We start from the raw sequence: 57,671 nt of genomic DNA on the forward strand, positions 1-57,671 counted from the left end.
GCCGCCACAGTGCCTGTGAGGATCAACCCCCTGCAGCTTATGAAAGTGCCTGGTTCATGAGGCACGGAACAGTCTAGGAAACTAGGGTCTATTCACTTTGGCACTCTCGGGTAAATGCAGCAGGCGGTTGCGTGTTGTTAAATCTAAAAGTTTACGTTGCCATTGAATCAGACGGCCGACTGATTCTTTATCTTCAGATGTGTCGACATCAATATCAAACGAAGGCAAGAACGGCGCATCTTCAAAACCGTGGGAGATGATTTGTTCAGAATCGCTATGGTCTGGGGATGAGTTCGTACCGAGTGCAAGCGGGCGAATTTTTTGCATCCGCGCACGGCGTGTATCTATTGCTGCGTGGAATTTATCCTCAGTAAAATGCTGCAATGCTTCATCAGAAGCCTGAGTAAAAGAAGCCGGTTGGGCTTTGGTTGCCAGTGTTGTTTCAAATACAACCATCTCTTTCAGGTCGATGCGTTTTCTTACAGCGGAGACATCTTCAGTCACTAACTGCGCAAATTCTTGCGGTTGCAACCATAAGCCGGCAAAGGCGTGGCCTTCGGTGAGAAATACAAGTGAATTGAGGCCCAACTGCTCTAATGCGGATGCGAATAATAACGTGGTATCCAAACACGTTGCGACTTTACCTTCGATAATGGCACCTGACGTACGAATTTTCTGACCGTTAAGCTCAAAGCTTGCCGGTGGAAGGGCGTAGCTGATATTCAGATTACAGATTGCAGTCCAGAGCGCAGATGCAATTTCCCAGACACGAGTTCTGGATTTACTTTCGTAACCATCCAACCCTTCATTTTTACCTGCACTTCGCAGAACATCGGATGTCGCTTTGAGAATCCGGTCCACGGCGGGATCGTTTGGCATAATAAAAGAGGGCAGCAATTCCACCATTGCCTCTCCACCCCATTCATTTTTTGCCAATGCTTCAAGTGGATAACATTCAGTAAAAAGTTCTTCGTCGCCATGACGCAAACATAGTGTGACTTCACAAACGACACTTTCCGTTAATTCGGAGAGCCATTCTGCATTGAGCTTAACGTCCCGTTCCCGGATATCAACCGAGGAGTTTGGAAGTAAACGGTCAATTTTCCATTGTTTTGCTTCCAATACTGCAGGCGATGTTTGCAGATGTAATGTCAAATCCTGAAATGCTTGCTCCGATTCATTATGCAAGATAAGTTCACGTAATAGAGGAACCGCATTTTGATGTGATGTGAATCCCAGCTTACGTGCGACAATAACTTGTGCCTTAACACTCATATAAATGCTTCTCCAATGAGGATTATCACTAAAGCATTTAAATAAGATCAGCGCCTAGTGATTAAGATATCAGGTTTAGAAAGGGCGTTGATTAGGCTAGAAAGTAAAGAAAGGCAAAAGTAATTTATTCTGCAGAACATTTGCCTAATGTGTGAAAGAAAGTCAGCAAACGCAGGTACAGCATGCCATGTCTATCCGAAGGCCATACGCACTTATGAACAATCTGAGTTTCCCGATACAGTAGAGTATTAAGCAACGCTAATCTATAGGCTTGTGAAATCCGCCCATTATTGTTTTCAATCTCATTAATAGAGATCAATTTTCTTAGGGCTACCTCTCCATAAGCCTTTTCTCATGCAGAGATGATACCGGCATAAGAAAACACCAAAGCAAAACGCCCGCTTAAGTTTCCTTAAGCGGGCGTTTCTAATTTGGCTCCTCTGACTGGACTCGAACCAGTGACATACGGATTAACAGTCCGCCGTTCTACCGACTGAACTACAGAGGAATCGTTGGAACGGGGCGAATAATAGCGACTGCCCCGCGGCATGTCAAAGGGGAAACTCTATAAATGCGTTCGTTTGCTGATACTTTGGTCAAGTTGTTGACAATAGAGTCAAAAAGGAACCCGAAAGGCCTGTTTCTGCACTCTGTCAGCCTTTGCCCGGTTAACGCAATTCGCCGCAGGCGCGGGTGATCCGCTCACAGGCTTCCTGTAAACGCTTGTCATCAATGGCATAAGCGATGCGTAAATAGCCTGGTGCGCCGAAAGCTGAACCCTGAAGCGTTGCCACGTGGGCAAATTTCAGCAGATAAGCCGCAAAATCTTCATCTGTATGGAGGGACTCACCCGAAGGCGTTGTTTTGCCCAGCATTCTCTGGCAATTAGCGAAAACGTAAAATGCTCCTGGCGGAACCTCTGCACTCAGGCCGTCAATGGCGTTGATGCAGTTCATGATCAGGGTGCGGCGGCGTGACAGTATTTCAATCCACTCCGTGATGAATTCGCTGCCGTGTTCCAGTGCGACAACGGTCGCCGCCTGAGAGATTGAGCTTGGATTTGACGTGCTTTGGGACTGCAAAATTTGCATCGCTGAGATCAGCCAGGCCGGGCCTCCGGCATAACCCAGTCGCCAGCCGGTCATTGAATAACCCTTTGAAACACCGTTGACCGTGAGGATACGATCCTTCAGGCGCGGTTCAACCTGCGCCAGCGTGGCGAATTCGCCGGAGGTGAAACAAATTTGCTCATAAATATCATCCGCCATGACAAGCAACTGCGGATGTTCCAGCACAACGGCAGCCAGCGCCTTTAATTCTTCTGCAGAATACACCGCGCCGGTTGGGTTATTCGGAGAGTTGAGGATAACCCAGCGGGTTTGCGGGGTAATCGCGGCCGCCAGATCTTCCGGCTGTAATTTCCAGCCATGGCTTTCCAGGCAAGGTACTATCCTCGGCTCGCCTTCTGCCAGCGCCACCATGTCCGGGTAAGAAACCCAATAGGGCGCAGGAATAAGGACCTGATCACCGGCAGAAACCGTGGCTAAAAGAGCATTGAAGATCAGTTGCTTGGCTCCGCTACCTGCAATCACTTCGTCCGCACGGTAGCTGATCCCATTTTCGCGATTAAACTTAGTGATGATGGCTAGTTTCAGCGCGGCGGTACCGGCCACAGCGGTGTATTTTGTGTCACCTTGTACAATCGCATCGATGCCTGCCTGCCTGATATGTGCGGGAGTATCGAAATCGAGTTCGCCTTCACCGAGATTGATAACATCAACGCCAGACGCAATAAACGCGCGTACCTGGTCGGAAATCGCCGCTGTCGGCGAAGGGCGCACACGACGTAAACGAGGTGCAAGAAATTCAGCAGACATTGTTTCCCCTGTTTGAGCAATAACAAAATTGTATTATATGAATCATTAAAACCAATTTAAACTTACCATTCTTCTTTTTGCTTTGCTCATAATTTCTTCGTGCTGAGCAGCATTTTACCGGCGGAAATGGCACGGCAACTCGTTTGGCAGACTCCAGAGTCTGCGAAATGCCGTCACTTTCCTTTTATATTTCAAGGTTGTCTTATGTCTTTTATTTTTGTTGCACATGACACACCTGAGCCATCGCTGTACGGGGCGATGGCGGCAATACTGGCAGCACAAAAACATTTACCGTTAGCTCATCTGCCGGTGAGCTGGGATATCGCCCGCTATCCGGATGCCTGTCAGCATGTCATCGGCGAAGGACAGCTGATGACCAGCGGTTTGCTGTGGACTGAGCGAATGAATCCGCAAAGTGCCGGAAAGGTTATGGAGCTGGAAGACCTGCTCAATACTTACGGTACGCAGGATGTGGTGGTTCCGCTGGGGCCGATGCAAATTATTCAGTTCACGCAAATCGCCAGACAGGTGCGGGATAACGCGCTGGATTACGAACTGGTTACGGTTGAGCGCGCCAATCAGGGGTTTGTATTCAGGCGTCATGGTCAGACAGATGACGCGTCAGGATGCTGGTGGCGAGACCGCTACGGGCGCTGGATCAATCAGAACATGCCACCGCACACCGGCCCGTCATTGCGCATTGCGCTGGTCGGATCCCAGTCGGATCAATGCAGTATTTACCCTGCCACTCTGGCTGCTCTGGGGGACGCGGCAGATGCGCTGTCGTTATCACTGGACATGGTGTACGCAGCACCGCAGGCGCTGGAAGATCACCTGCATGAAGTGATGGAAAATGTCGATGGTATATTGCTGCCCGGAGGCTCAGCGATGTGTAATGTGACCGGACAAATTTGCGCGGCGCATTACGCGCTGAACCGTAATATTCCCATTCTCGGGCTTTGTCTGGGTATGCAAACCATGACCACGGCCATCGTGCAGAAAATGCTTGGTTCCACGAAAGCCAATCTTGCCGAAGCCGATGCTAATGCCGAAATTAAAACCTTTATCCCGCTGACGGATACGCCGACATTTCCGGTACATCGTCTTGGGGATTATCAGATGCATTGCCGTCCTGGCAGCAGATTAAATGACATCCTCGGCGATGAATTTACCGTGCGCTATAACCACCGCTTTCATCTTGAACCCAAACTGAAGCCCGATCTGGAGAAGTTCGGGCTGCATATCAGCGGGACTGACGCTACGGGAAAAATTGCTGATGGTATTGAGTTCACTCATCACCCGTTTTATCTCGGAGTACAAGGGCATCCGGAGTTGTCGTCACTGCGTGTGAAACCGCATCCGCTGCTGACCGCGTTTTTAAAAGCGGCGGGTTCAAAGCGCAGTTAAGGAAGGACCCACCCAGTTCTCAGTCAGGAGCCCGTCAACGCGGGTGAACTCATTCATATTATTGGTCACCATCACCATACCCGCGCTGCGTGCCTGTGCGGCAATATGAATATCGTTCACCCCAATCAGGTTGCCGCATTTTTCGAGGCAGGCACGGATATGTCCGTAATGCGCGGCAGCTTTCTGGTCATAGTCCACGATACGTAAATGAGAAACGAATTCCTCTACCGCCAGTTTGTTTTTGGTCGGACTGGTGCTTTTCGCAATGCCATGCAGTAGTTCAGCATAAGTGATCATTGAGATCGCCAGTTGATCGGCGTGCTGGTTGAATTTTGCCAGCACGCTCATCGGCCTGCGTTTGAGTATATAAATGACAATATTGGTGTCCAGCAGATAGGTCAGCATTAAAATGTATCCCGCTCAGACTGATCTTGTGAGGCGCGTTCTTCCATAAAATCATCCGTCACGCGCAGTTCGCTGTGGAAAAAATTATCCCATGTGTTATCCACTGGCGTTAAAACCAGTGAACTCCCTACTTTTCTTATCGTCACGATTTTTACCTCGTCTGGAAAACGGCACTCTGCCGGAATACGTACGCTTTGCGTCCTGTTATTTAAAAATACGGTGCCTTTGGGCATGTCGTTATTCCTCAGTAAGTTGTTTAAGCCGGAAATCTGCTCAAATAATACTCGCCTGAAAAATATAGTGCAAAGGTATATACGCCGAAAGGCGATGGCAAGGACATTAAAAATGTCATTGCTGAATTTGCGGGATGTCCCGGAAAAGCGGATGTAACGAGAGGAAATTCCCGCCTGCTCAGACGGGAGTTTTAGCAAAGCGGATTACTTCAGGGTGACGCCGGAACGCGGATCCGCAGCCAGACGCTGGAGTTCCTGCTCCACCAGCCCGATAACGTCAGGCTCCAGATCAATCAGTGGTGCGCGCACATGGTGACCGTCGAAGCCGCGCAGGTTCATGGCCGCTTTCACCAGTTGCGGCTGACCATAGCGGCGGGCGAGGGCGCGGTACGGATACCAAAGGCGGTGCAGTTCGCGCGCGGTGTTCGCATCGCCATTTTCCAGCGCACGATATGTCGCCAGAATGATTTCCGGCAACGCGCCGCTGTTAGTGGTGCTGATGCCATCAAAACCGCACATCATCGGACCTAAAAATGCCAGGTCAGAAGCGCAGAACAGGCGCAGACGTCCGCCCAGCCGGTTGGCAATCTGGTCAATGGCCGTCGGGTTCAGGTCACCTTGTTTAATGCCCACAACGCCTTCGATATCGGCCAGTTGCTCCAGCACCACAGGCGGTAACGTAATGCCGATGCCCGGCGCGTTGTACACCAGAATACCGGTGCGTGATAGCGGCGCCATCTGTTTGAAAAAACTGATGATTTGTGCTTCCGTCACTTCCGAAACAAACGGCGGTGTCACCATTGGGAGCCCGCCCAGATCACCCGCCAGTTGGGTTAAATCGCGCACGACGCGGGCATCGGAGCCGGCGCTGCATAACATTACCGGTACGCGGTTACCGACCACTTCCATGACATAACGAAACAGCGTGGCGCGCTCATCTGCGGTCATTGCCGGGAATTCGCCGTAGGTGCCGCCAATCAAAATGCCGTCATAACCGAGGCTGATGACGCGCTCGATATTGCGCGACAGCCCCGCGAAATCAAACTCGCCGCTGGCGGTAAAAGGCGTGACGGTAATATTAAAAATACCTTTCAGGCGCGCCTGGCTTTCACTGATGTCTTTCATTTATTCACTTCCCATCATCTTGTTAAACGCTAAATCAAAGTAAGGTCAGCGGACGATCCACCGTGCCGAGGGCGCGGTAGCCGGTTTCGGTCACCACAATGGTTTCACTGACACCGACGGTGAATTCGCCGTAAATGCGCAGTGCCGGTGGAATGTGGAAGGTCATGCCCGGCTGTAATTCAGTCGTGATGCCGCTGTAAAGGCTGAGGATCGCGCCTTCGCCCCAGTCAGGTGCAAATGAGATCCCAATCGAATAACCGGTGCGTTTTTTGAAGTTGTCGGTGTAACCGGCGCGGTCAATGACGGCCTGACACGCCAGATGCGGTGCTTCGCAGGTGGCGCCCGGACGAATGACATCCAGTGCAGCCTGCAGCGCTTCCTGACACACTTTTTCCATTTCCAGCGCTACGGCGGGTGGTTTGCCAAGCCAGGCGGAGCGCATCAGGGCAGCGTGGTAACGGTCATGCGTGGCTGCCATTTCCAGGAAAATCGGGTCGCCATCGAGAATTTTGCGACGTCGCCAGGTGCCGTGCGGTACGCCGGTGCGCGGACCGCTGGAAACCAGCGGTTCCATGCCCATGTATTCGGATCCGGCGGCAATGGCGGCGCCCATCATGGCGGAAACCAGATCGTTTTCAGTGGCACCGGCGGCAATCGCCGCGCGACCTGCCAGCATACCGGCATCAACGTAACGCGCTGCGTGGGCCATTTTTTCCAGTTCTGCGGCAGATTTCACCGCCCGCAGTTGTTCGATAACGCCGGCCGCGTCGTGAATAGTGCCGATTTCAGCCTGCAACGCTTCGTATACCGCCACGGGCAGGAACCAGCCGCGTTTGTCGATACCGATCCGGCTTTTCATCCAGCCGCGCGCTTTCAGCACATCGAGCAGGAAATTCACCGGATTATCGCCATCGGTATAAATCGCGGCGTCGCGGATAAAGGTGTTGGAGATAAAGTTGAAATACTCCAGCTGACGGATGACAAAAACCGGATCGCCTTCCACCGGCAACACCAGCGTCTGGAAGGTGTAATAGCCCGGCGTTTGCTGGCCGGTCAGATAAAAGATATTTTCCGGACCGGTGATGACCATGACGTCCAGACCGGCTTTGACCAGCAGCTGACGCGCTTTCGCCATGCGCTGCGCATATTCTGCTTCACGAAAGGCGGATTCTGCGCCTGGCACGACGCGGCCCAGATCGGGCAATGATGTTGCTGTCATTGTTCAAACTCCTGAATAAATTCTGCCTGAGAAGGGGTAAAGCGGATGCCAAGCCCCGCGCCCGGCTGGCTGCTGAGTAAACCCTGATGATAGGAAAGGCCGTGAACCGGGTCGTTGCCCAGCCCGTCGGCACCGTAAAGTTCTGCATAAGCCGGCTGACTGGCGCGGGCGACGTGCAGCGCGGCGGCGGTAGCGGCACCGCCTTCATTCATCTGGCCGATCATAAACGGCACACCCGCCGCGGTCAGGCGTCGTGCGGCCGCTATTGTCGGCGCAATTCCTCCCATTTTGACCAGCTTGAGATGCGCCATGACCTTGCCTTTGAGCTGCACAATACGTTCTAAATCCGCCTCGCTGCTCATGCTTTCATCAAGCATCAGCGGCAGCGGACTGACTTCGGCGAGCGCCGGGTAATAGTGCGCATTGGCGTCAGAAACCGGCTGTTCGAGATAACTCATTTCAAATTTCGCCAGCGACAGTAAATGACTGCGGGCTTCTTCCGGTTGCCATTGTCCGTTGGCATCGGCGGACAAACTGATCTCGTGTCCGAAACGGCGGCGCAGGGCGCTAAGGCGTGCTTCGTCCTCAGCAAATGACGCCACACCGACGCGCAGTTTCAGCTGAGTAAAACCGCGCTCCACATAGGCTGTGGCCTGTTCCAGCATCTGTTCCATCGGCGTCCAGAACAGCGTCTGGTTGGTGTGATAACTCACCGTTTGGCTGTTTTCTGCCCCGGCAAGTTCTGCCACGCTGATACCTTCCTGACGGGCAATCAGATCATGCAACGCGATATCCAGCAGCATGCGTGTCGGTGCCAGAAAATCTGCCATCCGTTGCGGCAGGTTGAGCAAAAGCGTGCTGGCAGGCTGGCTGAGATCCAGTTGCTGCAACGCACGGATCACATCACTCAACACCCTTTCGGCGCTGCAGCCATTGAGATAAGCGATATTGATACGCACTTCGCCCAGCCCGTTGACGTTTTTGTCTTCCAGCAGCAGATACAAGGTGTCCAGCCCTGGCACACTGCCCGAAGAGGCGGTGTAAAGTTGCAGATGCGGATACCGCAGGTCGGCGCGATACAACGTAGCTTTCACCGGCTCCTCCTCAGCGTTTGAGCATTTTCAGCGCGACATCGCAGTAAATTTTGCTGCCTGCGATGAATTCGTCGATCGGGATAAACTCATCAGGTTTGTGCGCGACCGCCAGCGAACCGGGGCCGATGATGATGCCTTTGGTTCCCAGGCTGCGAAAATGCACCAGATCGCAACCGCCCTGAAAACCGAACGGACCCGGTTCCGGATTGCCTTGTGCCGCGCAAGCTTCAACGCCGGCCAGCACAATCGGATCGCCGGAGTCGGTTTCGGTTGCACCGCCGGTGGTCGGTTTGAAGGTAATGATTTCGCTGCGTACACCGAATTTGTCATGGGCGAGTTGCAGTAAATCCTGAATCTCCTGTTTCACTGCGTCTTCGTCTTCGCCAGGCACCATGCGACGATCGAGCAGTAATTCGCAGGCACCCGGCAGTACGTTATCGGCATGACCGCCGTTAATGCGGGTGACCGTCAGGCTGGCATTACCGACCAGCGGATGACAGCGGCAGCGCACGGTGTGCTGGTGGGTTTCTTCCACCAGACCGAGCAGTTGTGCGGCGCGGAAAATAGCGTTCTCGCCCAGTTCCGGTGTGCCGGAGTGAGCGGTGACGCCGTGAACGCGGACCAGCGGGCGCAAACTGCCTTTATGTGCCGAATACGTGGTGTTAGAGGTTGGTTCGCCGATCACCACGAAGTCGATATGTGCCGGGGCTTCGCGCACGTAAAACTTCGCACCTTCGCTGGCGACTTCTTCGTCGGCGACAAAAATCGCCATCAGCGTGCCGCTCCAGTCGTTGCGGTTGGCCGCCAGCCAGCGCATGGCTTCGATCATGGCGATCAGCGGCCCTTTGGCGTCGCAGGCACCGCGACCATATAACCGGCCGTCGCGTTCGGTGAGGGTGAACGGATCCTGCTGCCAGCCTTCACCAGCTGGCACCACGTCGATGTGGGTATTAAAAGCAAAGCACGGCCCTGCGCCATTTTCGAGGCGGCCAATCACGTTGGTGCGTCCCGGCGCGTATTCGCTGAGGGTCATGTCGAAGCCGATTTCGCTGAGCATGGCGCTGATAAGTTCAGCGGCTTCGCGTTCGCGCCCTGGCGGATTTTCGGTATTGATAGCGACCAGTGCGGCAAGGTCACGTTTCATTCTGCTGATATCGGGCGATGAAAGGCTCATCGGTGTCTCCTGAAATACAGTATTTGAAATACAGTTTGTGGCAAAAGTCAGGCCCCTGGTGAGAGCGCAGTGTGTGATTCAGTGCTGCTAAAAGTGATTAATGTAAGATTTGATCTAAGAAACGTTGCGCCCGCAGGCTGACGTCGCCGCCGAAGAATTTTTCGCCGGACGCGTTTTCTATAATTTCGCCGTTTTCCATAAAGACGATTTGGTTGGCCGCGCGTTTCGCAAAGCCCATTTCATGCGTCACCACAATGCTGGTCATGCCTTCGGCGCTGAGATCGGCCATCACGTCGAGCACTTCGCGGATCATCTCCGGATCCAGCGCTGAAGTCGGTTCATCAAACAGCATCAGTTTCGGTTTCATCGCCAGCGCGCGGGCAATGGCGACGCGCTGCTGCTGACCGCCGGAAAGCTCATCAGGAAACGAATCGGCTTTATCCGGAATACGCACTTTGCCAAGCAGTTCCAGTGCCTGCGCTTCGGCTTCACTGCGGCTGACGCCCAGCACGGTCATGGGTGCCAGCATGATGTTTTCCGCGGCAGTCAGATGCGAAAACAGCTCGTAGTTCTGAAACACCATGCCGATGTCCTGACGCAGTTTGTGCGGCTCCATGCTGGCGTGGGTGATGTCCTGATCACGAAAGAAGATCGCGCCGCCCTGAATCGGTTCCAGCAAATTAATGCAACGCAGCAGGGTGGATTTGCCAGAACCGGACGGGCCGATCAGCACTACGGTTTCGCCCTGAGCCACATTCAGGGAACAGTTTTTCAGAACGTGTTGTGCGCCAAAATGTTTATCGACGCCGATGATTTCCAGAACCGGTTTGGATTTATTCACGGGCTTCTCCTCAGTTTGGTGTACTGCTGCGCAGCAGGCGTTCGGTCAAAGACAGCGCGGGTTTCTTACGCTTTTTCGGATCAAGAGAGCGTTCCAGCCAGGCCTGTCCGACCATAAAGATCGACGTCAGCACCAGGTAGTAAATCCCGGCGGCGCACAAGGCTTCGAAATAACGGAAGCTTGCGCTGGCGGTTTGGTTGGCGATAAGCAGAAGTTCCTGCACCGCAATCACTGACACCAGTGCGCTGGATTTGAGCATGCTGATCATCTGATTGCCCATCGGCGGCAGCACAATCCGCGCGGCCTGTGGCAAAACTATCTTGCGCATGATCTGGCTTTGGGTCATGCCGAGCGCCATCCCGGCAGTACGCTGACCGCTGCGTACGGCCTGCAAACCGGAGCGCAGAATTTCTGCCATATAGGCGCCCTCATTTAAGGACAGCGCCATTACCGCGCAGGTAAAGGCGGAGAATCGCAGGCCAAAGGTCGGCAGAACGTTGTAAACGAAAATAATCTGGAACAGCACCGGTGTGCCGCGAAACAACCACAGATAAAAGAAAGCCAGAACGGAACCCGCACGGAAGCGGGATTCCTGCAGCAGGGCCAGCACCAGCCCGGCAATAATGCCAAAGAACAACGAGCACACCGTTAACAACAAGGTCATTAATGCGCCCTGAAAGAACGCCGGTGAGAACAGGTATTGCCAAACAAGATCAAGTGACATGAACTTTCCTCAACGTCAGGGCAAAGCTTTTCTTAACTTTGCGGTTTCAGAAAATGGACACTGAAGCCGGGAACTGCCATTTGCTGATGATTTTCTGATACGTGCCGTCTTTCACGACATCCTGAAGGCCTTTTTCCAGCAGCGATTTCATTTCTGTATCGCCTTTACGCACGGCAAAACCGATGTGCGTGTCAGCTTCAAATTCAGCACCGACGGCTTCGAAGGTGTCACCTTTTTCGCTCAGCAGCGCTACCGCGCCCGGTGTTGACAGGAATTCCGCATCGGCACGTTTTTGGGCGACAGCGACGGCGGAATCGGTGGCTGCCGGGAAGGTCAGCACGGTCAGTGCCGGTTTTTTGGCATCGAGACATTTCTGGTTATCCGCACGCGCCTGGCTTTCTTCGATGCCGCCCAGCGTCACGGCAATGTTTTTTCCGCACAGGGACAAATCACGGCCAGTGATATTTTCCGGATTTCCTTTTGCCACAATCACGCGGCTGCCGATTTTCAGGTATGGCACGAAATCGACCTGCTCAGAACGGGTCGGGTTGATGTACATCGCGGAGTTAATGATATCCAGACGTTTGCCCTGCAATGCCGGGATCAGCCCTTTGAATTCCATCGACATCGGCGCCGGTTTCAGCGCCAGTTTTTCAGACATGGCGGTGATCAGGTCGATATCGAATCCGGTCAGCTTGCCGTCTTTGGTAAATTCAAATGGCATGAACGTGGCGGCGGTGCCGTACGTCAGCTGACCTTTGCTGACCAGAGCAGGTGCGGCGGCCTGGCTGAACAGCGGGGCACTCAGGCAAATAGCGGCCAGAGAGACGGCGGCATATCGACGCAAAAAATATTTTTTTGACATGACAGACTCCTGTTTCCCATGAGCAAGATTGCTCTTTGTGTCTCATTAAATACAATTAAACTTGTGAGTCAAGGCTCTTTTTTGGTGCATTAATTGCACGATCTGGGGGCTTTATCACCAGGCTTCACCCTCCTCAAGGCTTGTGATATTGTACAAACCTAAACAACAAATACTTTCAGGTGCTGCTATTCCATGACCCAAACTACGACAGCCAGCGGAAGGCGTCTGGCAAACCAAATCCTTGACCTGATACGTGAAGCAAAATTTGAGCCAGGTCACCATCTCAGGGAGCAACAGCTTGCTGATATGCTCGGCGTTTCCCGCACGCCGGTGCGTACCGCCCTGAAATTGCTGTGTGAATTAGGGATTATCGAAGCGCGGCGTAATCAGGGTTTTTTCCTGCTGAAAGCCTTCGATGAACTCCAGCGCATCAGCATCGATATCCCCGCCAGCAGCGATCAGGATTTATACGAGCAGCTGGTGAAAGATCGCATTGCCGGAAAGTTGCCGGATTCCCTGACGCAAACTGAAATCGCTCAGCGCTATGACGCCGATCGCGGGGTGCTGGCGCGCACGTTGTTGCGGCTGGCCGAGGATGGCCTGATCGCCCGCAATAAGGGGCATGGCTGGTCGTTTTTACCGACGCTGAATACCGATGTGGCGCTGAGTAACGGCTACGGATTCCGCCTGATGATTGAGCCGGGTGCGATGCTGGCGGCGGGTTTTCATGCCGACAAGAGCGCGCTGCGCCGCCTGCGGATGCAGCATATTTATCTGATAACGCATCCGGATATTCTGGCCGTTGATGGGCGTCAGATTTTCGAAACAGATGCGACTTTCCACGAGATGCTGGCGGAATTCAGCGGCAACATTTTTGTTTTGCAGGCGATCCAGCAGCAAAACCGGCTGCGTCGTTTGCTTGAGTTTGGCAGTTACACCAATAAACACCGCGTGCGCGAATGGTGCGAGGAGCACGTCGCCATCCTCGACGCCGTGATGGAGGGACGAATGGAGGCGGCGGCGGAAATGATGCGCAGTCACCTGCAATCGGCTTATCAGATGGTGCTCAACAAAGTCAGTAAAGTTGGGTAAGTCATTGATGCGAAATTGATTATTTTCGCAATACGTTAAGCAGAGGAAAAAGTGATGGATTTTGGTATTCAGGGCCGCGTGTCAGATTGCGGCCCTTGCTGTGGCTGCCTCTGTTATTAACCCTGCTAATTTATAAGGATGACCTATAAGAATGCATGATATTGGTGCATCCTTCCTTTGCAGCGCATTTCATTCCCTTCTTTTTTTTCATCGTCGCCAGTTTTCTGCTCAACGTGCGTAATCGTTTTCTCTTATATTTTGCGGTATTAGCTTTCTGAACGGGCGTTTTTTACCTGCGCGCCGGAGATTGGCGTAAATCTTGCTTTTATTAGTCCAGCTTATTATTCGCATCACTAACGACCGCCCGGGGTTACCCCTTTCGCGCAAGATGGAGACAGAGATGAATCTCAGACGTCTGAAGTACTTTGTGAAAATCGTCGATATCGGCAGCCTGACGCAGGCCGCTGATGTTCTGCACATCGCCCAACCGGCACTGAGCCAGCAACTGGCGACACTGGAAGGAGAATTGCAGCAACAATTGCTGATTCGCACCAAGCGCGGCGTCACTCCTACCGAAGCCGGTAATATTCTTTATTCCCACGCGCAGGCGATTTTGCGCCAGTGCGACCAGATCCACAGCGCGGTCAATAATGCCGGTCAGTCGCTGAACGGGCAGGTTTCCGTTGGTCTTGCGCCGGGCACGGCGGCTTCTCAGCTGGCGGTGCCGCTGTTACAGGCGGTGCGTAAACAGCATCCGGGCATTTTGTTGTATCTGAATGAAAATTTCGGCACGGCGCTGGGTGATTTGGTTCTCAACGGTCGCATGGATATGGCGGTATTTTATGGCACCAGTATGGCCGCCGGACTGAGCAGCCAGCCGCTGATGAAAGAGGATTTGTATCTCGTCGGGGCGCACTCGGTGCTGAATCCGGGGAAATATGTCGAACTGAGCGATGTGGCGAAAATGAATTTATTCATGCCGCGCTCGCACAACGTGACCCGCCGTCTGGTGGATGACGCTATGGCGCTGCGCCGCCTGAGCGCGAATATCATCGGGGAAATTGAATCTGCTGCCACGCTGACTGCCGCCGTGGCCAGCGGTCTGGGCGTCACCATTTTGCCTGAATCTGCTGCCCGTGCCATGACCGGTCCGGCGAAAGCCTGGATGTCATGCATCAGCAGTCCGTCGATTCAGGTTCCGCTTTCACTGTGTGTTTCTGAAACGCTGGCATTATCGCAGGAAGCGATGGCGGTGAAGAAAATTCTGCTGTCACTGGTCTTCGAGCAAACCGCACCGGTTCTGGAACCGATGCTGGTCGCGAGCTGAAATCTGACGTTGCCCTCATCCCGAAGGAGAGGGCAGCTCCTTAACTTTCCAGTCTTCCCATCACTGATGCGCCGACCAGGCCACCGTCGGTCAGGAATTTCCCCGGCACCAGCAGCGTTTGTTGATAGTTGTGCAGAACGCCGCTGCGAACTTTCACATCCAGCGCGGCGATCAGTTCACTGGCAGAAGCCAGTCCGCCACCGGCGACAATCCGCGAAGGGCCAAGAATATTGACCAGTAAGGCCAGCGGTTCGGCGACCAGTTCCAGCCAGGCGTTCACGGTGAGAGACGCGCTGGCATCGCCATTCAGCCAGCCGGTCACGATCTCCAGACTGGTGCAGTCTTTATGATGAAAATGCTGATGTAAGCGTTCCATTCCACGAGCGCCACCCAGCATGTCGAGGCAACCGGTCTGACCGCAACCACATTTAAGGCGCGGAACGGCGTAGTTTTCGCCATTTATCACCAGCTCAGTGCGGGTGATGGCGCCGTGACCCCATTCGCCGGTGACGCCGCCGTGACCGCGCACCAGCTGGCCGTTGATCACCAGTCCGCCACCGACGCCGGTGCCCAGAATAATGGCGACCACCACCGGCTGGTGTTGCGCGTTACCGGCATGGGCTTCGGCGAGTGCAAAACAGTCCGCGTCATTCGCCGCCGTTACCGGACGGGCGAGCGCGACGCTGAGATCTTTCGCCAGCGAATGTCCGGTAAATGCCGGAATATTGGTTGCCAGCATTTCGCCGGTTTGTGGCGAAACCAGTCCGGCCGTAGAAATCGCCAGCGGTGTACCGGCGGGTAAATCCGCACCAAATTTTTCGATCAGATTGTGCATCGCCTGCACAAAATCGTCCCATGAAGAAACCGGTGTCGGGACTTTGCCGCATTCTTCCATTTCGCCGGGATGGCGCGAAACACCAAACTTAATAAATGAACCGCCGATATCGGCGCAAAAAACAGCTGAGGTCATGAGCGTGTGTCCAGTAAATCTCGCAGCCCGTCGCCCAGTACGTTAAAACCAAGCACGGTCAGCATAATGGCCAGACCCGGGAACAGCGAAAGGTAAATATTAATGCCGAGGAAATTACGGCCATCGCTCATCATGGTACCCCATTCCGGCATCGGCGGTTGCACACCAAGCCCCAGAAATGAGAGGCTGGCCGCGGCAAGAATGACCGTACCGGCGGTCAGCGTCGACTGGACGATAATCGGCCCGATGGCATTGCGCAAAATGTAATGTACGATGATCCGGTAATTAGACAAACCCAGCGCCTGCGCCGCTTCGACATATTCCATCTGCTTTAAACCGAGCGTCAGGTTACGGCTCAGACGCGCATACACCGGGATAGCGAACAGCGAAATGGCGATCAAAAGATTCACCAGACCGCCGCCGAGAATACTGACCACCAGAATCGCCAGCACGATGCCCGGAAACGCGAACAGCATATCCATAAACCACATGATGATCATGTCGGTATAACGACCTGCCATACCGGCAATAATGCCCAGCGGAATACCGATAATCATCGCCAGACCAACACTCAGCACCACTTCAATAATGGAAATGCGCGCCCCGTAAATGACGCGGGCGAAGATATCACGCCCGTAATCGTCAGTGCCAAACCAGTGATCGGCACCGGGGGAAAGCAGGGTATCAATCAGATCCTGGGCGTAAGGATCGTGACGGGCAATTAAGGGTGCGAACACTCCCATCAGCACAATCAGACTGACGATAAAGCCGCCGATAGACACTGCCGGATGTCGCCACAACCAGCGGAAAAACCGCAGCGTGCGCGGTTTGCGACGGGGTAATTGCGTGATAATGGCAGACATTAATCGAACCTTATTTTTGGATTCAGGAAAGCGATCAGTAATTCACCGAGCAGATTCATCACCACCACACCGCAGACAGCGACCAGCGCAACGCCCTGAATCACGGGATAGTCGCGATAACGCACGGAATCTACCAGCAAGCGGCCAATGCCCGGCCAGTTAAAGACAGATTCTGTCACCACTGCGCCGCCAATCAGGCTGCCGAAATTGAGCGCCACAATGGTGACAATCGGGATCAGCGCGTTACGAAAAGCATGGCTGCAATACACGGTCGTTGCCGACAACCCCTTGGCGCGGGCGGTGCGGATATAATCTTCCGAGAGCACATCCAGCATGCTGGAACGTGTCATGCGCGCCATCACCGCCATCGGCAAAACGGCCAGCGTCACCGAAGGCAGAATATAGCTTTTCCATGACGTTGCGCCGAGCAGCGGCAGCCAGCCGAGATTGACCGAGAATGTGTTCATCGCCATCAGCCCCAGCCAGAAGTTGGCAATCGAAGCACCGGCGATCGCCAGTAACATCACGCCAAAATCCGGCCAGCGGTTGCGGTACACCGCGCCTATCATGCCCGCCGGAACGCCAATCGCCACTGCCAGAAAATACGACAGTACTGCCAGCATCAGCGTGTAAGGCATGCGTTCCCCGATTTCCTGCGTCACCGGCTGCTGCGACTGCAACGAGACGCCGAGATTGCCGTGCAGAACGTCACCGGCAAAATGCAGATACTGCGTCAGCAGCGGCTGATCCAGCCCGAGGCGAACGCGCATGGCATCAACGGCTTCCTGCGTGGCTTCAGGCCCGGCCATCAGACGTGCCGGATCCCCCGGCAGCGCGCGGATGGACACAAAAATCAGCATCGAAACCCCGATCAGGATGATCGGGAAGGCGATGAGTTTTTTGGCAAGATAGGCTTTCATGGCTATTTCCCACTGTGAATGCGTTTATTTCTTCTGAGCATCTTTCACCACAATTTGCCCGCCCGGGATCATCGTGACGCCTGAGATGTTTTTGCCGGTGGCGTACAAGTCATTCTGGTAATACAACAGCACCTGCGGCGCCTGCTGGTTAATCTCTTTCTGCGCATCGACATAAATCGCGTTGCGGGTATTTTCATCCAGCGTCGATGCGGCCTTGTCTAACATTTCATCCAGTTTCGGGTCACTGAAGAAGCCCAGATTTGCGCCGCCCGGAGCAAAACTTTTGCTGTAGTACAGCGGACGAAGTTGCAGATCGGCGCCGTTCGCGCCGGAAGACCAGGATGCCAGCACCGCGCCGGTGTTATCGGCTTTTTTACCGGCCTGATCGGCAAATGCCGCTTTGGTCCATACGCCGCTTTCCATGATTTTCACGTCCAGCTTCACGCCAATTTTCGCCCACATGCTTTGCAGCACCTGGCCGATACGTGCGTCCTGACCCTGCACTGCAATCGACATTGTGAATCCGTCAGCCACACCGGCTTCTTTGAGCAGGGATTTGGCTTTCGCCAGATCCAGCGGATACGGGTTCAGGGTTTTGTCATAACCGGCGGTGACCGGTGCCAGCGGCGAGTTTGCCGGTTGCGCGAAGCCGGACATGATGGCGCGCACCAGACCGTCACGGTCGGTGGCGTAGTTCAGTGCCTGACGCACACGGACGTCGCTGAGCGGTTTGAGATCGGTATTCAGCGCCACCCAGAATACAGAGGCACCCGGGCTTTCATGCAGGTCGAACTTCGGATTGTTTTTCAGCACGCGGGCAAACTGCGGCGGCACCGGGTTAATCACGTCAGTTTCGCCCGCCTGCAACGCCATATTCATGACCGAAGGCTCGGCGCTCCACGTCCATTTGATGTCATCTGGCCCGGCAGCTTTATCACCCCAGTAGCCCGGATATTTTTCTTCCAGCACGAATTCACCGGTTTTGTATTGCACCATTTTGTACGGGCCGGTGCCGACGGCTTTGCTGTCGAGTGTGCCGGTTTTATCGGCCGCCGGACTGACCATCAGACAGGCGCCGGTGGTCAGTAAATTCAGGAATGCGGGATACGGTTTTTTCAGTTTAAAGACAACGGTGGAATCGTCGGTTTTGGTCACGCTGTCGAGGAAGGTGCGCAGACGTCCGCTGGCCGCCAGACCGCGTTTTGTGTCGAGATGGCGGGCAAAGTTGGCGACCACCGCATCGGCGTTAAACGGAGTGCCGTCATGGAAAGTGACGCCGCTGCGCAGTTTGAATGTCCACACCAGCCCGCTTTCATCACTGCTCCAGGAAGTCGCCAGCGCGGCTTCAGGTTTCAGTTGCGGCGACATGCGCAGCAGGCCTTCATACATCGGATCCAGCACGGTACCGGTAAAGGTCGCGGTCTGGTTGCCCGGATCCATACTGCGCGGTGCTTCGTTTTGCATCACGTTCAGTGTGGCGGCGTAAACCGGCAGCGAAAACGCCGCCAGAAGAGCGCTGCTCAGCAACGTTAACTGCACGGGACGCCGGATGTAACGGGTAATCTTCATGTTCTGCCCTCTGCGTGAAAAATCGGATTAAGTGGCTCTGGCTACGTCTGCCGGTTTGGTAAAGCGCCGGTTTTAATGACAGTTTGTTTTAACAAAGAGATTTAACAAATAGTTCATATGAAATACTTATATGCCAACATTTAGTTTATTTTGTGAACTAATTGGCATTGATATATCCATTTCCAGCGTTTAATGTCAATGCAGATGACCGAAAACTGAGAGCGCCGAAACGAATATGCTAACAACTTTGCAACGTCAGATATTGGGTGCGGTCAATGCATCCGGCGGTCTGAGCCGTACCGAACTGGCGCAGCTTTCAGGAATGAGCAAAGCGGCGATTGGCGGCGTGGTGCGTGAAATGATCGACGCCGGTTTCCTGCACGAAGCGGAAACCGTGCCGGGGAACGGGCAGGGCAGACCCTCGGTGCGGCTGGTGGTTCATCCGGATGGCGCGTGGTTTGCGGGCGTTTCTTTGCTGCAAAATCCGGCGCAGATGGCGCTGATTAATCTGCATGGCGAAATCCTTTCACGGGTGTCTTTCGATGCCGGTGCGAGTCCGCAGCGTCTGGCAGAAAACATCGCCAGCGCGTTACCGGCACTGCTTGAACCGCATCCCGAAGCGGCAAAAAAACTGGCCGGGCTGGGGGTGACGTTATCCGGCCTTATTGATGAAAATCAGTCCACCTGCGTACAGTCGGCGCTGCTTGGCTGGCGCGATGTGCCGCTGGCCAGCCTGATTTCACAGGCCACCAGCATGGACGTGGCCATCGAAAATGACGCCAAAGCACTGGCGGTGAGTGAGAAAAATTTCGGGCAGGCGCGGGATTTGAGCAGCTTTACGCTGGTCAGTCATGGCGCAGGGATCGGCAGCGCGCATTTTGTCGCCGGTCAGTTGCATCGCGGCCTGCATGGCGGCGCAGGGGAAATCGCCCACTGCACGCTGGAACTGAACGGTTTGCCCTGCCGCTGCGGCAAGCGCGGTTGTCTCGATACGCTGGCGTCTCTGAATGCCATTGCCGAAATGGCCAGAGACGGCGGGCTGGAAGCGACCACCATTGGCGGCCTGGAAAAGCTGGCGATGCAGGGTGTCAGCGAAGCGGTACGTATTCTGCACCGTGCCGGTTCGGCGCTCGGTTTAGCGATATCCCATCTGATTCAAATTAATGACCCGGACCTGATCCTGATAGCTCATCAGGACGCAGATTTCTCCGGGCTGTTCGGCACGGTTGTTCATCAGTCTATCGAAGCCAATGTTTTGCCGGGAAATGCCGGGAAAACGCCGGTTCGTACTTTTACCCTAAATGACGACACCTGGGCGCGCGCGGCGGCGAGTATTGCTGCACACCGCTTTCTGGTCGGTCTGAAGCCTGTCTGAGGAATCATCAACATGCGTATAGCTGTCAGCGGTATCCACATTGAATGCAGCACTTATAACCCGGTGCTGAATGAGGAGAAGGATTTCACCGTCGTGCGTGACGCCCAGTTACTGGCGTCGCCGCGTTTTCGTTTTTTGCAGGATTACCCGGCGACGTTTTTACCGACTATCCACGCCCGTGCCATTGCCGGTGGTCCGGTAGCGCGCGCGACGTACGATAAATTCAAAGCGGAAATGCTGGCAGGACTGGAAGCGCAAAAACCGTTCGATGGCTTATATCTGGCGATGCACGGCGCGATGTATGTCGAAGGGCTGGAGGATGCGGAAGGCGATTGGATTGCTGCGGCGCGTAAAGCCGTCGGGCCGGATTGTCCGATCAGCGTCAGTTATGACCTGCACGGCAATGTTTCTCAGCGGATTATCGACGCCATTGATATGTTTTCGACTTACCGCACTGCGCCCCATATCGATGTGGAGGAAACCATGCGCCGTTCGGTCGCGATGCTGGTGAAACATCTGCAAACCGGTGTAAAACCGACGCTGCTGTGGGTGCCGGTGCCGGTGGTATTACCGGGTGAACGTACCAGTACGGAAGATGAACCGGCGAAAAGTTTGTACGCCCGTCTGCCAGAAATGGATGAAGTGGATGGCGTGTGGGACAGCTCGCTGATGGTTGGTTATGTATGGGCAGATGAGCCACGAGCGACAGCAGCAGTGATCATGACCGGCACCGACCGGACGGCGCTGGAACAACAGGGCACGCAACTGGCGCAGGCTTACTGGGACGCGCGCGAAGATTTCGTGTTTGGCTGTGAAACGGACACCGTTGAGGCCTGCGTGAAAAAGGCGATTGCCTGTGAAACTCGTCCGGTGGTGCTGGCCGATTCCGGCGATAACCCGACCGGCGGCGGCGTGGGCGATCGTGCAGATGTGTTGCAGGAGCTTATCAAACAGTATGCGCAAAATACGATCGTGGCAGGTATTGCCGATGCACCGGCAACGGACGCGGCATTTAACGCTGGCGTGGGATCCGTGCTGACGCTGACGTTAGGGGCTTCGCTGGATCATTCCAGCCCGCAGGTGAAAGGTGATTTTGAGGTGGTTTTCCTGCTCGATGCACTGACACCTTCTGACCGTCAGGCGGTTCTGCGCACTGGCGGAATTGACGTCGTGGTGTCGGCGCGTCGTCGTCCGTATCACAACATCAGCGATTTCACTGTGCTGGAACTCGATCCGCATAGCGCCGATATCGTGGTGGTGAAATCCGGTTATCTGTCGCCGGAACTGGCGCCGATTGCCAGTCCGAATCTGATGGCGCTGTCTAACGGCGTGGTGGATCAGTTTGTAGAGCGCCTGCCGCGCAACCGCAAAGCACGCAAAACCTTCCCGTTTGACCGGGATTTCAGCTATGTGCCGCAGGTGCAGATTTCCGCGCGCAGCAAATAATTCAGGAGCCATAAGATGAATCAGACCGCCGGACAGCAGGAAAAACGTCAGCCCGTGCTGAGCGTGAAGCATCTGACCACTTCATTTCTCGGCGAGGACGACTGGCTGCCGGTAGTGCGTGATTTGTCGTTTGACGTCTATGCCGGAGAAACGCTGGCGATTGTCGGTGAATCCGGTTCAGGCAAGAGCGTGACGTCGCTGTCGGTGATGCGTTTACTGAAAGCACAAAGCAGCCGGATTGAGGGCGAGGTCTGGCTTAATCAGCGCAATGTGTTACGGCTCTCGGACAAACAGATGCGCGATATCCGCGGCAATGAGATGGCGATGATCTTTCAGGAACCGATGACGTCGCTTAATCCGACATTCAGTATTGGCCGCCAGATTGCCGAAAGCCTGAAGCGGCATCGCGGCATGTCGTCATCTGAAGCGCGGGCTGAAACCCTGCGGTTGCTGGAAAAAGTGCGTATTCCGAATGCTAACGCGCGTTTTGATGAATATCCGCATCAGTTTTCCGGCGGCATGCGCCAGCGCGTGATGATCGCCATGGCGCTGGCGCTGAAACCGAAATTACTGATCGCAGACGAACCCACGACCGCGCTGGATGTGACGATTCAGGGACAGATTCTGGATTTGATCAAGACGTTGCAGGAAGAAGAAGGGATGGCGGTGCTGTTCATCACGCATGATATGGGCGTGGTGGCGGAGATTGCCGACCGGACGCTGGTGATGTATCGCGGAGAAGCGGTGGAAAGCGGGGCGACGGAAGACATTTTCCACCGGCCTCAACACCCGTATACCCGTGCATTACTTGCGGCGGTGCCAAAATTAGGGTCGATGCAGGGGCGCGACTGGCCGCTGCGTTTTCCGCAAATCAACCTGCAAACCGGTGAAGCCAGTGTGCCGCAAGAAGTGGCGGGAACCATAGATTCGGGGCTGACGCCGTTGTTATCGGTCAAAAACCTCAGCGCGCGTTTTCCGGTGTATGGCGGTATTTTCAGCCGTCAGGTAGGCGCGGTGCACGCGGTGGAAAATATCAGCTTTGATTTATTTCAGGGCGAAACGCTTTCGCTGGTCGGCGAGTCCGGTTGCGGGAAATCCACGACGGGTCGTGCTGTGACCCGTCTGCTGAAGCCGCACAGCGGCGCGATTGATTTCGACGGTTTCGATGTCACGAATCTGGGTAAGCGCGACATTTTGCAAATGCGTCAGCGCATCCAGATGATATTTCAGGATCCTTTCGCCAGTCTTAACCCGCATATGCGCATTGGCGACGCGCTGATCGAACCGATGCTGCAACATAAACTGCATAACCGCAGCGATGCGAAAGAGAAGGCGGCGTCGCTGCTGCAAAAGGTCGGGTTGTCGCCGGATATGCTGCGCCGTTTTCCGCACGAGTTTTCCGGCGGTCAGCGTCAGCGAATTTGCATCGCGCGTGCCCTGACGCTCGATCCCAAAGTGATCGTCGCTGACGAGTCGGTTTCGGCGCTGGATGTGTCAGTGAAAGCGCAGGTCGTAAATTTGCTGCTCGATTTGCAGGAAAGCATGAATCTTTCCTATCTGTTTATTTCGCATGACATGGCGGTGGTTGAGCGGGTGAGTCATCGCGTGGCGGTGATGTATCTGGGGGAAATCGTGGAGATCGGGCCACGTGCGGCAATATTTGATAATCCCCAACATGCGTATACCAAAAAACTGATGGCATCTGTGCCGGTGCCGGATCCCTCCCGCAGAATGCTCAAACGGCAAATGCAGGTGGATGAGCTGAAGAGCCCGGTGCGCGATAACGGCTATGTTCCGTCGCAAAGGCAATATCAGGAAATATCAGCAGGACATTTTGTTCAGGTTTGATGGGGGATACAGGAAAGTTTACTAAGAAGTGACTCAGGGATGAGTCTGGAAGATGGTGGTGGGGGAAGGATTCGAACCTTCGAAGTCGATGACGGCAGATTTACAGTCTGCTCCCTTTGGCCGCTCGGGAACCCCACCACAATTTTTTGTGGCATTTACTACTTACTTCTGGCCTTAAATCATCATGCGCTACATGGATGATTTATCGTTACAGCGGTTAGCTGCGAACGGGGCGCATAATACCAAATGATTCGAAGGTGTAAAGCGCTGAAAGCGATAAAAAAGTTTGTTTGCGGGTTTTTTGTTCTTAACGGTGCTTCTCTGAACGAAAAGCACCGTCAGAATACGGTTTACAGAATAACGGTGCGATTTCCGTAAACAAATACGCGCTGCGCCAGCACGCGGTATAACGCCCGGCTGAGGACGTTTTTCTCAACGTCACGGCCTGCACGCATCATATCTTCAGCGGTATAAGTGTGATCGACGTTGATGACGTCCTGCATGATGATCGGGCCTTCATCCAGACTGTCATTTACATAGTGCGCTGTGGCGCCAATCAGTTTCACGCCACGCTCATAGGCCTGATGGTACGGACGGGCACCGATGAATGCTGGCAGGAACGAGTGATGAATGTTGATCACCTGATGCGGATAATGCTGCACAAAGCCCGGCGTCAGTACGCGCATGTATTTCGCGAGCACCACATAATCAGGCTGGTACTGATCGATTTGCGCAATCATTGCGCTGTCATGCTGTTCGCGGGTCAGACCGTCGTGGCTGACCAGATGGAACGGAATATCGAAACGCTCGACTAACGTCTGCAAGGTATCGTGGTTGCCAATGACCGCAGCAATCTCGACATCCAGACCACCGTAAGCAGCTTTCATCAGTAAGTCGCCCAGGCAATGCGCCTCTTTGGTGACCAGAATGACGATGCGGCGACGTCCGGTGCTGTTCAGCTCACGGACAGAACCGGCTGGCAGCGCGCTGTCGAGATCGGCCAGCAGGGTGGTGTCGTTGAAAATCCCTTCCAGCTCAGTACGCATAAAGAAGCGGCCGGTGCGGTGATCCACAAATTCGTTGTTCTGCACGATATTGAGTTCGTGCTTGTAGCAAATGTTGGTAATTTTGGCGATCAGACCTTTTGCGTCAGGGCAAATGGTGCGTAACACCTTGGTTTGTACGTTCTGTTGCGGCATGAGGGTGTGGATCCTGTCCAAGACTTATCAATATTACGGTTGAATTATTTACCGCAGCACTTCTTATATTTTTTGCCGGAACCGCACGGGCAAGCATCGTTCCGGCCTGTCTGCGGTTTAATTCCGTCAATATAGTACCAGCGTTCTTTTAAACGAAGAAATCGCGAGCGTTCATGGATGAGGTGAATGTGTTCATCACCGGTTTCTGTGAATCGCGCAGCAAACTCCACAAAGCCTTCATTATTATCACGCCCGTCTGTTTCGCTGATGACCTGAAGTCCTTGCCAGTGCGTGCTGGTAAAACCTTCCTGTAAACTGTCGCGCCATTGCTCTGGTTGACAATCCGGGTGCCAGGAGGCGATCAGATAACTCGCATTTTTCAAAACATAGGCTGTGTAGCGCGAGCGCATCAAAGCTACCGGAGAAGGCGCCACTTTATTCTCAGCAATGTAGGGCTGGCAGCATTCTTCATAAGAAAGGCTGCTGCCGCAAGGGCATAGTTCAGACACACAAACTCCTGAATAGGCAGAGTATCGACATCCGGCGCGCGGTCTGCGCTATTGAATGCACCAAAATGATATGTTACCTAACAAACTCGCCGGGTGACAACGCGCTTCCCGGCCCATTTTTAAGATATGCGAATTATTAAGGTCATCAGATGAGCAGAAAAGTCACCATCGGTCTTGCCCTGGGGTCGGGAGCGGCAAAAGGGTGGGCGCACATTGGCGTGATCAATGCCCTGAAAGAAATGGATATCGAAGTCGATGTGGTGGCGGGTTGCTCTGTCGGTGCGCTGGTCGGTGCCGCGTATGTGAGCAACAGGTTACCGGCGATTGAAAGCTGGGTACGTTCGTTTAGCTACTGGGATGTGCTGCGGCTGATGGATTTTTCATGGCGACGCGGCGGTTTGCTGCGCGGCGAGCGGGTTTTCAATGCCGTCGGTCAGTTGATCCGTATCGATGAGTTTGAAAAGTGCTCGAAGAAGTTTGGTGCCGTCGCGACTAACCTGAGTACCGGACGTGAACTGTGGCTGACTAAAGGCGATTTGCATCAGGCTATTCGCGCCTCATGCAGTATGCCTGGCCTGCTGGCACCGGTCTGGCATAACGGTTATTGGCTGGTTGACGGCGCCGTGGTCAATCCTGTGCCGGTGTCGCTCACCCGCGCTCTGGGGGCCGATATCGTGATTGCTGTCGATCTCCAGCATGACGCGCATCTGATGCAGCAAGATTTGCTTACCGTACAACCGACGGGAGAAGCACTAAATACTGAGAAAGAAGTCAGCTGGCGTGACAGAATCCGCCAGCGCTTAACTCGTCCAAACGCCAGAAAGCCGAATGTCAGCCCTTCGGCGATGGAGATTATGTCTACCTCTATTCAGGTGCTGGAGAACCGGCTTAAGCGTAACCGTATGGCAGGTGATCCGCCTGATGTGTTGATCCAGCCGTATTGTCCGCAGATTTCGACGCTGGATTTTCATCGGGCGGAAGAAGCGATTGAGGCGGGCCGGCTTGCGGTTGAAAAGCAAAGAGAGCAGTTGTTGCCCCTGATAAAAAATAGACAGTTCTGAATGGCTTAAAACGTCTTTGGTCGAATCTGACAATTCTGCCAAGCAAAAACAGGCTTTATGAGCCACTATTAGAATAAGAAATTCTGGGGGACCCTGATGGACAAGCCACTTACAAGCAAGCATATTCTCATCGTTGAAGACGAAGCCGTTTTCCGATCTATTCTTGCTGGCTATGTAAGTTCCCTGGGTGCCACCTTTACCGAAGCTGAGAATGGTCTTGAAGCGTTATCCCTGCTTGAGGACTACCCGCCTGACCTGATCCTCTGTGACTTAGCGATGCCAGAAATGGGCGGGATGGAGTTTGTCGAAAATCTGCGGTTGCAGGGCAACAAAATCCCGGTGCTGGTGATTTCTGCCACCGATAAAATGACCGATGTCGCTTCTATGCTGCGACTGGGCGTGGAAGATGTTCTGCTTAAACCTATTAACGATTTGCAGCGTTTACGTGAGGCGTTACTTACGTCATTGTACCCAAAGCTTTTTTCCTCACAGGCGATGGAAGAAAGTTCACTGGTTCAGGACTGGGAAGCGCTGTGCCGCAATCCGAATGAAGCCCGGCGGTTATTGCAGGAGTTGCAACCGCCTGTGCAGCAGACGCTGGCGAGTTGCCGCATTAACTACCGGCAACTGACAACGGCGGACCGTCCGGGGCTGGTGCTCGATATTGCGGCGCTTTCATCCAAAGATCTCGGGTTTTATTGTCTTGACGTCACCCGCGCCAATGAAAATGGCGTTCTGGCAGCCTTATTATTGCGGGCCATTTTTAACAGCTTATTACGTGAGCATTTGAGTAATCAGCAACAGCGGTTACCGCAAATGTCAACGTTGCTAAAACAAGTCAATCATTTATTCAGACAGGCTAATCTTGAAGGGCAATTCCCTTTGTTACTGGGTTATTATCACGCCGGTTTTAAGAATCTCATTCTGGTTTCTGCGGGATTACATGCCAACGTCAATACCGGCACCAATATGATCCAGCTCAGTAACGGTGTCCCGCTGGGCACGACGGGTGCGACATATTCCAATCAAATCAGTCAGAAATGCGATGCGTGGCAGTGTCAGGTATGGGGAGCGGGTGGACGTCTGAGATTAATGCTGTCCACAGAGTGAACTCACTTATTGTCACTGATAATAATGCCTTAATAACATTGAGCATTTTTTCGGCGTGTTATTACCTATCTTCGTTTTAATCCATTCTGCTAAGACCTATCTTATGCAAAATATGCCTTTGCAGGCGAACTTGCGGCTGAAACTGGTATAATGCGTTCCGGAATTTTTGGCTGTCTGTTTCACGTTGTTTAAAAAATAACAAATAGGAATTCGCTGATGAAAGTAACAGTTTTTGGTATCGGTTACGTCGGACTTGTTCAGGCGGCGGTTCTTGCTGAAGTCGGGCACGAAGTTTTGTGCATCGATGTTGATGCAAAGAAAGTGGAAAACCTGAAGAACGGGCAGATCCCAATTTTTGAACCAGGTCTAACTCCTCTGGTTCAACGTAATTACGAAGCAGGGCGTTTGCTGTTCAGCACCAATGCGGCTGAAGGTGTTGCCCACGCTACCGTTCAGTTTATCGCTGTCGGTACTCCGCCAGATGAAGATGGTTCTGCGGATCTTAAATATGTGACTGCCGTAGCGCGCACTATTGCCGAGCACATGACCGAACCTAAAGTAGTTATCGATAAGTCTACTGTGCCGGTGGGTACCGCCGATAAAGTGCGTGCGGTAATGAGTGAAAAACTCAAAGAACGCGGCGTGGATATCACTTTTGATGTCGTATCCAATCCTGAGTTCCTGAAAGAAGGTGCTGCGGTTGCTGACTGTATGCGTCCTGAGCGTATTGTCATCGGTACAGATAATCCTGATGCCATCGATCCTATCCGTGAGCTTTACGAACCGTTTAACCGTAATCACGATCGTATGATCCTGATGGATATCCGCAGTGCTGAACTGACCAAATATGCGGCCAACTGTATGCTGGCAACTAAAATCAGCTTCATGAACGAAATGTCCAATCTGGCAGAGATGCTGGGTGCTGATATCGAAAAAGTGCGTCAGGGGATTGGTTCAGACTCCCGTATCGGTTACCACTTTATCTATCCAGGTTGCGGGTATGGCGGTTCCTGTTTCCCTAAAGATGTTCAGGCATTAATCCGTACTGCAGAACACATCGGGTATCAGCCGAAACTTCTGCAGGCGGTGGAACAGGTCAATTATCAGCAAAAATATAAATTGCCTGCTTTCATTCAGCGCCACTTCGGTGACGACCTGAAAGGCAAAACCTTTGCGCTTTGGGGGCTGTCCTTCAAACCTAATACCGATGACATGCGTGAAGCCTCAAGCCGTGTATTAATGGAACAGCTCTGGGCTGCGGGTGCGAAAATCAAAGCTTATGATCCTGAAGCCATGAATGAGACACAGCGTATTTATGGTCATCGCGAAGATTTAGAATTAATGGGTACTAAAGAATCCGCATTGCACAATGCTGATGCGTTGATTATTTGTACTGAATGGCAGAACTTCCGTGCCCCTGATTTCGATGTGATCAAAAAAGCATTAAAAGAGCCGGTTATCTTTGATGGTCGAAACTTATTCGATCCTGAACGTTTGGAGAAACGCGGGTTTACTTACTACGGCATTGGCCGCGGTGCTTCAATCAATCCGGTTCTGTAAGGAGTTTTCATGAAATATCTGGTTACCGGCGCAGCGGGCTTTATTGGTTTCTATGTGTCGCAACGTTTGTTAGCAGCGGGTCATTCGGTTGTCGGCATCGATAATCTGAATGATTATTATGATGTCAGCCTGAAACTGTCGCGGCTTGCTCAGCTGGAGAATAAAGACGGCTTCGAGTTTATTAAGCTGGATTTAGCCGATCGTGAAGGCATGGCCGCATTGTTTGCCGGGCAGCGTTTCGAACGTGTGATCCATTTGGCCGCGCAGGCTGGTGTCCGATATTCAATCGAAAATCCTCTGGCTTATGCTGATTCCAACCTGGTAGGTTTTGTAAACATTCTGGAAGGTTGTCGCCATAATAAAGTCGGGCATTTGCTCTATGCTTCTTCCAGCTCAGTTTATGGCTTGAACAAAAAGCAACCTTTCTCAACCGATGATTCTGTTGACCATCCTGTTTCATTGTATGCGGCGACGAAAAAAGCCAATGAATTAATGGCTCACACCTATTCACATCTTTATGGATTACCAACGACCGGATTACGTTTCTTTACGGTATATGGTCCCTGGGGACGTCCTGATATGGCATTGTTTAAGTTTACTAAAGCAATGCTGGAGGGACAGAGTATTGATGTTTATAACCACGGTGAAATGCGTCGAGACTTTACTTATATCGATGATATTGCAGAAGCCATTGTTCGTTTACAGGATGTCATTCCGCAATCAGATCCTGACTGGACTGTGGAACAGGGATCTCCGGCCAGCAGTTCCGCGCCTTATTGCGTTTATAATATCGGCAATAACAATCCGGTAAAACTCATGGCCTATATCAGTGCGCTGGAGAAGGCATTAGGCATGGAGGCAGTTAAGAATATGCTGCCAATGCAACCGGGCGATGTACACGAGACCAGCGCGGATACGCAGCCATTGTCGCAGGCCATTGGCTTTGCGCCTGAAACCAGCGTCGAGCAGGGCGTGCAGAAGTTTGTTGACTGGTATCGGGATTTTTATCAAGTCTGAAATTCAGGATAAAACTTCTGTTATGTTGAAGGTTGCTCAGGCAGCCTTTTTTATGGAATCAGTTAAGTCCTATAGCAGTCTGAATGTAATCTCTTTTTAAGATGTACTTGGTTCGTTTTTGTATTAGTGACAAGAAGCATTTATCTGCGGGATTAGAAAACGAAAAGCCCATCATAAAGATGGGCTTTTTTGTATTAACATTTACGTTAATAAGGGCAATTACAGCAGGAAATCGTCCAGTGATTTACCTTGCTCTTCGATTGCTTTCTTGATTACAGCTGGAGTACGGCCCTGGCCAGTCCAGGTTTTGTTTTCGCCGTTTTCATCAACGTATTTGTATTTAGCAGGACGCGCTGCACGTTTTGCTTTGCCGGTAGCTTTAGTTGCAGCCATGGTTTGCAGCAATTCGTTAGGGTCAATACCATCAGCAATCAGCATTTCACGGTATTGTTGCAGTTTGCGAGTGCGCTCTTCAATCTCAGCAGCTGCCTGAGAATCTTCTTCGCGACGTTCGTTCACAACAACTTCTAATTTTTCCAGCATCTCTTCCAGAGTTTCCAGAGTGCATTCTCTTGCTTGCGCGCGCAGAGTACGGATGTTGTTCAGAATCTTTAATGCTTCGCTCATTATACTAGTCTCAAATTATATTGGTGGGGGGCGTTTGGCTAATAATAGAATGCTCTTCAGTATTCTGCAATAGCCAATTTGTATACCTGACCTTAATTTACGCATTTAAAGCAAATGGTGAATGTGTCATGCAAAATATAGGTAGGACATTTCACACTATTTATCTGAGGTCTATAACCCTAATTTCAATACACGCTTAAGCGCTATTGTTGCAATGTGTAAGTCGTTTTATAAGCATGCGATTGTTCACATAATTAAAGAAGAAGTGTAGATAACTAATGTAGGGGCAGGGGAAATGGGGGGAGGCCGTATCGCAAAAGCATACTCAAATTTTTACTTTTATGAGCTTCTACCCAGCCAGATATTGTATAGACAAACCCATTATGCGGCCCTCTGGTATATAAGATGAGCCATGTCAGGGAGTATTGTCGTCTAACGATTACGGATTATCGGCTATTGCATTTATAAATTTTGATTGTAAGTTTCTGTGATTTTTTCAAATGTAATGATTCTTTGAACCGTCCCCGATAACTGTGCCAGAGGGGTGTGGTTATAGATTGTCAGGCTTGTGGTACAATCCACGCCGAAAATTTATGCCATCCATTTACATTATGGGGTCACTCCTTCATGGCTCAGCTTTATTTCTATTACTCGGCGATGAATGCCGGTAAGTCTACTTCGCTATTGCAATCTTCATATAATTATCAAGAACGTGGTATGCGCACGCTGGTGTTAACAGCAGAATTAGATCATCGTTTCGGCGTCGGTAAAGTCAGCTCCCGAATCGGTTTATCCTCGCCGGCAGAGCTCTACAATAAGGACACTGAACTTTTTAATCTGATAGCCCAGGAGAATCGCTTACAGCGTCTGAGCTGCGTTCTGATAGATGAATGCCAGTTCCTCACTAAGGCGCAGGTATCCCAGCTCACTGACGTTGTGGACGATCTGGATGTGCCGGTACTTTGTTATGGCCTGCGGACCGATTTTCGTGGTGAACTTTTTGAGGGCAGTGAATATTTGCTGGCATGGGCGGATAAACTGGTTGAGCTGAAAACCATTTGTCACTGCGGGCGTAAGGCTAACCGTAACCTGAGGCTGGATGAGAAGGGTAACGCCCTGCATGATGGCGCACAGGTCGTTATAGGCGGTGACGAAAGCTATGTATCTGTCTGCCGTAAGCACTACAAAGAAGCCATGGCGGCGTTTGATACCACGGTCGAAGCTAAACCAGAGTAAATCTGCAAAGTATTTACAGAGGTTTTTTGGCTTTTATCTTCAAAGCCATTCTCAAATTTTCCCTCATTTATCCTGAATCCATAAAAAAACCCGCTTTTCAGCGGGTTTTTACTTTCTGATTTTAGCTATCAGAAACTCAGCAGATTATTTTTTGCTGGTTTTCTTTTCAGCTTTAGGAGCAGCAACAACAACTTCTGCTGCCTCTTCTTCGCTGAATTCGCGGCCGTAGAAAGTATCCATCAGAATCTGTTTCAGTTCAGAGATCAGCGGGTAACGTGGGTTAGCACCGGTACACTGGTCATCGAACGCATCTTCAGACAGTTTGTCTACTTTCGCCAGGAAGTCAGCTTCCTGAACGCCTGCTTCACGGATAGAGGTTGGGATACCCAGCTCCGCTTTGATTTCATCCAACCAGGTCAGCAGTTTCTGAATTTTCTGTGCAGTACGGTCACCGGCAGCGCTCAGACCTAAATGGTCAGCCACTTCTGCGTAGCGACGACGCGCTTGTGGGCGGTCATACTGACTGAAAGCAGTCTGTTTAGTTGGGTTGTCATTGGCGTTGTAGCGGATAACGTTAGAAATCAGCATTGCGTTAGCCAGACCGTGTGGAATATGGAACTCTGAACCCAGTTTATGGGCCATTGAGTGACAAACCCCAAGGAAGGCGTTAGCGAACGCGATACCCGCAATAGTTGCCGCATTGTGAACACGCTCACGTGCTACCGGATTTTTAGCCCCTTCGTTGTAGCTGGCTGGCAGGTTTTCTTTCAGCAGTTTCAGTGCCTGCAGAGCCTGACCGTCGGAATATTCGTTAGCCAGTACAGAAACGTAAGCTTCCAGTGCGTGAGTCACAGCATCCAGACCACCGAAAGCACACAGTGATTTAGGCATGTTCATCACCAGATTAGCATCAACGATAGCCATATCAGGTGTCAGCGCATAGTCAGCCAGTGGATATTTCTGACCAGTTGCATCATCGGTAACAACCGCAAAAGGAGTCACTTCTGAACCAGTACCGGAAGTGGTGGTGACGGCGATCATTTTCGCTTTCACGCCCATTTTCGGGAATTTGTAGATACGTTTACGGATATCCATAAAGCGCAGCGCCAAATCTTCGAACTGAGTGTCCGGATGTTCGTACAGAACCCACATGATTTTAGCGGCGTCCATCGGTGAACCACCACCCAGCGCGATAATGACGTCTGGTTTGAAGGAGTTCATTTGCTCAGCACCTTTACGAACAATGCTCAGCGTTGGGTCAGCCTCTACTTCAAAGAACACTTCTGTTTCAATGCCGTGGCTTTTCAGAACGCTGGTGATCTGATCTGCATAGCCGTTATTGAACAGGAAACGGTCAGTGACGATGAATGCGCGTTTTGCTCCATCAGTAGCCACTTCTTCCAGTGCGATTGGCAGTGAGCCACGACGGAAGTAAATAGATTTTGGAAGTTTATGCCACAACATGTTTTCTGCTCGCTTCGCTACAGTTTTCTTGTTGATCAAGTGTTTAGGACCGACGTTTTCAGAGATGGAGTTACCACCCCATGAACCGCAACCCAGCGTCAGAGAAGGAGCAAGTTTAAAGTTGTACAGGTCACCGATGCCACCCTGAGAAGCCGGGGTGTTGATCAGGATACGTGCGGTTTTCATTTTGTTGCCAAAATAGTTCACACGTTCTGGTTGGTTGTCCTGGTCTGTATACAGGCAAGAGGTATGGCCGATACCGCCCATTTCTACCAGTTTCTCAGCTTTAGCAACCGCGTCTTCGAAGTTCTTAGCACGGTACATCGCGAGGGTAGGGGACAGTTTTTCGTGTGCAAATGGTTCTGATTCGTCAACAACGCTGACTTCACCAATTAACACTTTAGTATGAGCTGGCACTTTGATGCCGGCCATTTCGGCAATTTTAGTCGCTGGCTGGCCTACGATAGCCGCGTTCAGGCCACCATTTTTCAGAATGATATCTGAAACAGCTTTCAGCTCTTTGCCTTGCAGCATGTAGCCGCCGTGCGATGCGAAACGTTCACGAACAGCGTTATAAGCAGAATCAACCACGATGATGGACTGTTCAGACGCACAGATTACGCCATTATCGAAGGTTTTGGACATCAGCACGGAAGCAACAACACGTTTGATATCTGCAGTTTCATCTACAACGACCGGGGTATTACCTGCACCCACGCCGATTGCTGGCTTACCGGAGCTGTAGGCTGCTTTAACCATGCCCGGACCACCGGTTGCCAGAATCAGGTTCAGATCCGGGTGGTGCATAAGTTGGTTAGAAAGTTCTACACTTGGTTCATCAATCCAGCCAATGATGTCTTTTGGCGCACCGGCAGCGATAGCAGCCTGCAGAACGATGTCTGCCGCTTTGTTAGTCGCGTTTTTAGCACGTGGGTGTGGAGAGAAGATAATACCGTTACGTGTTTTCAGGCTGATAAGCGCTTTGAAAATCGCAGTGGAAGTGGGGTTGGTAGTTGGGACGATACCGCAAATCAGGCCGATGGGTTCAGCGATAGTGATGGTACCGAAAGTGTCATCCTGGCCCAGGATGCCACAGGTTTTTTCGTCTTTGTAAGCATTGTAGATATATTCGGAGGCGAAGTGGTTTTTGATCACTTTGTCTTCGACAATACCCATTCCGGATTCTTCAACGGCCAGTTTGGCGAGCAGAATACGAGAATCGGCAGCAGCCAGAGCGGCGGCAGCGAAAATCTTATCTACTTGTTCCTGACTGAAGTTGGCATATTCGCGCTGTGCCTTTTTGACTCGCGCAACGAGTGCGTTTAGTTCAGCGACATTTGTTACAGCCATGATGCTCTCCTGATAAAGTTAAACTCTTTTAGTAAATAACTTGCCAAAGACTAGTATAGACCTGCTATCAGTCACCGTGAGAAACTAATTAACTCTATGATTCTCAAGGTGTTGTCTTTGTCTCTTTATTTGCTTAAAGAGCTTCCAGTAGTGAAGCACGTAAGGTAGTAGATAACTCCTCATTCAACGTGGCTTGACGAATATTTGTTCTGCAAACTACCGTCGAGTGACTATGCACAAAGCTTACCTATTTGTAGGCAGACGTAATTTGATCTGGATCACTAAATACCGAAGCTGACACCTTTCAGCAGTAGTTTATTGAGAATAATTATCAAATTAGCCCGTGGATAATACAGTTTTGTATCTAAAGTTATCAATAAAAAAACTGATTTTTAACAAAAGTCTTATCCACTGCCTTTATTTGGAAATCTGGTGATAAAAACTATGAAACGGCGTGGCGCCTTTACTGCGATTCCAGTACATTAGCGCCCATCAAAACCTTCATCTACCGGCGTAACTGTGCGGAGTTCTGCGTGAGCCAATCTTTATTAGATTTTTCTGGTTATATCAAATTCTTTGTCGGGCTGTTTGCACTGGTCAATCCTGTGGGGATCTTGCCCGTGTTTATCAGCATGACCAGCTATCAGGCGGCGGCAGGGCGTAACAAAACCAATATGACGGCCAACCTGTCTGTTGCCATTATATTGTCGACTGCGCTGTTCCTCGGCGATGCAATTTTGCACCTGTTTGGCATTTCCATTGATTCATTCCGTATCGCCGGCGGGATCCTTGTGGTCACTATCGCCATGTCGATGATCAGCGGAAAGCTCGGGGAAGATAAACAGAACAAGCAGGAAAAGTCAGAAACAGCGATCCGCGAAAACGTCGGTGTAGTTCCGCTGGCGTTGCCTTTAATGGCAGGACCCGGTGCAATCAGTTCAACAATCGTCTGGAGTTCGCGTTATCACAGCTGGCCAAACCTGTTGGGTCTGACTGTTGCTATCATGTTCTTCGCCTTCTGCTGCTGGCTGCTGTTCAGGGCGGCACCTTTACTGGTGCGTCTGCTGGGGCAAACCGGCATTAACGTCATCACCCGTATTATGGGATTGCTGCTGATGTCACTGGGCATTGAATTTATTGTGACAGGTATAAAAGCGATTTTCCCGGGCCTTCTTTAATCAATTAGCGGCCGAATTATCACGAAAATACTCAGGTGTTTTCGTGATAATTATCACTTCCACTTATAATCGAATGCCTTATTATAGTGCAGCTAATGACTTAATTCAGAGCGATTGCACCCTAATGTGGCGCAAACCCTCGTCTCACTCCTCTTTTCAATCCAAGTCCTCATTTCTTTAAATAAACTTAGCTAATTATTCGCTAATTACTGGCGTTTATTGCCCGTATTGACGTTAATTTGCCCACATCATTCTGTAAGGCTTGTGCAGGCTGTATCGAGATGTTATTAGTGTTAACACAGCAGTTAACAGGTGTTTATTCTTATAAATCTAACAATGTTAACTGATTGTGTCAGGCGAGTTCTTGAACAGTCTCCGGTAGGGCTTTGATGAGTAATTTCGCCATAAAGATTCTTTAAATCAGCGAGTTAATGCTGTTTTCTGCTCTCTGCCTGACTGACCTGTTGTAAAGACTGTTACGAGTAAAAGAGAATTGCGTAACAAATTTGCAAAATTTATTGGCGCGCGTAACAGGGTTCTGATAATTTTCAAATCGCCTTCAAAAATGGATTTTTGTTTAGAGCAATGCTCCTGGTGAGCACGATTCTTGCTAGTGCGAAAAAGATTGAAGCCATTTTATTTGTTTTTGGAGAGTGTCGTGTCGCAATGCTTACTGCAAATTTATCCTCATGTGTTTTCTGCAAAAAGAAAACCGGGCATAACGTTGACGACATCAAACCGCCTTATGCTGAATTTTTATGATCAGCTAAACAAATCTTCAGATCTTCTTCTTATTAATTTGATGGCTCGCATTTAACCGCGAAGGATTTTCTGTCGCCTTAAGTCGGGTGAATAAGAAAATAATATTGTTAAGTGCAGGAATAACAGTATGTGATTGCCTGGTTCGCCACAGAATTCTTTTTGTCGCGCACGGGGTGAATCAAATGGAGGGAGATCATCCTTAACGATCTCAGAAACCGCAAGGCGATTAACAGCCAGAGGTTTAACGGACTTACCAGGTAACACATGCAGTAGTAGGGGACAGCCATCTGCGGGTGGTAACTACATGGGGCTTTTCATGAGCAATTCGTTCCTGCTCATGAAATCCGTTGACCCAGCAAGGGTTTATCTTGCACCCAGGCGTGCAAGTTCATAATAAAAACTGGAGTTGAATAAAAATGACCAACATCACAAAAAAAAATCTGCTGGCTGCCTGCATTATGGCTGCGGTTGGCGCGGTGTCAGTGAATAATGCATTTGCAGCCAATGTGCCAGCAGGTGTCACTCTGGCAGCCAAACAAGAACTGGTTCGTAACAACGGCTCAGAAGTTCAGTCTCTCGACCCGCATAAAGTTGAAGGCGTACCAGAATCCAACGTTATCCGTGATTTGCTCGAAGGCCTGGTGAATACCGACAGTAAAGACGGCAGCGTTATTCCTGGCGTAGCAACCAGCTGGGAAAACAAAGATTTTAAAGTCTGGACCTTCCACCTGCGTCCTGAAGCTAAATGGTCCAACGGTGACCCTGTGACCGCCGCTGATTTCGTTTACAGCTGGCAGCGTCTGGCAGATCCTAAAACCGCATCTCCTTATGAAAGCTACCTGCAATACGGTCATATCGAAAATATTGATGACATCATCAGTGGTAAGAAAAGCCCTGATACTCTGGGTGTGAAAGCCATCGACGACCATACCCTGCAAGTGACCCTGACCGAACCTGTTCCTTATTTCGTAAAAATGCTGTCTCACACCGCGATGAAGCCGGTAAACAAAAGTGTTGTTGAGAAGTTTGGCGACAAATGGACCCAGCCAGAAAACTACGTGAGCAACGGCGCATACAAACTGAAAGCCTGGACCGTCAACGAACGTATTGTCCTGGAACGTAGCCCGACTTACTGGGATAACGCAAAAACTGTGATCAACCAGGTAACTTACCTGCCAATTTCTTCGGAAGTAACTGACGTTAACCGCTACCGCAGCGGCGAAATCGACATGACTTACAACAACATGCCGATCGAACTGTTCCAGAAACTGAAGAAAGAAATCCCAACCGAAGTTCACGTTGACCCGTACCTGTGTACTTATTACTACGAAATCAACAACCAGAAAGCGCCGTTCACTGATTCACGCGTTCGTGAAGCACTGAAACTGGGCCTGGATCGCGATATCATCGTGAACAAAGTGAAAGCACAGGGCGACCTGCCAGCTTACGGTTACACCCCTCCTTATACCGATGGTGCGAAACTGACTCCGCCAGCCTGGTTCAAAGAGACTCAGGAACAACGTAACGAGCAGGCTAAAAAACTGCTGGCCGAAGCAGGTTACACCTCTGCTAAACCTCTGACTTTCGATCTGTTGTACAACACGTCGGATCTGCACAAGAAACTGGCTATCGCTGCCGCCGCTATCTGGAAGAAAAACCTGGGTGTTGACGTGAAACTCGTTAACCAGGAATGGAAAACCTTCCTGGACAGCCGTCATCAGGGCAACTTCGATGTGGCACGTGCTGGCTGGTGTTCTGACTACAACGAACCTTCTTCCTTCCTGAACACCATGCTGTCTGACAGCAGCAACAACACCGCTCACTATAAGAGCCCGGCGTTTGATAAAGACATCGCGGATACTCTGACAGTGAAAACTGATGAAGAGCGTGCGGCGCTGTATCAGAAAGCAGAAACCCAGCTGGATAAAGACTCTGCCATTGTTCCTGTTTATTACTACGTGAACGCGCGTCTGGTGAAACCATACGTTGGCGGTTACACCGGTAAAGATCCGCAGGACAACGTCTACGTGAAAGACTTGTACATCATCAAACACTAAGTCACGGATATCAGAGCAAGGCATCCCCGAGCTGCCTTGCTCATCCTATTTTGATGAAGGTAATGTTTTTATTCCGGATTTCGGGATGAAAACAAAGAGCCACCACGGCGACGATCATTTGATGATCGCCGTGAACAAGCCAAAACTATAAAGCTGTAGTGACAGGCTTAGAAACAGGTACGGGCAATGTTAAAGTTTATTTTACGCCGCTGTCTGGAAGCGATTCCGACGCTATTCATTCTGATCACCATTTCATTTTTTATGATGCGTCTCGCACCGGGCAGCCCTTTTACGGGTGAGCGTAATCTCCCGCCAGAAGTGATGGCAAACATTGAGGCCAAATATCACCTCAATGACCCTATGTATAAGCAGTACTTCCACTATTTAGAACAGCTGGCGAAAGGCGATTTCGGCCCGTCGTTCAAATATAAAGACTATACCGTTAATGATCTCGTCGCGGCCTCGTTCCCGGTTTCAGCGAAACTCGGTCTGGCGGCATTTATCATGGCGATTGTGTTTGGTGTGAGTGCGGGCGTTATTGCTGCCCTGAACCAAAATACCAAATGGGATTACACGGTAATGGGCATAGCGATGACCGGGGTGGTCATACCCAGTTTCGTGGTGGCGCCGTTACTGGTGCTGATATTTGCGATTACGCTGAAATGGCTGCCTGGTGGTGGCTGGAACGGTGGTGGCGCAAAATATATGATCTTGCCAATGGTGGCGCTGTCTCTGGCGTATATCGCCAGTATCGCGCGTATCACCCGTGGCTCAATGATCGAAATTCTGCATTCCAACTTTATCCGTACAGCACGTGCCAAAGGTTTGCCACTGCGCCGCATCATTTTGCGTCACGCACTGAAACCCGCGTTGCTGCCGGTATTGTCCTACATGGGACCGGCCTTCGTGGGTATCATCACCGGTTCGATGGTCATCGAGAGCATTTTCGGATTGCCAGGTATTGGCCAGCTGTTTGTTAACGGTGCATTAAACCGTGACTATTCACTGGTTCTGAGCCTGACCATTTTAGTGGGCGCATTGACTATTTTGTTCAATGCGATCGTCGACGTGCTTTATGCCGTCATCGACCCGAAAATCCGTTATTAATGCCGGAGTACGTCAATGATGTTAAGTAAGAAAAATAGCGACGTCGTCGAAAACTTCAGCGAGAAACTGGAAGTTGAAGGCCGCAGTTTGTGGCAGGATGCGCGACGCCGCTTTATGCACAACCGCGCCGCGGTGACCAGCCTGATCGTCCTCGCGTTCATCGCCTTGTTTGTGACTTTCGCGCCAATGTTATCGCAGTTTGCCTACGATGATACTGACTGGAATATGATGTCAGCTGCCCCTGATATGGCTTCCCATCACTTCTTCGGTACAGATTCTTCAGGCCGTGATTTGCTGGTGCGCGTGGCGATCGGCGGGCGTATTTCCCTGATGGTTGGCGTGGCGGCAGCGCTGGTTGCAGTGATCCTCGGTACGCTTTACGGGTCATTGTCCGGTTATCTGGGCGGTAAAATTGACTCCGCGATGATGCGTCTGCTGGAAATCCTCAACTCCTTCCCGTTCATGTTCTTCGTCATTCTGTTGGTGACCTTCTTCGGACAAAACATCCTGCTGATCTTCGTGGCGATCGGGATGGTGTCCTGGCTGGACATGGCGCGTATCGTGCGTGGTCAGACCCTTAGCCTGAAACGTAAAGAATTCATCGAAGCGGCGCTGGTGAGCGGTGTGAATACGCGCAATATCGTGTTGCGTCACATTGTTCCGAACGTACTGGGTGTCGTAGTGGTGTATGCATCGCTGCTGGTACCCAGCATGATCCTGTTCGAATCCTTCCTGAGCTTCCTCGGCTTAGGGACACAGGAGCCGCTGAGCAGTTGGGGCGCGTTGTTAAGTGATGGCGCCAACTCGATGGAAGTTTCACCTTGGTTACTGCTGTTCCCGGCAGGCTTCCTGGTTGTAACTCTGTTTTGTTTCAATTTTATCGGCGATGGCTTGCGTGATGCCCTCGACCCGAAAGATCGTTAAGGAGTGCAACCATGAGCACCATTGAACATTCCACTTTTGCATCGCCCGCTGCGGTTGACGGCAAAGCACCTCCGATCCTGCTGGATGTGCAAGACCTGCGCGTGACTTTCGAGACGCCTGACGGTGACGTGACCGCGGTAAATGACCTGAACTTTGACTTACGTGCCGGTGAAACGCTGGGCATCGTGGGCGAATCAGGCTCCGGTAAATCACAGACTGCATTTGCCCTGATGGGACTGCTGGCCAGCAACGGCCGCATTGGCGGTTCTGCGAAATTTAATGGCCGCGAAATTCTGAACCTGCCGCAACAACAGCTCAACAAGCTTCGTGCAGAACAAATATCTATGATTTTCCAGGATCCGATGACCTCTCTCAACCCGTACATGCGCGTGGGTGAGCAGCTGATGGAAGTCCTGATCCTGCATAAAAAAATGAGCAGTCGTGAAGCGTTTGAAGAATCTGTACGCATGCTGGACGCGGTGAAAATGCCGGAAGCCCGCAAGCGTATGAAAATGTTCCCGCATGAGTTTTCCGGCGGTATGCGCCAGCGTGTAATGATCGCGATGGCCTTATTGTGCCGACCAAAATTGCTGATTGCTGATGAACCAACGACCGCACTGGACGTTACTGTTCAGGCGCAGATCATGACGTTACTTAATGAGCTGAAAGCCGAGTTCAACACCGCCATCATCATGATTACCCATGATCTGGGCGTTGTGGCCGGTATCTGCGATAAAGTGCTGGTGATGTATGCTGGCCGTACCATGGAATATGGTCGTGCGCGCGATGTGTTCTACGATCCGTGTCATCCGTATTCTATCGGCCTGCTGAACGCGGTTCCGCGTCTGGATGCCGAGGGCGGGGCGATGCTCACCATTCCCGGCAATCCGCCAAACTTGTTGCGCCTGCCAAAAGGTTGTCCTTTCCAGCCTCGCTGCCCGCATGCGATGGATATCTGCTCCTCGGCTCCGCCGCTTGAGCGTTTCGGTGATGGTCGCCTGCGTGCCTGCTATAAGCCGCTGGAGGAACTGGTATGACTGACAATACAGTAATGAACAGCGCGGCAATGAACACAAACGCACCTGAGAAAAAGGTCCTGCTTGAAGTGGCGGATCTCAAAGTCCATTTCGATATCAAAGACGGCAAACAGTGGTTCTGGCAGCCATCAAAAACCCTGAAAGCGGTTGATGGTGTCACGCTGCGCCTGTATGAAGGTGAAACTCTGGGTGTTGTAGGTGAATCCGGTTGCGGTAAGTCGACTTTCGCCCGTGCGCTGATCGGTTTGGTAAAAGCGACCGATGGCCGCGTAGCCTGGTTAGGCAAAGATCTGCTCAATATGTCTGATAATGAGTGGCGCCAGACCCGCAGCGATATTCAGATGATTTTCCAGGATCCGCTGGCGTCTTTGAACCCGCGTATGACTATCGGCGAAATTATTGCCGAGCCGCTGAAAACCTATAATCCGAAAATGCCTCGTGCTGAGGTCAAAGAGAAAGTGAAGGCAATGATGTTAAAGGTCGGGCTGCTGCCTAACCTGATTAACCGTTACCCGCACGAATTCTCCGGCGGTCAGTGTCAGCGTATCGGTATTGCCCGCGCCCTGATCCTTGAACCGAAACTGATTATCTGTGATGAACCGGTTTCTGCTCTGGACGTTTCTATTCAGGCGCAGGTTGTTAACCTGTTGCAACAGTTGCAGCGCGAAATGGGCTTGTCGCTGATTTTCATCGCGCACGATCTGGCAGTGGTGAAGCACATTTCTGACCGTGTCTTGGTGATGTATCTGGGACATGCGGTCGAACTGGGAACTTATGATGAGGTGTACAACAATCCTCAGCATCCGTATACCCGTGCCCTGATGTCTGCGGTGCCCGTGCCGGATCCGGATAAAGAGCGCAACAAGACCATTCAGTTGCTGGAAGGGGAGTTACCTTCGCCGATCAATCCGCCATCAGGCTGCGTATTCCGTACCCGCTGCCCGATTGCCGGGCCTGAATGTGCGATCACCCGTCCGTTGCTGGAAGGCAGCTTCCGCCATGCGGTATCCTGCCTGAAAGTCGATCCGCTCTGATACATACTCTCAGACGGAAAGCATAAAAAAACCTGCCAATGGCAGGTTTTTCTTTTCTGTTAAGCGCCTCTCCTAAATCACTCCTTCCAGAGGATATGACAGAGCTTATGATCTTTCTCACGGCACAACAGGACACGGGCAAAGATATCATTAATCGGCTGATCTTCAGCGTCAGCCAGACCAATCACCACTTCCGCGAAGAAGTCAGGATTCAGATCGTAATCCACATGCTCAACCCAGTCTTCTGCGGGATCATATAATTCAGCGCCGCCGCGTTCTTCAAATTGCAGATTGAAGATCAGGATATCCGCTGGATCCAGATTATCTCCGGCCAGTTCCAGAAAGATGTCGTAGGCTTGTTCAAGCGTTTCGTCTTCGGTCAGGCGATTATTCAGGTCCATATCATTCTCGTTTACAAATAAGTGTGTTCAGGCTGAAACCAGCCGGTACTGAGCGTATTACATCATGCCTGACGCGGCTTTTACAGCAGCGGACTGAAAAAGTAGAACAAACGTTCAACGATGCGATGCCAGAAAGGCCGCTTAAGCCATGCTTCGACATCCAGCAGATGCGAACGGGCAATGTAATCTTCCTGCACACGACCCAGATCGTCACCGAATCCGGCGTCATCAATGACCAGCGTTATTTCAAAATTCAGCCACAGGCTCCGCATATCGAGATTCACGGTACCAACCAGACTGAGCTGACCGTCGACCAGAATACTTTTGGTATGCAGCAGGCCATCTTCGAACTGATAAATCTTTACACCCGCTTCCAGCAACTCGCCAAAGAAGGCTTTACTGGCCCAGTCGACCATCATTGAATCGTTCTTCATGGGCAGAATGATACTGACATCGACTCCGCGCTGAGCTGCCGTACAAATGGCGTGCAGCAGGTCATCACTTGGTACCAGATAAGGCGTCGTCATCACCAGCTGTTCGCGGGCGGAATACGTTGCGGTCAGCAGCGCCTGGTGGATCATATCTTCCGGGAAGCCCGGACCGGAGGCGATTACCTGAATGGTATGACCGCTTTCCTGCTCGAACGGCATCTGATTCAGATCCGGTTCCGGTGGCAGAATGCGTTTGCCGGTCTCAATCTCCCAGTCGCAGGAATACACAATGCCCATGGTCGTGGCGACCGGGCCTTCCATACGCGCCATCAGGTCCACCCACTGACCGACGCCAGCATCCTGCTTGAAGAAACGCGGATCGACCATATTCATGCTGCCGGTGTACGCGACATAGTTGTCGATCAGCACCACTTTACGGTGCTGGCGCAAATCCATACGGCGCAGGAATACACGGAATAAATTCACCTGTAACGCTTCGACCACTTCGATACCGGCGTTGCGCATCATGGCGGGATAAGGGCTGCGGAAGAAGGCCACGCTGCCTGCGGAGTCGAGCATCAGACGGCAATGAATACCACGGCGTGATGCGGCCATCAGGGACTCAGCGACCTGATCCACCAGACCGCCAGGCTGCCAGATATAGAACACCATTTCGATGTTGCTGCGGGCCAGTTCAATATCGCGCATCATGGCTTTCAGCACGTCGTCACTGGTGGTCAGCAGTTGCAGCTGGTTGCCTTTGACGCCCGCAATGCCCTGACGGCGTTCACAAAGCTGGAAAAGAGACGCCGCAATTTCACTGTTTTCTGTCGCGAAAATACGTTTACAGTCTTTGAGATCATTCAGCCAGCGCGCCGTGGAAGGCCACATGGCTTTAGCACGCTCTGCGCGTCGTTTGCCTAAATGCAATTCACCAAACGAAAGATAGGCAATGATGCCGACCAGAGGAATGATGTAGATGATCAGCAGCCATGCCATTGCGGAAGGAACCGCCCGGCGTTTCATCAGAATACGCAGGGTGACGCCGGCAATCAGTAACCAGTAACCGAAAACCAGAAGTCCGCTGATTACCGTATAAAATGTTGTCATAAAGGCGAAAAATCCTGTTCGCAAGCCATCGGCGTGAGTGTACGTGAAAGGGGCATTCTTTTAACTAACTTTATCCCAGCAATCAATCAGCTACCTCTTAAATCTGTATCCGCTCAATAAAAATGTCACTGCTCTGACATCAAGGTTAGACGATAACGGGGAAGAAGGAAAAAACAAGACTTGGATCACAACGTCATCGGCCTATAATGACCTCCGCAGTTTTTTCCGCTTAAGACACTTTCTGTAAAAGAAACTCTTCCGTTAAAGAAGCAGTGACGGGCATCACGGGACACAAGTGAATGAAACGCAGTAAAAATGAAGTTGGCCGGTGGCGTATGCTACGCCAGACTCAGCGCCGCAGAAGCCGCTGGCTGGAAGGTCAGTCAAGACGCTATCGTCACATCTACCGCATTCGCCAGATCCACCATCAGCAGCACCAGCGTTTGTCATTATATGCCGTAAATTACGAATGGAATTCCTGATTAGCGGGATTTAGGCTGAAACAGCGCGCCACATTTTTTGCAAACCAGCGTCGAGTTTTTGCGTACTTTTGCAGTCATCTGTTCTGAAACGTAACCACATTCAGGGCATGTGACCTTCGTGGTCGTACTGGTTAGAAACTTCAATCCGTCGAAGAATGACATAGGACGTACCTCGTGGGCAGGGGTAGGCATCCTAACACAGAAGCGATGAAAGCAATGTGACGACATTCGGGGAAATCGCGCCATGACGCATTAGTCATGACGCGTGAGTTTTTAGCGGGCAGAAATTAGTCGAACAACTCAGAAAGAAAACTCTTCTTTTTATACGGCTTATGCGACGAGTAATGACCCCGGTTATCGTAATTGCCATGATGGCGAGTGTCGTCCCGGCGGTCGCGCTCGTCATAACGTACAGGCTGAGGCCGTTGCTCCTGAGGAGCTTGTACCTGTGCCGCCTGTTGTAGCGCGGCGGACTTCTCGATGATTTTATCCAGCTCACCGCGATCTAACCAGACGCCGCGACAGTCCGGGCAATAGTCGATCTCGATCCCCTGACGTTCAGACATCACCAGCTGGCTTTCTTTGCATACAGGACATTGCATATCCGGTTCTCCATTCGCTTTTGATAAAAATTGCGCAGGTAAATTATTGGCTATCCGGAGAGTTAGACAATCAACTAGCGTAAGCAAAAGTAAAGTTGATTAAAGCAGGAGAGAGGACAGGGCACAGGGAACGACGGGCAGCCCAAAGACTGCCCGAGAAATATCAGAATACGCGTTTGAACGGTTTGACGGTGACTGATTTATAGACGCCAGCGGCGACATAAGGGTCTGCATCGGCCCACACTTTGGCGTCATCGAGCGTTTCAAATTCAACAATCAGTACGGAGCCGGTCATTCCGGCAGCGCCCGGATCTTCACTGTCGATGGCCGGAGTCGGGCCGCCGATCAATACGCGGCCTTGCTCCTGCAATTTTTTCAGGCGTTCGATGTGCGCAGGGCGGGCAGCGGCACGTTTCTCCAGTGAATCCGAAACATCTTCAGAATAAATAACGTAAAGCATGAGTCACCTTTAATTGGGTTTTATAGAGCGATTTGCAGCATTCAGGTGCTGCCAGAGCGTTTTGCAGAATTAACATAGCTAAACCTGAAGTCCGGGGAAAGTGCTTTGCGTAGGATCAAAGCAAAGGTTATTTGAGAATAGTTGTCATCTCGGTGTTGAATATGATTGCTATTTACATTTAAACTTGCGGCTTCACGGGGAAAATGAATCATTATGCCGCTAAAAAAGTTTAGATTTATCCGCAAGGTTACGATTCCGGTTGCGCTTGCTGTCAGTTTGCATGTCGCTGTTATCGCCGGCGTTTTGTATATGACAGTCGGTGAGTCGATCAAATTGCCGACGCAGGAACAAAAGGTGATGAGCGTGACGATGGTCAATCCCGCTGACTTTGCGCCACCTCCGCCGCCGCCTCAGGCTGAACCGACGCCACCTGAACCCGAGCCTGAGCCGGAAGTGGTGCCTGAGCCGCCACCTCCGCCAGAAGCCGTGGTGATCCCTGAACCACCGAAACCCAAACCGAAGCCGGTTAAAAAACCCGTGGTGAAACCGAAGGTTAAGCCTGTTGAACGTCCGGTAGAAAAACCCACGCAAACGGTGCAAACCGCGCCGGTGACCAGCAATCAGCCGGTAAACAAACCGTTCAGTCAGCCGCCAGCGTCAACCAATGCAAAAAGTGACAGCGGGCCACGTCCGCTGCAACGCGGGCAGCCTGGTTACCCGGCACGTGCTTTGGCCCTGCGTATCGAAGGTCGTGTACGTGTGCAGTTTGATGTAGACAGCGACGGTCGCGTGCAGAATATCCGCGTGTTGTCAGCCGAACCACGCAACATGTTTGAGCGTGAAGTGAAGCAGGCGATGAACAAATGGCGTTATGAGCCTAAAGCGGCGAGCAACCTGATTGTTAATCTGGTGTTCAAAATCAAAGGCGGCAGCAGTGTGGAGTAACACCTGCTGCGGATTCTGACGTTCAGCACAATAAAAAAGGTCGCCCCTCGAGGCGACCTTTTCGTTTTTCAGCGTTTCAGGAAATCACTCAGTCCTGAGAAACACCGTCTGAATCAACGCTGAAATTACTGCGTCCATCCGGCAACTGACGTGATTTGCCTTCGTCATCCACGGCGACATAGGTAAAGACCGCTTCAGTGGCTCTGTAACGCTGTCCGATAGGCTCAGAAGAGACTTTCTTCACCCAGACTTCAACATTGATGGTAATCGAGCTGTTGCCGGTACGGATACAACGGGCATAACAGCACACCACATCACCGACCGCGACCGGCTTGAGGAATGTCATGCCATCAACGCGAACCGTCACGACGCGACCTTTAGCGATTTCCTTCGCCTGGATCGCACCGCCCATGTCCATCTGTGACATCAGCCAGCCGCCAAAAATATCACCGTTTGCATTGGTGTCAGCGGGCATAGCCAGCGTACGCAACACCATTTCACCATTGGGTAAGCTATGTTTTTCGTTCATGTATTGGGCTTCACACTGTCAAAAGATTAAGGCCTTTCAAAGAAAGGCCTGTGCAAAAAAATGCTTATTTTTTTTCATCATCCGGCATATGCCGGTAAATATAGATACCACTTAACAGCGTAAATACCAGCGTCAGGGCTGTCAGGCCAAAGACCTTAAAGTTGACCCAAATATTCTGTGGCAACCAGAAGGCGACATAGATGTTCGCCAGGCCGCACAGCAGGAAAAAGATCGCCCAGCTGATGTTCAGTTTATTCCACACGTGATCCGGCAATGTCAGCTCTTTACCCAACATACGCTGGATTAACGGCTTTTTCAGCACCAGCTGACTGATCAGCAATGCGCCGGAGAACAGGACGTAAATCACGGTCACTTTCCATTTAATGAATTCATCATTATGGAAAACCAGAGTCAGGGTGCCGAAAACCGCCACCATCGCGAAGGTGATTAACGTCATCTTCTCGATTTTACGGTACAGAACCCAGGTGATCACTAACGCTAACGCGGTGGCAGCGATTAACGCGCCTGATGCGACAAAGATGTCGTAAAGCTTATAAACCACAAAAAAGACAATCAGGGGAAGAAAATCGAGGAGCTGCTTCATACTTCATTCCATGTTTTATGTATGGGATGACTATACCGGAATCATTTCACGGACAAAAGAAAAGGGCGCCGGAGCGCCCCTTAAAAACGTATGTCTATATTATGCATGTAATTTCATGTAAAGACGGAACAGATAAATGAGCATAAATGCACTGATGATATTGCTGACTGCGCCGAGAATAACGGCGCCAATCATCGGATTGAGTGCGCTCAGAACGCCGACAAACAGCATCAGAACCACTTGTGCCACAATCCACAACATCACAGCCGGTGCCACAAGACGTACATTTGAGAAGGCCAGACGTGTACTCAGGCGCATCGCTTTGAAGGCACCCGTGTTCTCTTTGCACGCGATAACCGGGGATAACGCCCATGCAATCGCAATCAGGAAAGCAGGAACAAACAGCAGTGCCAGCCCGATACGGAACATCACGCTGTAAATGAAGAGCAAAATAGCCAGACGCGGCAGAACCGGCAGGGAAGCGGTCATCACCTGAACGACACTGGCGCGTACGCCCTGAGAAACCAGCTGAATGAGCGTTAATACGCCGCCGACCAGAATAACGTTACCGGCCAGGGTGGAAAACAGTGCTGCCAGGCTATAGCGGAAAATAGCGCTTTGCTGCTCCGGAGTAATTTGCTGTTCGATATAACCCATCATATCGCCGACGCTCATGCCGGTCATGTTGCTCATCAGTTGGCCGATAGCATCGATCTGCTCAGCGGAAGGACTTAAAACCCAGCTCAATATGACGGTAATCAATGCGGCCAGAACCGAGAGCGCCAAAACGCTACTCATCTGATTACGCATAAAATTATAACTGTCACGGTACAACGTACTGGCCGTGATAGACATGGACGCTCCTTGGCAAAAAGCAAAAATCAATAAGGCGGCGATTGTACCCTTTAAATATACTCCGCCGATAGTTTTGCGCTGATTTCCTGTCAGTCTGCCTGATGAATCTCTGCGTAAACCTCACTGAGGGGGCTGAGAACAATCGCCAGTAAATTCGTATTCAGCCCACGGCACCATTTTAAAACCAACATGTGTATGCAAATTACGCAACGCTATTTTTTTAGCAACTGGGATTACACCTGTTAACAAATCTACAAAATCCCCTCATTTTTGATGTAGATCAATTCCTTTGTTTTTATAGATTTAGATCGCTTTGCGGAAGATGCATTTTCTTACTTTTTGTTTTAAAGATGTGATCTCGCATTGATCAAACCATACCAAAGAGTAGGTATCATTCGCGCGGTTGATAAATAATCCACACAAAGGGAAGGGACAATGAAAGCAGCATATTGGGCATTAGTCGCAGCAGCGGCATTTCCGGCAGTCGCGAGCGCACATCAGGCAGGGGATGTGATTTTTCGCGTAGGCACCGCCACGGTACGTCCGACAGAAGGTTCGGATAACGTGCTGGGTCTGGGGTCATTTAATATTAACAACAATACCCAGATGGGCTTAACGCTGGGCTACATGTTCACCGACAATATCGGCATGGAGTTGCTGGCCGCGACGCCGTTCCAGCACAAAGTCGGTTTGCAAAGTACCGGGACAATCGCAGAAGTGAAGCAGTTGCCGCCTTCATTGATGGCGCAGTATTACTTCGGTGACAGACAGGACAAATTGCGTCCTTACCTCGGTGTGGGTATCAACTACACCACGTTCTATGACACGGATTTCAACCAGACCGGGCGTGATGCCGGGCTGTCTGATTTAAGCGTCAAAGATTCATGGGGCGTGGCAACGCAGGCGGGGCTGGATTACAACCTGGACGACAACTGGTTAATCAACATGTCTGTGTGGTGGATGGATATTGATACGGAAGTTAAATTCAAAGCCGGTGGTGAGCAGCAAAACATCAACACCCGGATCGATCCGTGGGTCTTTATGTTTGGCGTCGGCTATCGTTTCTGATTTTAAAGAAAAAAACACAAAAAAAAGAGGCGCTTCGGCGCCTCTTCGCTTTTCAGTTTACCGCATTTGCGGGCTTATTTTACCCGCATATCATTTTCAATCGAACGTACACCTGCAACGCCACGCGTCACTTCTACCGCACGGTTTGCATCCGCTGTTGACGTCACAAAACCACTTAACTGCACGCGGCCTTTAAAGGTCTCGACGCTAATCTCAGTGGATTTAATCGTTTTATCGGCCAGCAGGGCTGATTTTACTTTTGTTGTGACAACAGTGTCATCGATGTAACCACCGGTTCCTTCTGATTTTTTAGTCGGTGCACAAGCGGCAACGGCCATGACCACAACGGCTGCCATGCAGAATGCGGACAATGTTTTGAATAGCTTCATAAAATAACTCTCCATGATTTGTTATAAAACCAAAAGAAACAAACGTTTAACTGAGCAGATGATATCTCTCTCACGTACAGTATCATTGATCTGCAGAGTAATTTTAGTTTGGATTATTGAAATGGGTAATACAAATTAAGCGGGGTAAAAAAAAGTAAGAAATTAAAAGAAACAGAACCTTAGTCACTGTATGACTGAGGTTCTGTTTTAGAGAAGGTTATGCGCGGGTTGCGGCCTTCATTTCACTGACAAAGCGGGAAAGCTGAGCCAGCATTTCAGAAGGCTGATGCTGGTTGTTTTCGATGATACGCACTGTCGCTGAACCGGAAATCGCACCGGCTGCGCCTGCGGCCAGCGTTTCTTTCACCTGTGAAGGTTCAGAAATACCAAAGCCCTGCAATGGTGGCGCGGCATTGTATTCCCGCAACTTATCAACCATGTGATTCAGCGGCGTCAGCGCGCGCTTCTCCGTACCGGTAACGCCAGCGCGGGACAGCAAATAGGTGTAGCCGCGACCATGAGAAGAAATCTCACGCAGCAAGTCATCCGACGCATTTGGCGGGCAGATGAAAATTGGCGCAATACCGTGTCGCAATGCAGCGGCGCGGAACGGCGTGGATTCTTCAAACGGCACATCGGCCACCAGCACAGAATCGACGCCCACTTCAGCGCAACGCTGATAGAAGGTTTCGATACCGTTGTGGAACACCAGATTGGCGTACATCAGCAGGCCAATCGGAATGTCCGGGTGCTTTTCACGGATGCGTGCGAGCATATTGAAACACTGCGTCGGTGTCACACCCGCTGCGAAAGCGCGCAGGTTAGCATTCTGAATCGTCGGGCCGTCAGCCAGCGGGTCAGAGAACGGGATCCCCAGTTCCAGCGCATCCGCGCCGGCTTCAATCAGCGTGTCGATGATGGACAGGGAAAGCTCAACGCCCGGATCGCCCAGCGTAACGAAAGGAACAAATGCACCTTCTTTTTTGCTTTCCAGACGCTTGAATAATTTCTGATAACGTTCCATTAAATTTCTCCCCGGGCAGTCAGGATGTCGTGTACGGTGAAAATGTCTTTGTCGCCGCGACCTGACAAATTCACGACCAGGATTTGTTCTTTCTCTGGCGTTTCCTTGATCAGTTTCAACGCATAAGCCAGCGCGTGTGAGGATTCCAGCGCAGGAATAATCCCTTCATGACGGGACAATTCTTTAAAGGCATCCAGCGCTTCATCATCGGTAATCGACACATATTCTGCACGGCCGATACTGTTGAGGAAGGCGTGTTGCGGGCCGACAGACGGGAAATCCAGACCGGCTGAAATCGAGTAGGACTCTTCAATCTGACCTTCAGACGTCTGCATCATTGGCGCTTTCATGCCGAAATAAATGCCGACGTGACCGTGTTTAAGCGGCGCGCCGTGTTGTCCGGTTTCGATACCCAGACCACCCGGTTCAACCCCAATCAGTTTTACGCTGGTGTCGTCGATGAAATCTGCAAACATGCCAATGGCATTGGAACCGCCACCGACGCAGGCAATCACCGCATCCGGCAGACAGCCTTCGCGTTCCTGCATCTGGGATTTGGTTTCTTCGCCGATCATGCGCTGGAATTCGCGCACGATAGTCGGATACGGATGCGGGCCTGCTGCGGTGCCCAGCATGTAGTGTGCTGTTTCATAGCTGCCTGACCAGTCACGCAGTGCCTCATTACAGGCATCTTTCAGCGTGGATGAACCGCTGTGTACCGGGATCACTTCCGCACCCATCAGGCGCATACGGAACACGTTTGGCGACTGACGCTCAATGTCTTTGGCGCCCATATAAATGCGGCATTTCAGACCGAGCAGGGCGCAGGCCAGAGCCGATGCCACACCGTGCTGACCGGCACCGGTTTCAGCAATGATTTCTGTTTTGCCCATGCGTTTTGCCAGCAATGCCTGACCCAACACCTGGTTAGTCTTATGCGCGCCGCCGTGCAGCAAATCTTCACGCTTAAGATACAGCTTGGTTTTAGTACCGGCGGTGAGGTTTTTGCACAGTGTCAGCGCCGTCGGGCGACCTGCGTAGTTTTTCAGCAAATCAATAAATTCAGCCTGAAACTCAGGGTCGCGCTGTGCGCTGACAAAGGCTTCTTCCAGCTGGACCAGCGCAGGCATCAGAATTTGCGGAACATACTGGCCGCCAAATTCGCCGAAGTAGGGATTAAGTAAAGTCATGTTATTCCGTCCTGTCTGTCAATTTTTGCGTCATTGCGTGCGGCTTAGTACGCCCGCAATGTCTGGAATACGGCGGTAATTTTTTCGGCATCTTTGATGCCCGGCTCGCTTTCAACACCGGAGTTGAAATCCAGCCCTGCACAACCGAGTTGTGCAGCTTCGACGCAGTTATCTGCGCTCAGGCCACCGGCGAGTAACGTATTGCTCAGATCGTGACCGGCCAGTTTACTCCAGTCGAAACGATAACCGGTGCCGCCTTTGCCGTTGTCGAGCACGTAACGATCCACGTGGTTCAGGTTGCGCGCGGGCAATGTTTCTTTGACGCTCAGCGCTTTCCAGATCTGCACGGCTTCCGGCAGCGCTGCGCGCAGTTCATCGATATAGGCCTGGCTCTCATCGCCGTGTAGTTGCACGGCGGTCAGTTTCAGAATCTCTGCGGTTTGTACCACTGTACTGACGATTTCATCGCGGAATACGCCGACATATTTCAGCGGCGCGCCGTTCTGCACTTCTTTCGCCAGCGTTTGTGTGACGAAACGCGGTGAAGTTCCGACAAAAATCAGTCCGCCATAAATGGCACCGGCGTCGTACGCCGCTTTGGCGTCCGCAGCGCGGGTCAGGCCGCAGACTTTATTATCACCGAGCAGTACACGACGCACGGCAGCGGACAAATCTTGTTCTGACATCAGCGCGCTGCCAATCAGGAAACCATTGGCGAAGCGGCTGAGCTCACGAATTTGCCCGTAAGTATTAATGCCGGATTCACTGATGACCGTCACGCCGTGCGGAACGCGCGGTGCCAGTTCACGGGTGCGGTTCAGGTCGATGGACAAATCGCGCAGGTCGCGGTTATTGATACCGACCACTTTCGCTTTCAGCTTAACGGCGCGATCCAGTTCTTCTTCATTACTCGCTTCGGTCAGTACGCCCATATTCAGGCTGTGAGCGACGGCGGCGAGCTGAACGTATTGGTCATCATCCAGCACTGACAGCATCAGCAAAATCGCATCTGCCTGATAAAAGCGGGCCAGATGGATCTGATACGGGTCGATAATAAAATCTTTGCACAGCACCGGTTGTGTGACGGTTTTGCTGACCAGCGGCAGGAAATCAAAACTGCCCTGGAAGTATTTCTCATCGGTTAATACTGAAATGGCGGAGGCATGGTCTTTATAAACACTGGCGATTTCTACCGGATCGAAGTTTTCACGGATTCTCCCTTTAGACGGAGAGGCTTGTTTACACTCCAGAATAAAGGCCGTTCTTGCACCTTGCAGGGCATGGTAGAAACTGCGCTGGCTCTGAGTTATTTCGTTCTGAAAGCTGGCCAGCGGTTGTTGTTCTTTACGTGCCGCGACCCAAATTTCCTTGTCGCGAACAATTTTGTGGAGCACGGTTTCCTGCTGCATCACTTATCCTCTTGCTGCCAATGCCAGCACGCGCTGGTAAGGTTCACCGCTGCGCATGACGGCCAAAGCCTGTTGTGCGTTTTGCTTTAAGTCTTCCTGACCGAACAGACGCAGTAACATCGCCACATTGACGGCTACCGCGGCTTCATGGGCCGGATCTCCTTTACCTTGTAATAAGCGTGCCAGAATGTCACGGTTTTCTTCCGGCTCGCCGCCCAGCAAGGATTCAATCGGATAATTATCCAGACCGAAGTCCTGCGGCGTCAGTTCATAAGTGGTGATTTTACCGTCTTTTAGCTCGGCAACCTGTGTGGCTGCGTGGATAGCAACCTCATCCATTCCGCCGCCGTGAACCACTGCCGCACGCTCATAACCCAGCGCACGCAATGTTTCGGCAATCGGCTGCACCAGCTCCGGGCTGTACACGCCAATCAGCGCCAGCGGCGGACGTGCCGGATTAATCAGCGGACCCAGCACGTTAAACAGCGTGCGGGTTTTCAGTGCTTTGCGCACCGGCATCGCATGGCGAAAACCAGTGTGATATTGCGGTGCGAACAGGAAACACACGTTCAGGTCATCCAGCGCGGCGCGGGATTCTTCCGCTGGCATATCCAGACGGATACCAAACGCCGCCAGTAAATCCGACGAGCCCGAACGGCTGGACACGCTGCGGTTACCGTGTTTCGCCACACGAGCGCCACACGCCGCCGCCACAAAGGCGCTGGCGGTAGAAATGTTGATGCTGTTGGTGCCATCGCCGCCGGTGCCGACAATGTCAGCGAACTGATAATCAGGACGCGGGAACGGTTCCGCGTGTGCCAGCAACGCTTTGGCGGCACCGGCGATTTCAGCCGGTTGTTCGCCACGCACTTTCATGCTGATTAATGCACCGGCCAGCTGCGCCGGTTCCAGTTCGCCATTCACGATGGCGGTAAATAACTGCTGGCTTTCTTCCTGCGTCATTGTCTGAGCGCGAAACAGATTTTCGAGAATGCCGGGAATAGTTTGCGTTTTCATGACAGTTCTCCTTACGCCAAAGCCCAGGCCAGTGTCTGCTCAAGCAGACGGGCACCCAGTGAAGTTAAGATGGATTCCGGATGGAACTGGAAACCGCAAACGCGATCTTCTTCGTGACGTACTGCCATCACCATATCGCCGAAACGAGCGTTAACGGTCAGACCGTCGGGGATCTGGCTGCCGACCAGCGAGTGATAACGTGCTACCGGCAGCGGGTTGTTCATACCGGCAAACATCGCTTCGTTGTCATGCGTAACAGAAGACGCTTTACCATGCAGGATTTCACCCGCCTGACCTACAAATCCGCCGTAGGTCTCGACAATCGCCTGATGACCCAGGCAGATACCGATAATCGGTAACTGACCGCGCAGACGTTTCAGCAGTTCCGGCATGCAGCCCGCTTCGGAAGGCGTACCCGGACCCGGAGAAAGCACCAGCACGGGTTTTTCCAGCTGGCTGAGTTTTTCAATAATCACGTCAGCCGGGATCTGATTGCGGTAAATCACCACGTTATGACCACTTGAACGCAGCTGATCGACGAGGTTGTAAGTAAAGGAATCGACATTATCGATGAGTAAGATATCGGCCATCTTAAAATACCTCTTTCGCATTGTGGGCGGTGGCGATGGCGCGCAGGACTGCACGGGCTTTATTACGGGTTTCGTCGGCTTCAGCTTGCGGGACGGAATCCAGCACTACGCCGCCGCCTGCCTGCACGGTGGCAATGCCGTCTTCGACATAGGCTGAGCGGATCACGATGCAGGTATCTAAATCACCGTGAGCGGTGAAGTAGCCAACCGCGCCGCCGTAACTGCCACGACGTGTCTGCTCGGAGGCCGAAATCAACTGCATGGCGCGAACTTTCGGTGCGCCGGTCAGCGTGCCCATATTCATGACGGCCTGATAAGCATGCAGCACGTCGAGGTCATGACGCAGTGTGCCGACCACGCGGGACACCAGATGCATCACGAAAGAATAACGGTCAACTTTGGTCAGGTCGGCGACGTAACGGCTGCCAGGCTCACAGATACGCGCCAGATCGTTACGCGCTAAATCCACAAGCATCAGATGCTCGGCCAGTTCTTTATGATCGGTACGCATTTCCAGTTCGATACGGCTGTCGAGATCTAAATCCAGTGAACCGTCAGCACGGCGACCGCGCGGGCGTGTGCCTGCAATCGGATAGATTTCGATCTGGCGATTCGTCGCGTCATATTTCAGCGCGCTCTCAGGCGATGCGCCGAACAACGTGAAATCGTTGTCCTGCATGAAAAACATGTACGGGCTCGGGTTGTTGTTTTTCAGCGTTTCATAAGCGGCCAGCGGAGCAGGGCACGGCAGTGAGAAACGACGGGAAGGCACGACCTGGAAAATTTCACCGGCGCGGATCGCCACTTTCATTTTCTCAACAACGGCACCGAACTCTTCGTCACTCTGGTTCACGCTCAGTTGCATTTCCGGCACGCTCTGATGCGGAATGGCGTGCGCCGGTAATTGCAGCTGATGTTGCAACTGTTCCAGACGCTCGTGCAGGCGCTGTTTCTCCTCAGCTGAAGGGGTAAACAAGCTGGCCTGCAAACGGCAGGAGCGGTTCTGATGGTCAAGCACCAGCAGGGTTTCTGCCAGATAGAAACAGAAATCCGGGCAGCGCTGGTCAGAAGGCAGTTGCGGTAAATCTTCGAAACCGGCGACCAGGTCATAAGCAAACAGACCGCCGAGGAACATCGCCTCGCGTTCATCAGCAGGCGTTTCAACTGAGGTCAGAATGCTGCGCAGTGCGTCAAATACGGAACGTGAACGCAGACGGGCATCTTCGTCCTGCATCTGGTCAATCACGGGGAAGCTCAGTTCGCGACCGTTCGGACGAACATCATTGCGGATTTCAGCCGGTAATGCGGCGTCAATCAGTGACAGTAAAGAAGCGCCGTTGGGGGTCAGTGCCTGAATGGAAACCCGGGAACCCAGCGCGGTGATGCGCAGGGCGCTGTCAACAATCAACAGGCTCTTCAGGTTTTCTTTGCTGGTCACTTCTGAGGATTCAAGCAGCAGCGTGGCCGGACGTGCGCCACAAAGCTGGTGGAAAATGGCCGTCGGGTCGCCGCGATAACTTCCTTCTGCGGTCAGCAATTCTAATCGTGGTTTCTGAATAATCATTTTGCTTCCTGAAATTTTTTAACGTTTCTGTAAAACAGATTTCAAATAGACGGCCACAAAAAAGCCCGCATTATGCGGGCTTCGGAAATCTTGCAGCGTCTGATGACAGCTATGCGTGAT

Annotated in this window: 52 protein-coding genes, 2 tRNA genes, 1 pseudogene and 1 other annotated feature (1 of these 56 running past the window's edge); of the genes and pseudogenes, 20 read left to right on the top strand and 35 right to left on the bottom strand. The window is 51.7% G+C overall.

What is annotated here, in order from left to right; translation table 11 throughout:
• Positions 1–81 precede the first annotated feature (81 nt).
• From EC840_RS14935 to EC840_RS14945, 3 genes are all read right to left on the bottom strand, one after another.
• Positions 82–1,275 carry a DUF4011 domain-containing protein gene (locus tag EC840_RS14935; protein WP_243701075.1) on the bottom strand — a complete coding sequence of 398 codons (1,194 nt, stop codon included), beginning with the start codon at positions 1,273–1,275 and terminating at the stop codon, positions 82–84.
• 432 nt (positions 1,276–1,707) lie between these two features.
• Positions 1,708–1,783, bottom strand: a tRNA-Asn gene (locus EC840_RS14940).
• A gap of 160 nt (positions 1,784–1,943) precedes the next feature.
• The gene (locus EC840_RS14945) at positions 1,944–3,152 is read right to left on the bottom strand and encodes a pyridoxal phosphate-dependent aminotransferase (RefSeq protein ID WP_132965929.1); all 1,209 of its coding nucleotides are present in this window, start codon (positions 3,150–3,152) and stop codon (positions 1,944–1,946) included.
• A 204-nt stretch (positions 3,153–3,356) separates the two neighbouring features.
• Between EC840_RS14945 and EC840_RS14950 the strand changes: the two genes are divergently transcribed.
• Positions 3,357–4,559 (top strand): gamma-glutamyl-gamma-aminobutyrate hydrolase family protein, encoded by a 1,203-nt coding sequence (locus tag EC840_RS14950; RefSeq protein WP_132965931.1) that lies wholly within the window; start codon positions 3,357–3,359, stop codon positions 4,557–4,559.
• Here the strand turns inward: EC840_RS14950 and EC840_RS14955 are convergent.
• The 9 genes from EC840_RS14955 to EC840_RS14995 all read right to left on the bottom strand — a co-directional run bounded on the left by EC840_RS14955 (position 4,545) and on the right by EC840_RS14995 (position 12,239).
• A complete protein-coding gene (locus EC840_RS14955) occupies positions 4,545–4,964 on the bottom strand; it encodes a PIN domain-containing protein (RefSeq protein WP_120161360.1) in 420 nt (139 codons plus the stop codon). The two genes, EC840_RS14950 and EC840_RS14955, sit on opposite strands and share 15 nt — an antisense overlap.
• Positions 4,964–5,197, bottom strand: a complete 234-nt coding sequence (vapB, locus tag EC840_RS14960; RefSeq protein WP_112288802.1) for a type II toxin-antitoxin system VapB family antitoxin — start codon at positions 5,195–5,197, stop codon at positions 4,964–4,966. Before vapB ends, EC840_RS14955 begins: the two co-directional genes overlap by 1 nt.
• 204 nt (positions 5,198–5,401) lie before the next feature.
• Complete coding sequence (locus tag EC840_RS14965; protein ID WP_132965933.1) at positions 5,402–6,322, bottom strand: dihydrodipicolinate synthase family protein; 921 nt, start codon at positions 6,320–6,322, stop codon at positions 5,402–5,404.
• Positions 6,323–6,356: 34 nt separating this feature from the next.
• A complete protein-coding gene (locus EC840_RS14970; protein ID WP_132965935.1) occupies positions 6,357–7,541 on the bottom strand; it encodes a Xaa-Pro peptidase family protein in 1,185 nt (394 codons plus the stop codon).
• Positions 7,538–8,635, bottom strand: a complete 1,098-nt coding sequence (locus tag EC840_RS14975) for an enolase C-terminal domain-like protein (protein WP_132965937.1) — start codon at positions 8,633–8,635, stop codon at positions 7,538–7,540. The genes EC840_RS14970 and EC840_RS14975 overlap by 4 nt, the downstream gene beginning before the upstream one ends.
• A 10-nt stretch (positions 8,636–8,645) precedes the next feature.
• A complete protein-coding gene (locus EC840_RS14980) occupies positions 8,646–9,809 on the bottom strand; it encodes a M20 family metallopeptidase (RefSeq protein WP_132965939.1) in 1,164 nt (387 codons plus the stop codon).
• 97 nt (positions 9,810–9,906) lie between these two features.
• A complete protein-coding gene (locus tag EC840_RS14985) occupies positions 9,907–10,650 on the bottom strand; it encodes an amino acid ABC transporter ATP-binding protein (protein WP_132965941.1) in 744 nt (247 codons plus the stop codon).
• Positions 10,651–10,660: 10 nt separating this feature from the next.
• On the bottom strand, positions 10,661–11,374 hold the full coding sequence (locus tag EC840_RS14990) for an amino acid ABC transporter permease (protein WP_095922431.1): 714 nt from the start codon (positions 11,372–11,374) through the stop codon (positions 10,661–10,663).
• Between the two features lie 46 nt (positions 11,375–11,420).
• The gene (locus tag EC840_RS14995; RefSeq protein WP_112288808.1) at positions 11,421–12,239 is read right to left on the bottom strand and encodes an ABC transporter substrate-binding protein; all 819 of its coding nucleotides are present in this window, start codon (positions 12,237–12,239) and stop codon (positions 11,421–11,423) included.
• Positions 12,240–12,431: 192 nt separating this feature from the next.
• Between EC840_RS14995 and EC840_RS15000 the strand changes: the two genes are divergently transcribed.
• Both EC840_RS15000 and nac read left to right on the top strand, forming a co-directional pair.
• Entirely contained in the window at positions 12,432–13,331 is a 900-nt protein-coding gene (locus EC840_RS15000) for a GntR family transcriptional regulator (RefSeq protein WP_132965943.1), read from the top strand.
• A gap of 400 nt (positions 13,332–13,731) precedes the next feature.
• Positions 13,732–14,658 carry a nitrogen assimilation transcriptional regulator NAC gene (gene nac, locus EC840_RS15005; protein WP_132965945.1) on the top strand — a complete coding sequence of 309 codons (927 nt, stop codon included), beginning with the start codon at positions 13,732–13,734 and terminating at the stop codon, positions 14,656–14,658.
• A gap of 40 nt (positions 14,659–14,698) precedes the next feature.
• Here nac and EC840_RS15010 read toward each other — a convergent pair whose 3' ends face one another.
• The 4 genes from EC840_RS15010 to EC840_RS15025 are packed head-to-tail and all read right to left on the bottom strand — an operon-like array spanning position 14,699 to position 18,980.
• Positions 14,699–15,628, bottom strand: coding sequence for an ROK family protein (locus EC840_RS15010; protein ID WP_132965947.1), 930 nt, complete (start codon positions 15,626–15,628; stop codon positions 14,699–14,701).
• Entirely contained in the window at positions 15,625–16,491 is an 867-nt protein-coding gene (locus EC840_RS15015) for an ABC transporter permease (protein ID WP_120161378.1), read from the bottom strand. The genes EC840_RS15010 and EC840_RS15015 overlap by 4 nt, the downstream gene beginning before the upstream one ends.
• The gene (locus EC840_RS15020) at positions 16,491–17,411 is read right to left on the bottom strand and encodes an ABC transporter permease (RefSeq protein ID WP_112288813.1); all 921 of its coding nucleotides are present in this window, start codon (positions 17,409–17,411) and stop codon (positions 16,491–16,493) included. The genes EC840_RS15015 and EC840_RS15020 overlap by 1 nt, the downstream gene beginning before the upstream one ends.
• Positions 17,412–17,435: 24 nt before the next feature.
• Entirely contained in the window at positions 17,436–18,980 is a 1,545-nt protein-coding gene (locus EC840_RS15025; RefSeq protein ID WP_132965949.1) for an ABC transporter substrate-binding protein, read from the bottom strand.
• A 235-nt stretch (positions 18,981–19,215) separates the two neighbouring features.
• Here EC840_RS15025 and EC840_RS15030 point away from each other — a divergent pair, with 235 nt between their 5' ends.
• Genes EC840_RS15030 through EC840_RS15040 form a run of 3 tightly spaced genes read left to right on the top strand, consistent with a single transcriptional unit; the run spans position 19,216 to position 23,649 of the window.
• Complete coding sequence (locus EC840_RS15030) at positions 19,216–20,355, top strand: ROK family transcriptional regulator (protein WP_132965951.1); 1,140 nt, start codon at positions 19,216–19,218, stop codon at positions 20,353–20,355.
• 12 nt (positions 20,356–20,367) lie between these two features.
• Positions 20,368–21,801 (top strand): M81 family metallopeptidase, encoded by a 1,434-nt coding sequence (locus EC840_RS15035; protein WP_129639829.1) that lies wholly within the window; start codon positions 20,368–20,370, stop codon positions 21,799–21,801.
• Between the two features lie 15 nt (positions 21,802–21,816).
• Complete coding sequence (locus EC840_RS15040; protein WP_132965953.1) at positions 21,817–23,649, top strand: ABC transporter ATP-binding protein; 1,833 nt, start codon at positions 21,817–21,819, stop codon at positions 23,647–23,649.
• Positions 23,650–23,702: 53 nt separating this feature from the next.
• Here the strand turns inward: EC840_RS15040 and EC840_RS15045 are convergent.
• From EC840_RS15045 to EC840_RS15055, 3 genes are all read right to left on the bottom strand, one after another.
• Positions 23,703–23,787 (bottom strand) — tRNA-Tyr (locus EC840_RS15045).
• Between the two features lie 212 nt (positions 23,788–23,999).
• Positions 24,000–24,848, bottom strand: coding sequence for a formyltetrahydrofolate deformylase (purU, locus tag EC840_RS15050; protein ID WP_129639831.1), 849 nt, complete (start codon positions 24,846–24,848; stop codon positions 24,000–24,002).
• Positions 24,849–24,892: 44 nt separating this feature from the next.
• Complete coding sequence (locus tag EC840_RS15055; RefSeq protein ID WP_132965955.1) at positions 24,893–25,357, bottom strand: YchJ family protein; 465 nt, start codon at positions 25,355–25,357, stop codon at positions 24,893–24,895.
• A gap of 149 nt (positions 25,358–25,506) precedes the next feature.
• Between EC840_RS15055 and rssA the strand changes: the two genes are divergently transcribed.
• The 4 genes from rssA to EC840_RS15075 all read left to right on the top strand — a co-directional run bounded on the left by rssA (position 25,507) and on the right by EC840_RS15075 (position 30,105).
• Positions 25,507–26,418, top strand: coding sequence for a patatin-like phospholipase RssA (rssA, locus tag EC840_RS15060; RefSeq protein WP_112288818.1), 912 nt, complete (start codon positions 25,507–25,509; stop codon positions 26,416–26,418).
• A gap of 96 nt (positions 26,419–26,514) precedes the next feature.
• Complete coding sequence (rssB, locus tag EC840_RS15065; protein ID WP_112288819.1) at positions 26,515–27,528, top strand: two-component system response regulator RssB; 1,014 nt, start codon at positions 26,515–26,517, stop codon at positions 27,526–27,528.
• 216 nt (positions 27,529–27,744) lie between these two features.
• Positions 27,745–29,088: a UDP-glucose/GDP-mannose dehydrogenase family protein gene (locus EC840_RS15070; protein ID WP_112288820.1), complete on the top strand. Its 1,344-nt coding sequence runs from the start codon at positions 27,745–27,747 to the stop codon at positions 29,086–29,088.
• A 9-nt stretch (positions 29,089–29,097) separates the two neighbouring features.
• Complete coding sequence (locus EC840_RS15075; protein ID WP_132965958.1) at positions 29,098–30,105, top strand: NAD-dependent epimerase; 1,008 nt, start codon at positions 29,098–29,100, stop codon at positions 30,103–30,105.
• A gap of 219 nt (positions 30,106–30,324) precedes the next feature.
• On the opposite strand, the gene hns is transcribed toward EC840_RS15075, so the two are convergent.
• Complete coding sequence (gene hns / locus EC840_RS15080; RefSeq protein ID WP_013575950.1) at positions 30,325–30,732, bottom strand: histone-like nucleoid-structuring protein H-NS; 408 nt, start codon at positions 30,730–30,732, stop codon at positions 30,325–30,327.
• Between the two features lie 627 nt (positions 30,733–31,359).
• On the opposite strand from hns, the gene EC840_RS15085 reads away from it, so the two are divergent.
• On the top strand, positions 31,360–31,968 hold the full coding sequence (locus EC840_RS15085; RefSeq protein WP_132965960.1) for a thymidine kinase: 609 nt from the start codon (positions 31,360–31,362) through the stop codon (positions 31,966–31,968).
• 144 nt (positions 31,969–32,112) lie between these two features.
• Here EC840_RS15085 and adhE read toward each other — a convergent pair whose 3' ends face one another.
• On the bottom strand, positions 32,113–34,782 hold the full coding sequence (gene adhE, locus EC840_RS15090) for a bifunctional acetaldehyde-CoA/alcohol dehydrogenase (RefSeq protein WP_120161392.1): 2,670 nt from the start codon (positions 34,780–34,782) through the stop codon (positions 32,113–32,115).
• A gap of 533 nt (positions 34,783–35,315) precedes the next feature.
• Between adhE and EC840_RS15095 the strand changes: the two genes are divergently transcribed.
• The 6 genes from EC840_RS15095 to oppF all read left to right on the top strand — a co-directional run bounded on the left by EC840_RS15095 (position 35,316) and on the right by oppF (position 42,881).
• Positions 35,316–35,960, top strand: coding sequence for a YchE family NAAT transporter (locus tag EC840_RS15095; protein WP_112288824.1), 645 nt, complete (start codon positions 35,316–35,318; stop codon positions 35,958–35,960).
• A gap of 1,178 nt (positions 35,961–37,138) precedes the next feature.
• On the top strand, positions 37,139–38,779 hold the full coding sequence (gene oppA / locus EC840_RS15100; protein ID WP_112288825.1) for an oligopeptide ABC transporter substrate-binding protein OppA: 1,641 nt from the start codon (positions 37,139–37,141) through the stop codon (positions 38,777–38,779).
• A 186-nt stretch (positions 38,780–38,965) separates the two neighbouring features.
• Entirely contained in the window at positions 38,966–39,886 is a 921-nt protein-coding gene (gene oppB, locus EC840_RS15105; RefSeq protein WP_112288826.1) for an oligopeptide ABC transporter permease OppB, read from the top strand.
• Between the two features lie 15 nt (positions 39,887–39,901).
• On the top strand, positions 39,902–40,810 hold the full coding sequence (gene oppC / locus EC840_RS15110) for an oligopeptide ABC transporter permease OppC (RefSeq protein WP_112288827.1): 909 nt from the start codon (positions 39,902–39,904) through the stop codon (positions 40,808–40,810).
• 11 nt (positions 40,811–40,821) lie between these two features.
• Positions 40,822–41,847 (top strand): ABC transporter ATP-binding protein, encoded by a 1,026-nt coding sequence (locus EC840_RS15115; RefSeq protein WP_232829873.1) that lies wholly within the window; start codon positions 40,822–40,824, stop codon positions 41,845–41,847.
• Positions 41,848–41,876: 29 nt separating this feature from the next.
• Positions 41,877–42,881, top strand: coding sequence for a murein tripeptide/oligopeptide ABC transporter ATP binding protein OppF (gene oppF, locus EC840_RS15120; protein ID WP_112288864.1), 1,005 nt, complete (start codon positions 41,877–41,879; stop codon positions 42,879–42,881).
• A gap of 77 nt (positions 42,882–42,958) precedes the next feature.
• On the opposite strand, the gene EC840_RS15125 is transcribed toward oppF, so the two are convergent.
• A complete protein-coding gene (locus EC840_RS15125; RefSeq protein WP_112288828.1) occupies positions 42,959–43,282 on the bottom strand; it encodes an HI1450 family dsDNA-mimic protein in 324 nt (107 codons plus the stop codon).
• Positions 43,283–43,362: 80 nt separating this feature from the next.
• Entirely contained in the window at positions 43,363–44,823 is a 1,461-nt protein-coding gene (gene cls / locus EC840_RS15130) for a cardiolipin synthase (RefSeq protein ID WP_129639836.1), read from the bottom strand.
• Positions 44,824–45,122: 299 nt separating this feature from the next.
• Here cls and EC840_RS15135 point away from each other — a divergent pair, with 299 nt between their 5' ends.
• The gene (locus EC840_RS15135) at positions 45,123–45,305 is read left to right on the top strand and encodes a YciY family protein (RefSeq protein ID WP_101076905.1); all 183 of its coding nucleotides are present in this window, start codon (positions 45,123–45,125) and stop codon (positions 45,303–45,305) included.
• Here the strand turns inward: EC840_RS15135 and EC840_RS25535 are convergent, their stop codons facing one another.
• From EC840_RS25535 to EC840_RS15145, 3 genes are all read right to left on the bottom strand, one after another.
• Positions 45,306–45,551 (bottom strand): YnfU family zinc-binding protein, encoded by a 246-nt coding sequence (locus tag EC840_RS25535; protein ID WP_310503040.1) that lies wholly within the window; start codon positions 45,549–45,551, stop codon positions 45,306–45,308.
• 41 nt (positions 45,552–45,592) lie between these two features.
• A complete protein-coding gene (locus EC840_RS15140) occupies positions 45,593–45,907 on the bottom strand; it encodes a zf-TFIIB domain-containing protein (protein ID WP_112288830.1) in 315 nt (104 codons plus the stop codon).
• A 163-nt stretch (positions 45,908–46,070) separates the two neighbouring features.
• Complete coding sequence (locus EC840_RS15145; RefSeq protein ID WP_112288831.1) at positions 46,071–46,367, bottom strand: YciI family protein; 297 nt, start codon at positions 46,365–46,367, stop codon at positions 46,071–46,073.
• Positions 46,368–46,580: 213 nt separating this feature from the next.
• Here EC840_RS15145 and EC840_RS15150 point away from each other — a divergent pair, with 213 nt between their 5' ends.
• Positions 46,581–47,312: an energy transducer TonB gene (locus tag EC840_RS15150; RefSeq protein ID WP_112288832.1), complete on the top strand. Its 732-nt coding sequence runs from the start codon at positions 46,581–46,583 to the stop codon at positions 47,310–47,312.
• 88 nt (positions 47,313–47,400) lie between these two features.
• On the opposite strand, the gene yciA is transcribed toward EC840_RS15150, so the two are convergent.
• From yciA to EC840_RS15165, 3 genes are all read right to left on the bottom strand, one after another.
• A complete protein-coding gene (gene yciA, locus EC840_RS15155) occupies positions 47,401–47,841 on the bottom strand; it encodes an acyl-CoA thioester hydrolase YciA (RefSeq protein ID WP_013575935.1) in 441 nt (146 codons plus the stop codon).
• A gap of 64 nt (positions 47,842–47,905) precedes the next feature.
• The gene (locus tag EC840_RS15160; protein WP_120161399.1) at positions 47,906–48,445 is read right to left on the bottom strand and encodes a septation protein A; all 540 of its coding nucleotides are present in this window, start codon (positions 48,443–48,445) and stop codon (positions 47,906–47,908) included.
• A 99-nt stretch (positions 48,446–48,544) separates the two neighbouring features.
• Positions 48,545–49,300: a YciC family protein gene (locus EC840_RS15165; RefSeq protein ID WP_112288834.1), complete on the bottom strand. Its 756-nt coding sequence runs from the start codon at positions 49,298–49,300 to the stop codon at positions 48,545–48,547.
• 435 nt (positions 49,301–49,735) lie between these two features.
• Between EC840_RS15165 and ompW the strand changes: the two genes are divergently transcribed.
• The gene (ompW, locus tag EC840_RS15170) at positions 49,736–50,368 is read left to right on the top strand and encodes an outer membrane protein OmpW (RefSeq protein ID WP_112288835.1); all 633 of its coding nucleotides are present in this window, start codon (positions 49,736–49,738) and stop codon (positions 50,366–50,368) included.
• 74 nt (positions 50,369–50,442) lie between these two features.
• Here ompW and EC840_RS15175 read toward each other — a convergent pair whose 3' ends face one another.
• The 6 genes and pseudogenes from EC840_RS15175 to EC840_RS15205 all read right to left on the bottom strand — a co-directional run bounded on the left by EC840_RS15175 (position 50,443) and on the right by EC840_RS15205 (position 57,551).
• Entirely contained in the window at positions 50,443–50,757 is a 315-nt protein-coding gene (locus EC840_RS15175) for a BON domain-containing protein (protein ID WP_095921655.1), read from the bottom strand.
• A gap of 217 nt (positions 50,758–50,974) precedes the next feature.
• The gene (gene trpA, locus EC840_RS15180; protein ID WP_132965962.1) at positions 50,975–51,781 is read right to left on the bottom strand and encodes a tryptophan synthase subunit alpha; all 807 of its coding nucleotides are present in this window, start codon (positions 51,779–51,781) and stop codon (positions 50,975–50,977) included.
• Positions 51,781–52,971 carry a tryptophan synthase subunit beta gene (trpB, locus tag EC840_RS15185; protein WP_112288837.1) on the bottom strand — a complete coding sequence of 397 codons (1,191 nt, stop codon included), beginning with the start codon at positions 52,969–52,971 and terminating at the stop codon, positions 51,781–51,783. Before trpB ends, trpA begins: the two co-directional genes overlap by 1 nt.
• Before the next feature lie 44 nt (positions 52,972–53,015).
• Positions 53,016–54,380: a bifunctional indole-3-glycerol-phosphate synthase TrpC/phosphoribosylanthranilate isomerase TrpF gene (gene trpCF / locus EC840_RS15190; RefSeq protein WP_132965964.1), complete on the bottom strand. Its 1,365-nt coding sequence runs from the start codon at positions 54,378–54,380 to the stop codon at positions 53,016–53,018.
• A gap of 3 nt (positions 54,381–54,383) precedes the next feature.
• A pseudogene (trpD, locus tag EC840_RS25540) lies at positions 54,384–55,987 on the bottom strand (bifunctional anthranilate synthase glutamate amidotransferase component TrpG/anthranilate phosphoribosyltransferase TrpD).
• A 1-nt stretch (position 55,988) separates the two neighbouring features.
• Positions 55,989–57,551: an anthranilate synthase component 1 gene (locus EC840_RS15205; protein WP_132965968.1), complete on the bottom strand. Its 1,563-nt coding sequence runs from the start codon at positions 57,549–57,551 to the stop codon at positions 55,989–55,991.
• 55 nt (positions 57,552–57,606) lie between these two features.
• Positions 57,607–57,671: a sequence feature (Trp leader region), on the bottom strand (it continues 38 nt past the right edge of the window).

Origin of the sequence: Rahnella sp. JUb53, from assembly GCF_004346065.1 — a bacterium.
Taxonomy (GTDB): Bacteria; Pseudomonadota; Gammaproteobacteria; order Enterobacterales; family Enterobacteriaceae; genus Rahnella; species Rahnella variigena.

Excerpts from the sequence above, each read along its gene's own strand:
- EC840_RS14935 (WP_243701075.1), bottom strand. The coding sequence starts at position 1,275 with ATGAGTGTTAAGGCACAAGTTATTGTCGCACGTAAGCTGGGATTCACA.
- EC840_RS14945 (WP_132965929.1), bottom strand. The coding sequence starts at position 3,152 with ATGTCTGCTGAATTTCTTGCACCTCGTTTACGTCGTGTGCGCCCTTCG.
- EC840_RS14950 (WP_132965931.1), top strand. The coding sequence starts at position 3,357 with ATGTCTTTTATTTTTGTTGCACATGACACACCTGAGCCATCGCTGTAC.
- EC840_RS14955 (WP_120161360.1), bottom strand. The coding sequence starts at position 4,964 with ATGCTGACCTATCTGCTGGACACCAATATTGTCATTTATATACTCAAA.
- vapB (WP_112288802.1), bottom strand. The coding sequence starts at position 5,197 with ATGCCCAAAGGCACCGTATTTTTAAATAACAGGACGCAAAGCGTACGT.
- EC840_RS14965 (WP_132965933.1), bottom strand. The coding sequence starts at position 6,322 with ATGAAAGACATCAGTGAAAGCCAGGCGCGCCTGAAAGGTATTTTTAAT.
- EC840_RS14970 (WP_132965935.1), bottom strand. The coding sequence starts at position 7,541 with ATGACAGCAACATCATTGCCCGATCTGGGCCGCGTCGTGCCAGGCGCA.
- EC840_RS14980 (WP_132965939.1), bottom strand. The coding sequence starts at position 9,809 with ATGAGCCTTTCATCGCCCGATATCAGCAGAATGAAACGTGACCTTGCC.
- EC840_RS14990 (WP_095922431.1), bottom strand. The coding sequence starts at position 11,374 with ATGTCACTTGATCTTGTTTGGCAATACCTGTTCTCACCGGCGTTCTTT.
- EC840_RS14995 (WP_112288808.1), bottom strand. The coding sequence starts at position 12,239 with ATGTCAAAAAAATATTTTTTGCGTCGATATGCCGCCGTCTCTCTGGCC.
- EC840_RS15000 (WP_132965943.1), top strand. The coding sequence starts at position 12,432 with ATGACCCAAACTACGACAGCCAGCGGAAGGCGTCTGGCAAACCAAATC.
- nac (WP_132965945.1), top strand. The coding sequence starts at position 13,732 with ATGAATCTCAGACGTCTGAAGTACTTTGTGAAAATCGTCGATATCGGC.
- EC840_RS15010 (WP_132965947.1), bottom strand. The coding sequence starts at position 15,628 with ATGACCTCAGCTGTTTTTTGCGCCGATATCGGCGGTTCATTTATTAAG.
- EC840_RS15015 (WP_120161378.1), bottom strand. The coding sequence starts at position 16,491 with ATGTCTGCCATTATCACGCAATTACCCCGTCGCAAACCGCGCACGCTG.
- EC840_RS15020 (WP_112288813.1), bottom strand. The coding sequence starts at position 17,411 with ATGAAAGCCTATCTTGCCAAAAAACTCATCGCCTTCCCGATCATCCTG.
- EC840_RS15025 (WP_132965949.1), bottom strand. The coding sequence starts at position 18,980 with ATGAAGATTACCCGTTACATCCGGCGTCCCGTGCAGTTAACGTTGCTG.
- EC840_RS15030 (WP_132965951.1), top strand. The coding sequence starts at position 19,216 with ATGCTAACAACTTTGCAACGTCAGATATTGGGTGCGGTCAATGCATCC.
- EC840_RS15035 (WP_129639829.1), top strand. The coding sequence starts at position 20,368 with ATGCGTATAGCTGTCAGCGGTATCCACATTGAATGCAGCACTTATAAC.
- EC840_RS15040 (WP_132965953.1), top strand. The coding sequence starts at position 21,817 with ATGAATCAGACCGCCGGACAGCAGGAAAAACGTCAGCCCGTGCTGAGC.
- purU (WP_129639831.1), bottom strand. The coding sequence starts at position 24,848 with ATGCCGCAACAGAACGTACAAACCAAGGTGTTACGCACCATTTGCCCT.
- rssA (WP_112288818.1), top strand. The coding sequence starts at position 25,507 with ATGAGCAGAAAAGTCACCATCGGTCTTGCCCTGGGGTCGGGAGCGGCA.
- rssB (WP_112288819.1), top strand. The coding sequence starts at position 26,515 with ATGGACAAGCCACTTACAAGCAAGCATATTCTCATCGTTGAAGACGAA.
- EC840_RS15070 (WP_112288820.1), top strand. The coding sequence starts at position 27,745 with ATGAAAGTAACAGTTTTTGGTATCGGTTACGTCGGACTTGTTCAGGCG.
- EC840_RS15075 (WP_132965958.1), top strand. The coding sequence starts at position 29,098 with ATGAAATATCTGGTTACCGGCGCAGCGGGCTTTATTGGTTTCTATGTG.
- hns (WP_013575950.1), bottom strand. The coding sequence starts at position 30,732 with ATGAGCGAAGCATTAAAGATTCTGAACAACATCCGTACTCTGCGCGCG.
- EC840_RS15085 (WP_132965960.1), top strand. The coding sequence starts at position 31,360 with ATGGCTCAGCTTTATTTCTATTACTCGGCGATGAATGCCGGTAAGTCT.
- adhE (WP_120161392.1), bottom strand. The coding sequence starts at position 34,782 with ATGGCTGTAACAAATGTCGCTGAACTAAACGCACTCGTTGCGCGAGTC.
- oppA (WP_112288825.1), top strand. The coding sequence starts at position 37,139 with ATGACCAACATCACAAAAAAAAATCTGCTGGCTGCCTGCATTATGGCT.
- oppB (WP_112288826.1), top strand. The coding sequence starts at position 38,966 with ATGTTAAAGTTTATTTTACGCCGCTGTCTGGAAGCGATTCCGACGCTA.
- oppC (WP_112288827.1), top strand. The coding sequence starts at position 39,902 with ATGATGTTAAGTAAGAAAAATAGCGACGTCGTCGAAAACTTCAGCGAG.
- EC840_RS15115 (WP_232829873.1), top strand. The coding sequence starts at position 40,822 with ATGAGCACCATTGAACATTCCACTTTTGCATCGCCCGCTGCGGTTGAC.
- oppF (WP_112288864.1), top strand. The coding sequence starts at position 41,877 with ATGAACACAAACGCACCTGAGAAAAAGGTCCTGCTTGAAGTGGCGGAT.
- EC840_RS15125 (WP_112288828.1), bottom strand. The coding sequence starts at position 43,282 with ATGGACCTGAATAATCGCCTGACCGAAGACGAAACGCTTGAACAAGCC.
- cls (WP_129639836.1), bottom strand. The coding sequence starts at position 44,823 with ATGACAACATTTTATACGGTAATCAGCGGACTTCTGGTTTTCGGTTAC.
- EC840_RS15135 (WP_101076905.1), top strand. The coding sequence starts at position 45,123 with ATGAAACGCAGTAAAAATGAAGTTGGCCGGTGGCGTATGCTACGCCAG.
- EC840_RS25535 (WP_310503040.1), bottom strand. The coding sequence starts at position 45,551 with ATGGCGCGATTTCCCCGAATGTCGTCACATTGCTTTCATCGCTTCTGT.
- EC840_RS15140 (WP_112288830.1), bottom strand. The coding sequence starts at position 45,907 with ATGCAATGTCCTGTATGCAAAGAAAGCCAGCTGGTGATGTCTGAACGT.
- EC840_RS15145 (WP_112288831.1), bottom strand. The coding sequence starts at position 46,367 with ATGCTTTACGTTATTTATTCTGAAGATGTTTCGGATTCACTGGAGAAA.
- EC840_RS15150 (WP_112288832.1), top strand. The coding sequence starts at position 46,581 with ATGCCGCTAAAAAAGTTTAGATTTATCCGCAAGGTTACGATTCCGGTT.
- yciA (WP_013575935.1), bottom strand. The coding sequence starts at position 47,841 with ATGAACGAAAAACATAGCTTACCCAATGGTGAAATGGTGTTGCGTACG.
- EC840_RS15160 (WP_120161399.1), bottom strand. The coding sequence starts at position 48,445 with ATGAAGCAGCTCCTCGATTTTCTTCCCCTGATTGTCTTTTTTGTGGTT.
- EC840_RS15165 (WP_112288834.1), bottom strand. The coding sequence starts at position 49,300 with ATGTCTATCACGGCCAGTACGTTGTACCGTGACAGTTATAATTTTATG.
- ompW (WP_112288835.1), top strand. The coding sequence starts at position 49,736 with ATGAAAGCAGCATATTGGGCATTAGTCGCAGCAGCGGCATTTCCGGCA.
- EC840_RS15175 (WP_095921655.1), bottom strand. The coding sequence starts at position 50,757 with ATGAAGCTATTCAAAACATTGTCCGCATTCTGCATGGCAGCCGTTGTG.
- trpA (WP_132965962.1), bottom strand. The coding sequence starts at position 51,781 with ATGGAACGTTATCAGAAATTATTCAAGCGTCTGGAAAGCAAAAAAGAA.
- trpB (WP_112288837.1), bottom strand. The coding sequence starts at position 52,971 with ATGACTTTACTTAATCCCTACTTCGGCGAATTTGGCGGCCAGTATGTT.
- trpCF (WP_132965964.1), bottom strand. The coding sequence starts at position 54,380 with ATGCAGCAGGAAACCGTGCTCCACAAAATTGTTCGCGACAAGGAAATT.
- EC840_RS15205 (WP_132965968.1), bottom strand. The coding sequence starts at position 57,551 with ATGATTATTCAGAAACCACGATTAGAATTGCTGACCGCAGAAGGAAGT.